This window comes from Kangiella marina, assembly GCF_039541235.1.
GTDB lineage: Bacteria > Pseudomonadota > Gammaproteobacteria > Enterobacterales > Kangiellaceae > Kangiella > Kangiella marina.
On the sequence record NZ_BAABFV010000001.1, the window covers coordinates 461,227 to 518,897 of the forward strand.

The 57,671-nt window shown below is 44.4% G+C and carries 55 protein-coding genes and 1 riboswitch (2 of these 56 only partly in view); of the genes, 11 read left to right on the plus strand and 44 right to left on the minus strand.

The features are described 5' to 3' along the window. Positions 1-558, plus strand: the 3' portion of a protein-coding gene (locus ABD943_RS01995; RefSeq protein WP_345291522.1) for a TIGR01777 family oxidoreductase. The gene continues 339 nt to the left of window position 1, outside the view; 558 of the gene's 897 nt are visible here — the last part of the coding sequence; its start codon lies off the left edge, out of view; it ends in the stop codon at positions 556-558. Between the two features lie 145 nt (positions 559-703). On the opposite strand, the gene ABD943_RS02000 is transcribed toward ABD943_RS01995, so the two are convergent. From ABD943_RS02000 to leuC, 23 genes are all read right to left on the minus strand, one after another. Further along, entirely contained in the window at positions 704-2,263 is a 1,560-nt protein-coding gene (locus ABD943_RS02000) for an amidohydrolase family protein (protein WP_345291523.1), read from the minus strand. Positions 2,264-2,478: 215 nt separating this feature from the next. After that, positions 2,479-3,279, minus strand: a complete 801-nt coding sequence (locus ABD943_RS02005) for an SAM-dependent methyltransferase (protein ID WP_345291524.1) — start codon at positions 3,277-3,279, stop codon at positions 2,479-2,481. A 12-nt stretch (positions 3,280-3,291) separates the two neighbouring features. Further along, the gene (locus ABD943_RS02010) at positions 3,292-5,010 is read right to left on the minus strand and encodes a tetratricopeptide repeat-containing diguanylate cyclase (RefSeq protein ID WP_345291525.1); all 1,719 of its coding nucleotides are present in this window, start codon (positions 5,008-5,010) and stop codon (positions 3,292-3,294) included. A 7-nt stretch (positions 5,011-5,017) separates the two neighbouring features. Continuing rightward, a complete protein-coding gene (locus ABD943_RS02015) occupies positions 5,018-5,233 on the minus strand; it encodes a hypothetical protein (protein ID WP_345291526.1) in 216 nt (71 codons plus the stop codon). A gap of 162 nt (positions 5,234-5,395) precedes the next feature. Then, complete coding sequence (locus ABD943_RS02020) at positions 5,396-5,935, minus strand: hypothetical protein (RefSeq protein WP_345291527.1); 540 nt, start codon at positions 5,933-5,935, stop codon at positions 5,396-5,398. A 246-nt stretch (positions 5,936-6,181) separates the two neighbouring features. Beyond that, the gene (locus ABD943_RS02025) at positions 6,182-8,950 is read right to left on the minus strand and encodes an Ig-like domain-containing protein (protein WP_345291528.1); all 2,769 of its coding nucleotides are present in this window, start codon (positions 8,948-8,950) and stop codon (positions 6,182-6,184) included. 173 nt (positions 8,951-9,123) lie between these two features. Continuing rightward, positions 9,124-10,023: a 5'-nucleotidase gene (locus tag ABD943_RS02030; protein WP_345291529.1), complete on the minus strand. Its 900-nt coding sequence runs from the start codon at positions 10,021-10,023 to the stop codon at positions 9,124-9,126. Positions 10,024-10,037: 14 nt separating this feature from the next. Continuing rightward, entirely contained in the window at positions 10,038-10,763 is a 726-nt protein-coding gene (locus ABD943_RS02035) for an MlaA family lipoprotein (protein ID WP_345291530.1), read from the minus strand. Between the two features lie 92 nt (positions 10,764-10,855). Continuing rightward, positions 10,856-11,644, minus strand: coding sequence for an HvfC family RiPP maturation protein (locus tag ABD943_RS02040; RefSeq protein WP_345291531.1), 789 nt, complete (start codon positions 11,642-11,644; stop codon positions 10,856-10,858). An 11-nt stretch (positions 11,645-11,655) separates the two neighbouring features. Continuing rightward, on the minus strand, positions 11,656-12,501 hold the full coding sequence (locus tag ABD943_RS02045) for an HvfB family MNIO-type RiPP peptide maturase (RefSeq protein ID WP_345291532.1): 846 nt from the start codon (positions 12,499-12,501) through the stop codon (positions 11,656-11,658). A gap of 81 nt (positions 12,502-12,582) precedes the next feature. Beyond that, positions 12,583-12,963: an HvfA family oxazolone/thioamide-modified RiPP metallophore gene (locus tag ABD943_RS02050; RefSeq protein ID WP_345291533.1), complete on the minus strand. Its 381-nt coding sequence runs from the start codon at positions 12,961-12,963 to the stop codon at positions 12,583-12,585. Between the two features lie 145 nt (positions 12,964-13,108). Continuing rightward, positions 13,109-14,134 carry a tetratricopeptide repeat protein gene (locus tag ABD943_RS02055; protein WP_345291534.1) on the minus strand — a complete coding sequence of 342 codons (1,026 nt, stop codon included), beginning with the start codon at positions 14,132-14,134 and terminating at the stop codon, positions 13,109-13,111. Beyond that, a complete protein-coding gene (locus ABD943_RS02060; protein ID WP_345291535.1) occupies positions 14,135-14,554 on the minus strand; it encodes a cytochrome c-type biogenesis protein in 420 nt (139 codons plus the stop codon). It abuts the gene before it with no gap. Positions 14,555-14,563: 9 nt separating this feature from the next. Next, complete coding sequence (locus tag ABD943_RS02065; RefSeq protein WP_345291536.1) at positions 14,564-15,148, minus strand: DsbE family thiol:disulfide interchange protein; 585 nt, start codon at positions 15,146-15,148, stop codon at positions 14,564-14,566. Next, positions 15,141-17,132: a heme lyase CcmF/NrfE family subunit gene (locus ABD943_RS02070; protein WP_345291537.1), complete on the minus strand. Its 1,992-nt coding sequence runs from the start codon at positions 17,130-17,132 to the stop codon at positions 15,141-15,143. The genes ABD943_RS02065 and ABD943_RS02070 overlap by 8 nt, the downstream gene beginning before the upstream one ends. Before the next feature lie 9 nt (positions 17,133-17,141). Next, complete coding sequence (gene ccmE, locus ABD943_RS02075; RefSeq protein ID WP_345291538.1) at positions 17,142-17,597, minus strand: cytochrome c maturation protein CcmE; 456 nt, start codon at positions 17,595-17,597, stop codon at positions 17,142-17,144. Between the two features lie 42 nt (positions 17,598-17,639). After that, positions 17,640-17,849: a heme exporter protein CcmD gene (ccmD, locus tag ABD943_RS02080; protein ID WP_345291539.1), complete on the minus strand. Its 210-nt coding sequence runs from the start codon at positions 17,847-17,849 to the stop codon at positions 17,640-17,642. Continuing rightward, positions 17,846-18,604, minus strand: coding sequence for a heme ABC transporter permease CcmC (gene ccmC, locus ABD943_RS02085; protein WP_345291540.1), 759 nt, complete (start codon positions 18,602-18,604; stop codon positions 17,846-17,848). The genes ccmD and ccmC overlap by 4 nt, the downstream gene beginning before the upstream one ends. 6 nt (positions 18,605-18,610) lie before the next feature. After that, positions 18,611-19,282 carry a heme exporter protein CcmB gene (ccmB, locus tag ABD943_RS02090; RefSeq protein WP_345291541.1) on the minus strand — a complete coding sequence of 224 codons (672 nt, stop codon included), beginning with the start codon at positions 19,280-19,282 and terminating at the stop codon, positions 18,611-18,613. Beyond that, on the minus strand, positions 19,279-19,941 hold the full coding sequence (gene ccmA, locus ABD943_RS02095) for a heme ABC exporter ATP-binding protein CcmA (protein WP_345291542.1): 663 nt from the start codon (positions 19,939-19,941) through the stop codon (positions 19,279-19,281). The genes ccmB and ccmA overlap by 4 nt, the downstream gene beginning before the upstream one ends. A gap of 95 nt (positions 19,942-20,036) precedes the next feature. Next, on the minus strand, positions 20,037-21,113 hold the full coding sequence (gene leuB, locus ABD943_RS02100; RefSeq protein WP_345291543.1) for a 3-isopropylmalate dehydrogenase: 1,077 nt from the start codon (positions 21,111-21,113) through the stop codon (positions 20,037-20,039). A gap of 276 nt (positions 21,114-21,389) precedes the next feature. Beyond that, positions 21,390-22,031 carry a 3-isopropylmalate dehydratase small subunit gene (gene leuD, locus ABD943_RS02105; RefSeq protein WP_345291544.1) on the minus strand — a complete coding sequence of 214 codons (642 nt, stop codon included), beginning with the start codon at positions 22,029-22,031 and terminating at the stop codon, positions 21,390-21,392. Continuing rightward, positions 22,031-23,488 carry a 3-isopropylmalate dehydratase large subunit gene (leuC, locus tag ABD943_RS02110; RefSeq protein ID WP_345291545.1) on the minus strand — a complete coding sequence of 486 codons (1,458 nt, stop codon included), beginning with the start codon at positions 23,486-23,488 and terminating at the stop codon, positions 22,031-22,033. Before leuC ends, leuD begins: the two co-directional genes overlap by 1 nt. A 155-nt stretch (positions 23,489-23,643) precedes the next feature. On the opposite strand from leuC, the gene ABD943_RS02115 reads away from it, so the two are divergent. Then, on the plus strand, positions 23,644-24,507 hold the full coding sequence (locus ABD943_RS02115) for a LysR family transcriptional regulator (protein ID WP_345291546.1): 864 nt from the start codon (positions 23,644-23,646) through the stop codon (positions 24,505-24,507). A 40-nt stretch (positions 24,508-24,547) separates the two neighbouring features. Beyond that, positions 24,548-25,069 (plus strand): SRPBCC domain-containing protein, encoded by a 522-nt coding sequence (locus tag ABD943_RS02120; RefSeq protein ID WP_345291547.1) that lies wholly within the window; start codon positions 24,548-24,550, stop codon positions 25,067-25,069. A gap of 59 nt (positions 25,070-25,128) precedes the next feature. On the opposite strand, the gene ABD943_RS02125 is transcribed toward ABD943_RS02120, so the two are convergent. Then, positions 25,129-25,335, minus strand: coding sequence for a DUF3185 family protein (locus ABD943_RS02125; protein WP_345291548.1), 207 nt, complete (start codon positions 25,333-25,335; stop codon positions 25,129-25,131). A gap of 48 nt (positions 25,336-25,383) precedes the next feature. Then, positions 25,384-26,622: a membrane dipeptidase gene (locus ABD943_RS02130; RefSeq protein WP_425559450.1), complete on the minus strand. Its 1,239-nt coding sequence runs from the start codon at positions 26,620-26,622 to the stop codon at positions 25,384-25,386. Between the two features lie 87 nt (positions 26,623-26,709). On the opposite strand from ABD943_RS02130, the gene ABD943_RS02135 reads away from it, so the two are divergent. Together ABD943_RS02135 and ABD943_RS02140 are read left to right on the plus strand one after the other, a co-directional pair. Then, positions 26,710-26,934 (plus strand): DUF3820 family protein, encoded by a 225-nt coding sequence (locus tag ABD943_RS02135; RefSeq protein ID WP_345291549.1) that lies wholly within the window; start codon positions 26,710-26,712, stop codon positions 26,932-26,934. Positions 26,935-27,006: 72 nt separating this feature from the next. Further along, positions 27,007-28,338, plus strand: a complete 1,332-nt coding sequence (locus tag ABD943_RS02140) for a DEAD/DEAH box helicase (RefSeq protein ID WP_345291550.1) — start codon at positions 27,007-27,009, stop codon at positions 28,336-28,338. Between the two features lie 515 nt (positions 28,339-28,853). On the opposite strand, the gene ABD943_RS02145 is transcribed toward ABD943_RS02140, so the two are convergent. Together ABD943_RS02145 and ABD943_RS02150 are read right to left on the minus strand one after the other, a co-directional pair. Next, positions 28,854-29,090 (minus strand): hypothetical protein, encoded by a 237-nt coding sequence (locus ABD943_RS02145; protein WP_345291551.1) that lies wholly within the window; start codon positions 29,088-29,090, stop codon positions 28,854-28,856. A gap of 3 nt (positions 29,091-29,093) precedes the next feature. After that, positions 29,094-30,170, minus strand: coding sequence for a 4-phosphoerythronate dehydrogenase (locus ABD943_RS02150; RefSeq protein WP_345291552.1), 1,077 nt, complete (start codon positions 30,168-30,170; stop codon positions 29,094-29,096). 86 nt (positions 30,171-30,256) lie between these two features. Here ABD943_RS02150 and folE point away from each other — a divergent pair, with 86 nt between their 5' ends. Together folE and mnmC2 are read left to right on the plus strand one after the other, a co-directional pair. After that, positions 30,257-30,811: a GTP cyclohydrolase I FolE gene (gene folE, locus ABD943_RS02155; RefSeq protein WP_345291553.1), complete on the plus strand. Its 555-nt coding sequence runs from the start codon at positions 30,257-30,259 to the stop codon at positions 30,809-30,811. A gap of 9 nt (positions 30,812-30,820) precedes the next feature. Beyond that, complete coding sequence (gene mnmC2, locus ABD943_RS02160) at positions 30,821-32,725, plus strand: tRNA (5-methylaminomethyl-2-thiouridine)(34)-methyltransferase MnmC2 (RefSeq protein ID WP_345291554.1); 1,905 nt, start codon at positions 30,821-30,823, stop codon at positions 32,723-32,725. On the opposite strand, the gene ABD943_RS02165 is transcribed toward mnmC2, so the two are convergent. The 9 genes from ABD943_RS02165 to ABD943_RS02205 all read right to left on the minus strand — a co-directional run bounded on the left by ABD943_RS02165 (position 32,722) and on the right by ABD943_RS02205 (position 41,492). Beyond that, positions 32,722-33,447 (minus strand): ABC transporter permease, encoded by a 726-nt coding sequence (locus ABD943_RS02165; protein WP_345291555.1) that lies wholly within the window; start codon positions 33,445-33,447, stop codon positions 32,722-32,724. The two genes, mnmC2 and ABD943_RS02165, sit on opposite strands and share 4 nt — an antisense overlap. 2 nt (positions 33,448-33,449) lie before the next feature. Continuing rightward, on the minus strand, positions 33,450-35,384 hold the full coding sequence (locus ABD943_RS02170; protein WP_345291556.1) for a monovalent cation:proton antiporter-2 (CPA2) family protein: 1,935 nt from the start codon (positions 35,382-35,384) through the stop codon (positions 33,450-33,452). Further along, complete coding sequence (locus ABD943_RS02175; RefSeq protein WP_345291557.1) at positions 35,385-35,957, minus strand: NAD(P)H-dependent oxidoreductase; 573 nt, start codon at positions 35,955-35,957, stop codon at positions 35,385-35,387. 553 nt (positions 35,958-36,510) lie between these two features. After that, positions 36,511-37,650: an ATP-NAD kinase family protein gene (locus tag ABD943_RS02180; protein WP_345291558.1), complete on the minus strand. Its 1,140-nt coding sequence runs from the start codon at positions 37,648-37,650 to the stop codon at positions 36,511-36,513. Next, positions 37,638-38,222 carry an elongation factor P hydroxylase gene (locus tag ABD943_RS02185; RefSeq protein ID WP_345291559.1) on the minus strand — a complete coding sequence of 195 codons (585 nt, stop codon included), beginning with the start codon at positions 38,220-38,222 and terminating at the stop codon, positions 37,638-37,640. The genes ABD943_RS02180 and ABD943_RS02185 overlap by 13 nt, the downstream gene beginning before the upstream one ends. Before the next feature lie 3 nt (positions 38,223-38,225). After that, on the minus strand, positions 38,226-39,140 hold the full coding sequence (gene prmB / locus ABD943_RS02190) for a 50S ribosomal protein L3 N(5)-glutamine methyltransferase (RefSeq protein WP_345291560.1): 915 nt from the start codon (positions 39,138-39,140) through the stop codon (positions 38,226-38,228). Further along, complete coding sequence (locus tag ABD943_RS02195; protein ID WP_345291561.1) at positions 39,137-39,934, minus strand: lysophospholipid acyltransferase family protein; 798 nt, start codon at positions 39,932-39,934, stop codon at positions 39,137-39,139. The genes prmB and ABD943_RS02195 overlap by 4 nt, the downstream gene beginning before the upstream one ends. A 68-nt stretch (positions 39,935-40,002) precedes the next feature. Then, positions 40,003-40,479 carry a SixA phosphatase family protein gene (locus ABD943_RS02200; RefSeq protein WP_345292671.1) on the minus strand — a complete coding sequence of 159 codons (477 nt, stop codon included), beginning with the start codon at positions 40,477-40,479 and terminating at the stop codon, positions 40,003-40,005. Beyond that, on the minus strand, positions 40,479-41,492 hold the full coding sequence (locus ABD943_RS02205; RefSeq protein WP_345292672.1) for an adenosine kinase: 1,014 nt from the start codon (positions 41,490-41,492) through the stop codon (positions 40,479-40,481). Before ABD943_RS02205 ends, ABD943_RS02200 begins: the two co-directional genes overlap by 1 nt. A gap of 83 nt (positions 41,493-41,575) precedes the next feature. Here ABD943_RS02205 and ABD943_RS02210 point away from each other — a divergent pair, with 83 nt between their 5' ends. Beyond that, on the plus strand, positions 41,576-42,427 hold the full coding sequence (locus ABD943_RS02210) for a 6-pyruvoyl trahydropterin synthase family protein (protein ID WP_345291562.1): 852 nt from the start codon (positions 41,576-41,578) through the stop codon (positions 42,425-42,427). 5 nt (positions 42,428-42,432) lie between these two features. Here the strand turns inward: ABD943_RS02210 and ABD943_RS02215 are convergent, their stop codons facing one another. From ABD943_RS02215 to ABD943_RS02225, 3 genes are read right to left on the minus strand one after another with little or no spacing between them, the layout of a single operon-like run. Continuing rightward, a complete protein-coding gene (locus tag ABD943_RS02215) occupies positions 42,433-45,897 on the minus strand; it encodes an AsmA family protein (RefSeq protein WP_345291563.1) in 3,465 nt (1,154 codons plus the stop codon). Between the two features lie 10 nt (positions 45,898-45,907). Beyond that, entirely contained in the window at positions 45,908-46,726 is an 819-nt protein-coding gene (gene xthA, locus ABD943_RS02220; protein WP_345291564.1) for an exodeoxyribonuclease III, read from the minus strand. A gap of 4 nt (positions 46,727-46,730) precedes the next feature. Continuing rightward, complete coding sequence (locus tag ABD943_RS02225) at positions 46,731-48,566, minus strand: M61 family metallopeptidase (RefSeq protein ID WP_345291565.1); 1,836 nt, start codon at positions 48,564-48,566, stop codon at positions 46,731-46,733. A 99-nt stretch (positions 48,567-48,665) separates the two neighbouring features. Here ABD943_RS02225 and ABD943_RS02230 point away from each other — a divergent pair, with 99 nt between their 5' ends. Then, entirely contained in the window at positions 48,666-49,082 is a 417-nt protein-coding gene (locus tag ABD943_RS02230; RefSeq protein ID WP_345291566.1) for a hypothetical protein, read from the plus strand. A gap of 31 nt (positions 49,083-49,113) precedes the next feature. Here ABD943_RS02230 and ABD943_RS02235 read toward each other — a convergent pair whose 3' ends face one another. The 3 genes from ABD943_RS02235 to ABD943_RS02245 are packed head-to-tail and all read right to left on the minus strand — an operon-like array spanning position 49,114 to position 52,269. Beyond that, positions 49,114-49,653, minus strand: a complete 540-nt coding sequence (locus ABD943_RS02235; protein ID WP_345291567.1) for a DUF6580 family putative transport protein — start codon at positions 49,651-49,653, stop codon at positions 49,114-49,116. A 44-nt stretch (positions 49,654-49,697) separates the two neighbouring features. Beyond that, entirely contained in the window at positions 49,698-50,273 is a 576-nt protein-coding gene (locus ABD943_RS02240) for a cob(I)yrinic acid a,c-diamide adenosyltransferase (RefSeq protein ID WP_345291568.1), read from the minus strand. A 19-nt stretch (positions 50,274-50,292) separates the two neighbouring features. Beyond that, positions 50,293-52,269: a TonB-dependent receptor gene (locus ABD943_RS02245; RefSeq protein ID WP_345291569.1), complete on the minus strand. Its 1,977-nt coding sequence runs from the start codon at positions 52,267-52,269 to the stop codon at positions 50,293-50,295. Positions 52,270-52,339: 70 nt separating this feature from the next. Continuing rightward, positions 52,340-52,539, minus strand: a riboswitch (cobalamin riboswitch). Between the two features lie 206 nt (positions 52,540-52,745). Between ABD943_RS02245 and metH the strand changes: the two genes are divergently transcribed. Next, positions 52,746-56,441, plus strand: coding sequence for a methionine synthase (metH, locus tag ABD943_RS02250; RefSeq protein WP_345291570.1), 3,696 nt, complete (start codon positions 52,746-52,748; stop codon positions 56,439-56,441). 56 nt (positions 56,442-56,497) lie between these two features. After that, the gene (locus ABD943_RS02255; RefSeq protein ID WP_345291571.1) at positions 56,498-56,788 is read left to right on the plus strand and encodes a hypothetical protein; all 291 of its coding nucleotides are present in this window, start codon (positions 56,498-56,500) and stop codon (positions 56,786-56,788) included. Between the two features lie 27 nt (positions 56,789-56,815). Here ABD943_RS02255 and ABD943_RS02260 read toward each other — a convergent pair whose 3' ends face one another. Beyond that, complete coding sequence (locus tag ABD943_RS02260) at positions 56,816-57,028, minus strand: hypothetical protein (protein ID WP_345291572.1); 213 nt, start codon at positions 57,026-57,028, stop codon at positions 56,816-56,818. A gap of 119 nt (positions 57,029-57,147) precedes the next feature. Next, positions 57,148-57,671: the final stretch of a S8 family serine peptidase gene (locus ABD943_RS02265; protein WP_345291573.1), read on the minus strand. 2,947 nt of this gene lie beyond the right edge of the window; 524 of the gene's 3,471 nt are visible here — the last part of the coding sequence; the start codon falls outside the window, past its right edge; the stop codon is at positions 57,148-57,150.

The window sequence follows — 57,671 nt, forward strand, 5'->3', positions numbered from 1 at the left end:
ATCGGTTATTACGGTGCAAGAGGCAATGAGGAGCTTGATGAAGAGTCAACCTCAGGAAGTGCGTCAGAGTTTCAGGTGCGGTTATGTTCGCGGTGGGAAGATGCCGCTTATAAAGCCGAGTCGCTCGGCGTTCGTGTCTGCTGCATTCGAACCGGAGTGGTGTTAGGTGATGAAGGTGCATTGCAGCAAATGGTAACCCCGTTTAAATTTGGAGTCGGTGGTAAACTCGGTAGCGGGAACCAGTATTTTTCATGGATTCATATACACGATCATATCAGAGCTATCATGCACCTTATTGATAACGAAGAACTCAAAGGGACTTTCAATCTTACAGCGCCGAATCCAGTAACTAACGAGCGCCTAACCAATGCTCTAGGCTCTGTATTACACCGCCCCACTTTTGCCACCATGCCAGCATTTGCGTTGAAGATTATTGTTGGCGAAATGGCGACAATGCTGCTCACTGGACAGCGCGTTTTCCCCAAAAAACTGGTCAAAAGCAGCTTCACCTTTGAGTACTCGACTATTGATGAAGCCTTGGGCGATTTATTGAATTAGACTTAAGTCAAAAAGGAAGGCCGGCTGGGCCTCCCTCTCGTGTCATCCTGAATTTCATTCAAAGCCTTCTCGCCACAAGATGCTCATCCTTATTAAGATTCTAATTTTCATCAGAATGACCAAAGCATGACTAAGCTTCGCCGGTTTACTTCGAGTGCTTAGCTTGCTCAACCAGTTGCTTAACGTCTTCTCGAAGCTGTTTGGCGTCAAAAATAATACCGTCTTTGATGGTGTACTTTACGCCTCCAACATACTCCGCCTTGTTATCAAGCCCTAGTCGGTAATGCCCTGTGCCGTACAACACTTTAAAGTTTGCAATAGGGTTCTCTTCTATGATGACTAAGTCAGCTAACTTACCGGCTTGAATCGTACCAATCTTATCGTCCATGCCGAGTGCCTCGGCACCGTTAATCGTAGCAGACTGAATAACTTCGAGTGGGTGGAAGCCTGCTTCTTGTAACAACTCTAATTCACGAATAAATCCAAAGCCGAAGATTTTATAAATATACCCCGTATCCGATCCCGTGGTCACTCGGCCACCATGGTTTTTAAAATCATTGAGGAAGCTCATCCAGATTCGATAATTGTTTTTCCAATCAATTTCGTTCTGAGTTGTCCAGTCGAAAAAATAAGAACCGTGTGACTCGCGATTAGGTTCGAAGAACTGCTTGAGCTTAGGGTGAGTAAACTCTTTGTGCCATGGTGCGTTTCGAGCACGCATCACATCACGGCTAGCTTCATAAATGGTCAACGTAGGGTTTAGCGTAAAGTCTAACTCAATCAGCTCATCGCGAACCGCGTTCCACCTGTCAGAGCCTTTCTTAGCAGCCTGTTGCCATAAGCGACCAGCTTCCGTAAAGCGGTGTGACTCGTTGTTGTAGTTATATTCTAGTGGATAATCTTGAATCACTTGATCTTCAAATAAAGCCTCTGGCAAGCCATACCAATGCTCCATAGATGTCAGTCCTAGACGAGCAGAGTCTAAAGCATTAGTACCGACAACATTCAACTGCGCATGATGCATCATGGTGCCTAAGCCTTGCTTATTGGCTTCATCCAGCGCCGCCTCCATCATCGGACGTGGCAAACCAAAGAACTTAATGCCTTTTGCACCTTTATCAGCCACATGGCGCACCCAGCGTCGAGTGTCCTTCGCCGTAGTAATTTCCTTATCCCAATCCATATTGAAGCCAACATAAGGCACGATCCGTGGCGCGGTAATTGTGTTATCTTGACTTAACTCTTGATGCTTTAAGGTCCAGTCCAATCCGTTGAAGCTTCCCGGCTCACGGACTGTAGTAATGCCATGCCCTAGCCATAATTTGAACGGATACTCAGCAGGTAAGCCATCGACACTACCGGCAATATGGCCATGCATATCGACAAACCCTGGCAAGACATAATGCCCCGAAATATCCACGACCTTATCGCCCGCTCCAGCTTTAGGACGTTTTGATTCATCAATAGCAACCCCGGGCGCTCCAACCGAGCGTACTGAAACAATTGTATTGTCTTCAATAATAATATCGACAGGACCAAACGGCGGTGCCCCCTTACCATCAATCACAATCCCACCACGCAAAATCAAACGCTCAAACGGCCCCTGGCCCTCAGCTCGCTCTGGTGCATCTAAGGTTCGCGCTTTTGCAAAGCTGCTGCCTACAAGCAGACATAAGACTAGTGCTGACTTCAAAAAAAGTTTCATAATCGTTTGATATTCCCCAGTTTAAGTGCCAACAAGCTTAAAACAATTAAGGGAACAAAACAAATAAGGGATGGCTGTATTGATGAGGCGTCATAGCCAATGACACCTACTGAATACGTTGAGTTTTTCCTGAAGTTCTCAATACATAAAGCGCTTTCTATTGATGGCTTTTTTAAGGAGAGATTGGTGTGACTTTTAACTGAATTTAGCGCTATTTAACCGAAGTCGCTGATATCCAACCCGAACTCATCTAAAGCGCCTTTATCCAGCTTCAACCCTGTTAAAGGAGGAATGACTAAGGTTGAAATCGTCGATATGTCTATCTGAGGCAACTCTTTAAGCATGAACGTATCTATTCGTGGCTTCTGCACCGGTATAAAAGGAGCTTCATACAGGATCATTTCATGCTGAAGTGGGTACCATTTATTCAAAATACGCACTGTCGCCTTCAAATTCTCTTGCGTTGTTTTAAGTGTTTTTAGCGTATGCTCACCGGCTAGACCAATTTGCCATAAAATGGTGTAGGCTGATGTATTTAGCGGTACTCCGCTAAATAAAAACTGAGTCGCTTCATAAGCTTGGCAACCGGTAGTACCGGGGTCGATACCCAGATCGGCATAAAGACACGCATCCGCGGAAACCCCCGGAAGCATCTGAGCTGGATACCCCTCCGTTTTCAAGCGCTCGATAGCAAAATGTCCGACACAGGCAAAAATACCTGGATGACCATACAGCGCCAGTACGACTTTATTTCCCTCTCGCACCGACTGGCAAACGACCTCGGTCATGTCTTGGTACGTTTGACGACGAGACTTACCTTCAGCGTACAAATACTGGAGGCTTTTATAGGATGGATTTATCGACTTTACCCAGTCTTCTGAAAGCTTATCTGGCAAAATGCCAAAAACACGTTCAGCCTGCTCAAGATAGTTTTTAGATAGGGTTGTAATTTGCCCGGCAAGAGTAATACCAGTGCCAATGCATGTTAAAGAACCATTGGCTTTTTTAATATTCATAGTTATAACAGCTTAATATACTTGGACTTGGTTTCGACCGTTTCTCTTGGCTTGATACATAGCATTATCAGCCTCAATAATCAGCTCTTCTAAAGACTCACCGTTACTCTTTTCCGCAACGCCGAAACTTGCAGTAATGCGGAAGTCACTGGGTAGTTTCGCATGCTCTATTTCTTTAAAGGCTTTAGCACAACGTTCAATAAACTTTATAGCATCTTCGCTCATACACTGAGGCAGGATAACAATAAACTCTTCGCCGCCTAGCCTACCAAATACATCAACCGGGCGTATTCTTTCCTTCACACAATCGCTCACTTGTTTTAATACCCAGTCACCCATTGCATGGCCAAACCGATCATTAACAGTTTTGAAGTAATCCAAATCAAAAATAATGACGCAATAACGGCTATCGTTGATTAGGCTATTATGATGAACATCATTAGCCAGTTTTAATGCAGACCTGCGGTTTAAGGTGTTTGTCAAAGCATCGACTTGAGAAAGCCTTTGGTAACGTTCTTTTTGTTTTTTTACTCGCCACAACCATAAACTAATCCCTGTTAACACGGTTAGCACTATCACTAGAAGCAATTGAAAGTTTCTTTTCGACTGAACTTCGACTTGACTGGTCAGTGCTAACAACTTATTTTTTTGATCTAAAATTTTGATTTGTGCGTCTTGATCCAAGTGTGCATATTTAACTTTTTGAAAAGCTAAGTTTTTATCCGCCTGCTCTTTCAGCATCTTATCTTGGATAATGGCAAGCTCTAATAAAGCCTTATAAGCCTCACTATAGTTATTATTTTTTTCATAGTACTTCGCCATTAATTCTGTCGCATCCTTTCGGCTCACACCAGACTCTTGCACTTCAGTTTTATGTAGAACTTCGTCAATATACACCTTAGCCTTTTGAAACTCGCCAGTCTCAATATAGACACGAGCTAAGCCAAGCTTGATCTTCAAAATATCAGGCTGGTAACCATTGTCAGCAGATATTTTTAGCGCTGCTCTATAAGCTAACTCAGACTTTTCTAGCTGGCCATGATTAAAGTAATTTTGCGCTAAATTTTTATATAAATTGGCATCGACAACCAAGATATTAAGGCCTTTACAATACTCAATGCTTTCTTTAAGCCGCTCGTCATGATTTATGCTCCTATCTTGCCTTAAATAGATATTAGCTACTAATGCTTTCACATAGCACTGATTTTCATTATTATTCATCGCCACGGCAATATCACTTGCTTTAAGGACGTACTCTAGAGCTGCGTCGTAATCACCTAACTCTACAAAAATATTAGCTGCGGCATAGTATGAAGTGAACTGCAAGGACCGGTCTTGAATTTTAGGCGTTACAGACAAACCTTCAAACAGGTAATTAAAAGCCTTTTGATATTCATTCAGGCTCATATAGATTTGAGACAGTAACGAATAAGCAGCTAGCCTTGAGTCCTCAGACACCCCAGGCAGTTGTAACAATAACCTTAAGGGGCTTTGTGCTTTTTGACTCTCTGATTTCAGTATATAGAAATACGATTCTTGAACGTAAAACCGGGCTTTTTGTTCATCAGTCTCAAAATCTCCCCACCGACTTTTTAAGTCCTGAATCAGCCGAAACGCTTGCCCAGAGTCGCTAGTATTGCTCTGCTTTAATTGCTGCAAGTCTTGCTCTATATCTGCTTTGGCTGTATCAAATATAAAAAGCAGAGCTAGTACTAAAATAAATCTTTTCACTGGAAGGTTACAGGTTATGCTCTTTTACATTATGAACAACAACAGCGTACTCTCCTCCACCTGTCAACTCTTTTACTTTGTCCATATCAGCATGTTGAACTGCATTAATTTCGTCATCATTTAAACCAGCAGCTTCCATCGTCGCAACAGGCTCAGCTTTATACGCTTCCATTAACTTAGCATTAGTGCCAAGCTCGGTTAAAAACTTATTTAACGTTGACATTTTATTCCCTACGGTAGTTGTTTATTATTTCTGCAACCATAAATAGTACAGATTTCAACGCATTATGCTACTTTTTTTTGCTACATGATAGATGTCCAGTGATTTTGATACCTCGAAAAGCTCAGCATCAAGACCTGTTAAATTGTACTCTGACCCTATTTGTTATTCTTTAAATTGGAAGCCAGCTTTCCCTCGGAGTTCGTAATCAAAGAACTCTATCTTATTTTGACCACTATCATAATGTCCAATGCCTAGTCTAATAATACCGTTTTTTTTGGAGTAATAAATAGTATTTATATTGTCTAAGACTAGACGGTTTATATCAGAATTAACCTCAAGTAAGACTACGAATATTTTATCTTCATTACTTTCTAATACATGATCTACCACATAATTTATACCGTTAAATGTCCAAGTTTTCGGAAGCTTTGAAGACTTAGGAATTGCAAAGTTGAAAATGGGACTTTCTATACAGTTAACTTCATTGCTTGAACAATCTTTAAGAAAATATCCTGAACTTCCTATTCCTGCATGATTATCTACAACATCTAAAACGAAGGCTGGTTTATATTTATTAACATAAACATAAACTTTATTGTTTGAATGCGTTGTCATACAACCAGCTAGTGAAATTAAAAATACATATAACGGTAAAAAATTTACTTTCATTAATATTCTCCTGGGAACATCCTTTTGAGCCATTCATCAACATTCTTTTCATTATTGGGATGGTCTTTCCAAGCCCCATTAGCTTTTATCATGTTTTTATTCAGGATACCATGACCCAACTCATGTCCGACCACCCCTTAGCAGAATGATCCCCTAGCTTCAAATTAATAAAACAATAATTAGGGTCAGAGTATCATTAATTAGTGCAATTACCCGCCGTATTCTTTAGAGCTAAAAAAGCCGCAATAAATGCGGCTTTTTATTTGGTGATTTAATGCTCTACTTGAGCCTTAATCTAGTCACTAATATTGCAAAAAGTAAAGATAGTAGCCACCAGTCATTTGAACCGCCACCGGATGACGGGGCATTAACAGTAATACGGACACTTGCTGTAGCAGAAGCTCCGTAAGGGTCAGTCACCGTATACTGGAAGCTATCACTGCCCGAAAAGCCCGCATTTGGTGTATAAGTAAAGCTGGTTCCTGAAACAGTTAAGCTACCACTTGACGGGTTTGAGTTTTCTATAGTTAACTCATCGCCATCTGAGTCTGTGGTGCTAAAAGTACCTGAAACTGCTGTATCTACGCTAGTGCTTATTGTCACCAAATTAGCAACCGGTGCATTATTGATTACTGCTATCGTGACTGTAGCCGTTGACTCTGCACCACTAGCATCCATCGCAGTGTATTCAAAAGTATCCTCTCCACTAAACCCTTCGTTTGGCGTATAAACAAAGCTACTGCCTGAAACAGTTAAGCTACCATTTTCTGGGTTAGTATGGTTATAGGTTAACTCATCGCCATCTGGATCCGACGCTTCAAAGTCACCTGACACTTCTGTTTCTGTTCCTGTTGATAAGTTTACAGGGTTAGCAACTGGAGCATCATTCACAACATTAACCGTTAATGTTACTGTCGCTTCAGCTTTGCCTCCGTGCACATCCTTTGCTGAGAAAGTAAACGAATCTTGTCCATTGAAATTCAAAGCGGGTTCATAAGTAAACAGGCCGTTAGCTGAAATAGTCACTGTACCGTTGGAAGGCTCAGTCACAATACCAAATGTAATGTCGTCACCCTCAGGATCGGTAGCACTTACAGACTCATCAATAGATGTGTCTTCATCAAGAGTAAAGTCAGCGCTGGCTGCTGTAGGAGATAAGTTAAACTGATAAGCTCTAAGCTCGTTCTCGAACTGGACAGCGCCAACGATATCTGAGCCGTCAAATGCTAAACTTGATAATTCAGGTACTGCTTCTAGCTGACTAATGATAGAAATATTAGCAGAGTCAGAAATATCTACGGCTAACAAGCCATTTGTTGAGCTTAATAGAATCGTATCTGAGTCGATTTCAGTAGCCGCTGTCACAAGACCAAAACCTGAAAGCTGGCCAATATGATTAGCCGCTGTGAGGTCAGAGATGTCGATTAAGAATACGCCGAAGTCACTTGCAGAAATCGCAACGTCCCCTGTAACGAATAATTTTGCTGAGGTTACCTCAGACATCGTCGGAACAGATACAACCGAAGGATTAGCAGTATCAGAAAAATCAACAGCCAACAACTCTGCGTTGACACTTGAAGCTAGTACATAGTCACCATAAGGAGTGATTTCTTTGATGTAGTGCTTAGCTCCTGAGCTTGCGGGCGGCAATGTGATTGACGATACTAACGATGGTACATTAGTACTTACATCGTATACTACGATAGTGCCATCACTGGCCCCGACATACAGAGTATTGTCACGTTCTTTAAGGTAAGTGATAAACCCATCTGCGCTAGGCGTTTTACTATCAAGGAACGAACTAGGATCTAAGGTCGAAAAATCATAGGTATCTAGATTTTTTTCAACACCCAACCAGCCGATATTATTTTTGATCTCAGCTGCCTGAGTATTAACCCCAGCAACCAAAGGGATGCGGCTTTTTGGTATAAATGAGTATTCAGCATCTATATCGATGATGTGGAACAGTCCAGTTTCATCAGAAACCAACACTCTTCCATCACTCATATCTAAATCCTCAGGAATCATCGATTGACCGTAGCTACCCAACGGATCCATATAAGGTACGGCCTCTGATGAAATATCTAAAGTTCTTAGTCCATCAACTCCATAAGCAACATACAGAGCATCTGCACTGTTTGTGAAGCCATATATTTCGTGAGTACCAGCTCTAATATCATCTTGGAAGGTAGGAGAGTTTGGAGTGCTTATATCGAACTGAAAAATCCAACCATTAAATTTACCAGCAAATAATTTATCTCCAATAACATGAAGAGACTTTAGAACTTCAATATCTTCAAAGGAGGACCCCGTATTGACAGTGCTTACGAATGACGGATTATTTACATCGGAAATATCATAGACACGCAAACCACCTGCAGCTCCAATATATAAAGTATCACCCACTATTGATGCGTCATAGTAAAGGGTACCTTCCGCCTCTGCTAAAGTGAGCTCTGTAATAAGGTTCTCGTCAGTAAGGTCAAAGGCTCTCACTTTCTTAAAACGACTGACCGTATAGAGGTAATTACCATCTATTTTTGCTTCAGAGACATTTCCTAATGAACCAAATGTTTGTGTATTGATATTTTGTAGGTTAGTCAGATCTGATGCATTAAAAACAGCTATATCACTATTGCCACCGATCATGTACATGCGGTTACCTACTAACTTAACGCTGTTTACTGCATAACCTGAAGAGTCAAATGTCCCGATCAATGTCGGAGCAGAGCTATCTGAGACATCAAAGAAATGAACCTCAAATGCACAGCGGACAACCAGAGTATTTCCATCGATATCTAAATCTGTTGAACCACAACCAACAGCCAGTTCATCGATTAAAACTACATTCGAGCTATCAGTGACATCTAATATTATTAGATCTTCATTACTATCAACAGCATATGCGGTATTGTTATGGTATGCCACGTCATAGAATGGCCCCATTCCGTAGGATGACTCTAAATCAACCAAAGTGCCATCAAGAGCACGACTGTCTGTGGAAATAAAGGATAAAGCGCAAGCAAGTGTCGCAAGTATTTTTTTCATGGATTGTTTTCCTTTTTTTATATATCAAGCCCATTTTTTTCCAAACAGGCGGTAGAACTTTACTGTTTGCGAAAAAAAAACACAAGTAATTCTCAAAAAAATAGAGTTTATAGTAGGTGTTAATGCAAATTTGACTTAAGTGGATGCAGGCTTAGATAGAAACAGGTTTTAGCTCAGGAGTTAATCACGCCATTGGGGACGTGGCCGCTTGGGACATGGCCTTTAGCACGGTCTATATGCCCTTCTTGATCATCAAAGAAGACGTCAGCACCAAAAGCTTTGAGGAATTTAGTTTTGTCCATACCACCGAGGAACAGGGCTTCGTCAATACGGATATCCCAGTAGCGTAAAGTCCGTATAACGCGCTCATGCGCTGGTGCTGAGCGTGCAGTGACGAGTGCGGTACGGATCGGACAATTATCTTGGGTGTATTCTTTTTGCAGTTTATGAAGCGCGGAAAGGAAGTTTTTGAAAGGACCGCCTTCCAAGGGCTTTTGTGCTGACTGTTTTTCAGAGCGAGTAAACTCTTCTAGACCATCTTGTTGGAAGATCTGCTCTGCTTCGTCAGAGAATAAAACGGCGTCGCCGTCAAAGGCGAACTTTATAATGTCGCTTTCGTTGTTGGACTGTGTCGGAGATACAATGGTTGCAGCGGCAATACCGGCATTAATTGCTTGCAGTACATCTTTCGGGTTAGTCGATAAAAATAGGTGTGCACCAAAGGCTTCGGCGTAAAGGTACGGGCTATTGCCAGAAGTAAAAGCAGCCCGTGTGATTTTTAATTGATGATTCTCAATAGAGTTAAAGACACGAAGTCCTGTATCAGCGCTATTTCGGGATAATAAAATCACCTCTACTTTTGGCGTGTCTTTTTTTGTTTCATTCAAAGAAAGGAGTTTTTTTACTAGGCCGAAAGCAGCGCCAGGCTTAAGCAGTTCATCCTCATGCTCAATCTGATACTGCGCATAACTATTTACGCCACTTTCCATGTAGATGCGGTGACTTTCTGCCAGATCGAACAAGGCAGTCGATGAAATAGCGATGACTAAGGTATCGTTAAACTCTATCGGCATAATGATTTATATTTTTACCACTCTTCGCACTCTTCCTCAAACTCACATTCATCTTCAATTGGCGGACGCCCATCATGAATCAAAAACTCACGACGCTGCAAGTAAGCATCGCGTACCATGAGATACTCGTCCAAAGCACCTTCAAGTTGTTCCTCTAGCGGCAGTAGTTCGGCTCGAGTATTGATCAACCATAAGGAGCGAAGTGCCCACTCAGTTTGTGAGTCATTAAGCTCATCATAAGGGCTATAAAATGCAAAGGTGTCAATGGCAAAGCCAGAACCATCTCTGACTGTCGAAGGCCCAATAAATGGCAACATGATAAACGGTCCAGACTCAAAGCCCCACACTGCGAGTGTCTGTCCAAAGTCTTCTTCTTCTCTTTCTAGCCCCATCTCTGTAGCAGGATCGAGTAAACCAGCAATACCAATGGTGCTATTGATTAAAAAGCGCCCCGTGTCTTTACCGGCTTTGAGAAACTTACCTTGCAAAATATCATTCAGAATCGTGGTGATTTCACCTAGGTTGCTAAAAAAGTTAGAGACACCTTTTTCAACAGGATCTGGGGTAATGTATTGATAACCTTCAGCAACAGGTTTAAGTAATGCTTTGTCGATGGAGCGGTTAAAATCCCAAACAGCCCTGTTTCGTTCTTCATAAGGATCTTTTGGATTATCGCCAGTCGTAGCGCAAGCTGTCAGCAAAATAGCGGACAAAAATATTAGGATGGGGTTACTTCTCATTCCTTAATAACCTTAATATTCTCAGTATGCGCTAATCATAAAGCACATCACTTCATATGACTAGTCTTAAGCGGTCTCTACGCGCGGTTTTATTAGGCGGTTCCTAGGAGAATGTCACGCTCTAGCAAACTGGTTAAAATTTGCTGGCCACCATTCAGTAGCTGTTCAGGCTGAGGGAAATTGGTTTCCTCAATCAGTTGCTCTAAGGCCTGTTTGCCCGTGATCTGCCGACCTTCATGCAAGTGTTCAATAAAAATATCCAGCAAGCGATAAGTCATTGAATTTCCTTCCATAAAGTCAACTTCATGCTTACGGTTTCGGCTAATCAATAGAAATGTTGGTGTTTCTGGAGGGGTATCTGGCAGATAACTGGGGCCAATTCTGTGCACCGGATATTCATACACTAAGCTATGAGCTAAAGGAGACACCACAACCGGCTCGCTAACGAGGTCGCCATTGCGCTCGTGGGGAATTTGCAGGATGTTTTCTTTGGCTGAAACAGTCGCAACCTCCATCCATTCCCAGTGTGCCAGTTCAAGCATAAATGGAAAATCATCACCTTCGGGCTTTCTGTGCTCTGAAAGATAATTAAAAAACTCTTTTGAAATTTCAATGAAGTAAGGTGACTCAGCTCTATAGTTCGTAAAAAAATCGCGAACCATGCGATGCCACTTATCATCGGCGGTTATTGACCGCAACACAGGAAAACTGTTCTTACAGAAGCTTTCGATATTATTGTAGAACAGATCTTGATAGACCTTCATGCGCCGAGCTTCTATCCCTTCTGGTGCTTTCGCCTCAGCGGGATTTCGCAGGTTCTTTGAGAATTCATATTGGATTTGCTGGAATCTATTGTGAGAGTTAGGTTTTGGATCAGTCATAGGCCTAACTGCTATGCAATAGCTGGTTGGCTATCTTGTTTATCACTATATTGTTCCTGCAACTCTTTAATTTTATCCACTTCAGCAAGCAACTGCGGCATTGCTGGTATGTTAAAGTCACGCTCTAATAGCGTTGGAAACACACCAAAATGTTGGTACGCGGTTTCCAGTAATGACCACACATCTGCTTTGACGTCGGCACCGTGCGTATCGACTTTTAGATCATCAGCCTCATCGTAATGCCCTGCTATGTGCGAGTAGGCAACACGATCTTTGGGTAAGGCTAATAAAAATTCTTTAGGGTCATAGTCATGATTAATGCTGTTAACGTATATATTGTTAATGTCCAATAAAATATCGCAATCAGCTTCTTCGACTACCGATTTGAAAAACTCGAGTTCAGACATTTCCTGTCCTGGCGCAGCATAATAAGACACATTTTCCATTGCTAAACGCTGTCCAATAATATCCTGAACCTGTTTGATACGATCAGCCACGTAATGAACCGCATCTTCGGTAAACGGGATGGGCATAAGGTCATACATGTGACCATCATCACTACAGTAACTTAAGTGTTCGCTGTAACAGCGAATATTGTACTTCTTAATAAACTCAGCCACTTCTTTAACAAACGCGGTATCTAAAGGGCTTGGACTACCAATTGAGAGTGATAAACCATGAATGACAAACGGAAAGCGCTCTGCATATTGCGCAAAGATTTGTTCCAAATGTCCTCCGAAGGGTAGCCAGTTTTCTGGAGCGACTTCCATGAAATCAACGTTAGAAGCGTCCAAAGCCTCAAATTCACGCATGAAATCACGTCTTAAACCGAGTCCGGCACCTGTTACTGGATACAAAATATCACCTTAGAAGAGTTGGGAGTTGAAAGGAAGGGTGGCGGAGAACCACCACCCCATGTTGAAGAATGGCTTAAAGAATTAAGCTACGCCGCATTTACCTTCGCCGCACTTACCTTCTTTCTCGGCTTTATCTTCGCCGCACTTGCCTTCGCCGCATTTACCTTCTTTCTCGGCTTTGCCTTCACCACATTTACCTTCGCCGCACTTGCCTTCTTTCTCGGCTTTATCTTCACCGCACTTGCCTTCGCCGCATTTACCTTCTTTCTCGGCTTTATCTTCACCACACTTGCCTTCGCCGCATTTACCTTCACCTGCGTCGAATTTAGCAAGATCATAGCCAGCTTGAAGGTCGTTTAATGCGAAAGGATTGTCGCTTGCAGCGGCAGTACCCATGGCAGCAGAAGCTGCGATTGATGCACCAACGATCATGGCTAGTTTTTTCTTGTCTTTGTTTAACATAGAACTTACTCCTAGGTTGCTTACTTTAGTTAAGTTATTCAGAAACTTAGACTTACCATATCTGAATTTGTTACAGATTTTTCTTATTTCATCTAAATTTCGCTTTTTTTGGGACAAATGTCACGCAAAAAATAACTTAATACTACTATTCCACGGTTTGTGTGATTTCTACGTGAACAGTTTCACTAGGTGTTAATATTTTTTTCAAACTGGTACGACCAAAGCGATCGCCCGGCTCCGGCTGTGCTAATCCGCTTTGAGACAAACGAACCTCAATATAGGTGTTTTCGGCAGTCCATAAACTGGTTCCCGGAAGCATAACGTTCGCAGGTGTCAGCTTTTGAGGCTGATGAAGTTGAGCGACATCCACTGATTTAACGGCGATAGGAGGCCCGCCCTCTTCCTGACGAACCAACACGAAAGCTTTTTTGTAACGAGTCAGTAATAATGAATCAACATTATCAACAACTACAGAAATATGATTAAGCTCTGCCAGTTTTAGTTGGCGCTTGGCTTGATCAATTTGCCCGCTAATAATTTGATACGACTCGCTGCCTGGTTCTCGGTACTGCAATAATTCCTGCCAATAATCAATCGCGGCTTGGTATTCTTGCTGCTTAAAATGATTAATCCCCTGCATCAACAGTGCGCCTTCGTGCTTTGGCTCTTCCATGAGAACAAGATTGATGTGCCGCTCTGCATTTTCAAACGCCTCTGCGCTACCTTGCTCCATAAAGTTACGAGCAAACTCAATACGAGTCTCAGCGCCTGGTTTAGCCGCTACCGCTCGATTAAAGGCTTGTTCGGCACGACCCACTTCGCCAAAGCGGAGGAAAATATTGCCTAATTCACGCCACTTTTCAAAGTTATGGGGATCACTTTCGGTACGTAGCCTAAGTTCGCTCAATAACTCCTGTACCGTAATTTCTTTTTGATCCGCTTTGCTAGCCAGTTCTTTCAAACTCAAACCATCGAGGCGCTGATGCAGCTCGGCAGTGTCTTTTAAGCTTTGATGCGCACCTTGGAAATAGTAAAGCGTCAAACTGCTTATTGTGGCTATCAATAGAACTGAGATATAAGTAAAAATACGACCTTTACCGGTAAAAACTTGCCCAAATAACCAGGCAGCCCAAACCAAAACCATTAACAGTAATGCTAACCAAACTAACATTTAAGACTCACCCTCTGAAGCAGACTGCTCAGGCTTCACTTTGCGGCGGCCAACTTTTGATAGCACTGCAATTAAGATAATAAGAAAAACCAAGATTGGAGCAAACCACAAAAAGTAGTTCGAAGGTTTTACGGGTGGATCATAAAGCACAAAATCACCGTAACGCTCCTGCATGTAAGCCAAAATATCGCGCTTAGACTCACCAGCACTCACCTGTTGGTAGACGATATACCGTAAGTCCTCAGACAAACCAGCATTAGACTCAGCAATAGTCTGGTTTTGACATTTCGGGCAGCGAAGTTCATTGATGATTTCTGTGTAAAGCTGCTCTTGTTGCTCGGTTTTAAACTCGTAAGTTTCAATCACAGCAAACGCTTGTAAACTCGCCAGGGCGATACATAGGGTTATGAATGTTTTCATCTGACCTTCCTAATTCTTTGTGACGTCTGTTGAGTTTTGGCTAACCTTCATCGGTGGTTGCCCTGTGATATGCTCTATGACTGGAGAGATCTTCGTCTCCCAAACGCGATCATCGATGACGCCGACATACCGGAAACGAACCATTCCGTTTTCGTCTACGACAAATGTCTCTGGAGCACCGTAAACACCTAAATCAATGCCGAACTGTCCGCTTTGATCAGCAATAATCATAGAATAAGGGTTTCCTTTGTCCTGAATAAACTTAAGGCCATCAATCGTTTTGTCTTTATAATTGACGCCAACGATGGGAACCTCGTACTGCCTTGAAAACTTCATGAGATATGGGTGTTCAATGTGGCAAGGACCACACCAGGAGCCCCAGACGTTCAGCAGAAACAACTCTTTGGGTAGAGACTCTGAGGTATAAACCAGTTCTGGGTTTTCCAGTGACGGAAGTTGGAATACCGGAACGGGCTTATCAATCAAATTTGAATTGAGTTTCTTCGGATCTTTATCCAAAGCAAACCAAAAGAACACCACTAGAATCACAAAGGTGATGATAGGAGCGACTGATAATACAAGTTTCTTATTCATTTTCAGACTCTTGAGAATTGTTTTGCGCTTGCTTTTTCAAACGCTTTTTCTGACGCTTCTTTTGGCGATAACGTTTATCCGAAATTGCCAACAGGCCTCCAAGCGCCATAAAAATCGAGCCCAACCAAATCCAGCGGACAAAAGGTTTGTAATAAACGCTGATAGCCCAAGCGCCATCATCCAGCGGCTCGCCCATCACAACATACAAATCTCTGAACAGTCCTGCATCAATATCAGCTTCAGTCATGACCATTTTAGAAGCGTTATACTTACGTTTTTCTGGACGCAAATCCGTAATTAAATCGCCGTCGGAATAGATACGAAAGCTACCCGCTGAGGATATGTAGTTTGGTCCAGCGCTATTTTTAAAGTCATAAAACTCTACATCAAGCTCTTCCACCGCGACCGTTTCGCCCAATCGAATCTTGATATTTTCTTCAATACTAAAGTATGACGTCAGAACAACCCCTAGCACTGTAACTGCAACGCCTAAATGCGCCACTAACATGCCCCAATAACTACGACTAATTTTTTTCAGCCCTGCAGTAAAGGTTTCGCTTTTAGCGGTTTGCGCCAAAATATACTTCGCACAACCTGCAATCACCCAAAGTCCTAAAGTTGTTCCGACAATCGCCATGGGTTCTAAATCGCCCATGACAATAACAATCGCTAAGCCCACAAAAATACTGCTTATCGCCCACAGCCAATACTTGGTTAACAGCGGCTTAATCGACTCTTGCTTCCAATTGATCTGCTGTCCAATCGGCATCAGTATCAATATTGGAATCATAAAAATTGAGAACATCAAATTAAAGTATGGAGGACCTACTGATGATTTGTCACCGGTAAATGCTTCTTGAATCAGCGGGTGTAATGTCCCCAACAAGACCATAAAGGTAATCACCGCTAACAACGCATTATTAAATAACAAAGCCGTTTCCCTAGAGAACAGCCCGAAGTTGGCTTTAGAGCGGATTTTACTCGATTGAAGCGCGTAAATGAGTAACGAAGCACCAACCACTATCCCTAAGAACACAAGAATAAAGCGCCCTCTTACCGGATCATTGGCAAAAGAGTGCACAGAAGTTAATACGCCTGAGCGCACTAAGAAAGTTCCAAGCAGGCTGAGCGAGAAGGTAAGAATCGCCAGCAAGACAGTCCATGACTTAAACACACCACGCTTTTCGGTAGCTGCTAATGAGTGAATCAAAGCGGTACCCGCGAGCCATGGCATAAAGGACGCATTTTCTACTGGGTCCCAGAACCACCAGCCGCCCCAGCCCAACTCGTAATAGGCCCACCAGCTACCGAGAGCGATGCCCAGCGACATAAAGATCCACGCCACGGTTGTCCAAGGGCGACTCCAGCGTGCCCAATGATGATCCAAGTCCCCTTGTAGCAAGCCAGCGATGGCAAAAGCAAAGACCACCGAAAAGCCGACATAGCCCATGTAGAGCATCGGCGGATGTACAATCAGCCCAAAATCTTGTAACAACGGATTTAAATCAGCGCCATCAATGGGGATAAAAGGCAGTGCCCGCTCAAAAGGGTTCGAGGTAAACAAGGTAAAGGCAATAAAGCCAATAGCAATGAAGCCCATAACACCCAAAACACGAGTCACTAAAGGCTTTGGTAATGATTGACTGAAAATCGCTACCGCCGCCATCCAGCCAGTTAAAATCAATACCCACAGCAGCAACGAACCTTCGTGCGCGCCCCACACGGCTGAGATACGGTAATAAATCGGTAGCTGAGTATTGGAATGGTTTGCAACGTAAGCGACGGAGAAATCATTGTTGATAAACGATAGCGTCAAGCAAATAAAGCTGGCTAAGATAAGCACAAAAATGCTTAACGAAGCGCGCTTAGAAAAGCGCATCAAGCCTTCATGTTGCTTGCGCGCCCCTACGAAGGATAAAACACCTAAAAAGATGGCGTTAACAAACGCCATAATTAATAAAAAGTTACCGAGTTCAGGAATCAAGAGTGCTACCTAATATTCAGTGGATTTTGACTTACCGGGATGGCCGTACTTTTCCAAAGACTGTTCAATCTCTGGGGGCATGTACTTTTCATCATGTTTGGCTAATACTTTAGTCGCTTTAAAATGTGTCTTGCTGACTAGCTTACCTTCAGCGATCACGCCCTGTCCTTCTTTAAACAAGTCAGGAAGAATTCCTTCAAAGCTGATGACTAATGAACTTTTATTATCCGTCACAGTAAACTCAACCTCTAAACCATCTTCTGCGCGCTTCACAGAGTTGTAAGCCACTAAGCCACCGACACGGATAGTTTTATCCAATGGCGCTTTACCTTGGCTGACTTCCGTTGGCGGGTAAAAGTGATTAATGTTTGAGCTTAGGGCATACAAAATCAGACCTACTGCGCCTGACAGTAATAATAAGCCACCAATAATAGCGATGAGTTTATTGCGACGATGTGCTTTCATGAAACCTACAACTTACTTCTGTAATAAATACTGAAAACTGGATTAGTCAGCTTGTGACACTTTCAGCTTTCGTGCTTTTTGCTTCTGCGACTCAGGCGCAGAGGCCTCTGCTTGAACTTGCCTTTTAAGCGACTTTAGCATCATGCGAAAGCCGATAAACAAGCCCAACAATACAACCAAGCTCATCAAATAGCTCGACCAAACGTAAGCGCCATGCTTACCCATAAAAATAAATTCGTGCCAACTGCTCATGACTTAACCTCACTACCGCTAGCCCACTCCTTGACCCAGCGTGATTTTTGATTGCGCAGAATAATTTCAGCTCGCAAGCGCATAATAACCAATGCCGCAAAGAGCAAATAAATCGCCCCCAGCATCAAGAACAATGGCGTTTGGAACGCAGGGTTAAGCGCACCTTTCTCCGTAATCGAGTAACCTTGATGCAGCGTATTCCACCATTTCACCGAAAAATAAATAATCGGAATATTGATGACACCAACAATCGCCAAAATCGCACTGGCTTTATCCGCCTTAGAACGGTCAGAAAAGGATGCGTGCAGAGCGATATAGCCCAAATAAAGGAACAACAGCAGTAATTCAGACGTCATACGCGCGTCCCACTCCCACCAAGTGCCCCATGTCGGCTTACCCCAAACGGAGCCGGTAAATAAAGCCAAGAAGGTCATGGCGGCGCCTACTGGCGCAATCGAACGAGTCACGGCAAACGCCATCTTCATTTTCCAAACCAGTCCGACAGTCGCCGCAATCGCCATCGCGATATAGCCAATCATGGATAAAGCCGCAGCTGGCACATGCACATACATAATGCGAACGGTATGGCCCTGACCTTGGCGTACCTCGATCGGCGAAGCCCACAGTGAGTAATACAAGCCGATGGCCAGCAAGATCAAAGTAGACGCCCATATCCATGGAAGCCACTGACCTGTTTTTTGGAATAAATATTTTGGAGAACTTAGCTGGTGAAACCAGCGCCAAGCGTTTGCCATTAAATTTTAACCTACTGAAATTTTAAGTGCGCGGCCCGATGCGAAAGGCGCAAATACAACTGCTATTAACAAAAAAGCGCCCAAGATGGCGAGTTCGCCATTATAACGCATATTTTCCAAGGATGCTGTAACTGTCGAGGCCCCAAAAATCAAAATCGGCACATACAAAGGAATGATTAAAATTGACACCAACAGACCGTTACGGCTCGCCGCCAAGGTTAAGCTCATCCCGACCGCACCCAGCAGACACAAGCTTGGCGTGCCTAGGACCAAACTCAGCATTAAGACCCAGGTATGCGTCGAGTGCTCAACACCGTGGTTGATCTGCATCAATACACCAAGAAGCGGCGACAGAACCACCAACGGCAATCCCGTCAGTAGCCAGTGCGCTAATATTTTGCTGATAGCCACCGATGTCGGCGAACTCATGAGTAGCAATTGCTCTAACGAGCCGTCTTGATAATCGCTACGATAAAACTGCTCCAGCGATAGCAGCATTGATAACAACGCCGCTACCCAAATAACGCCTGGCGCAAGCTTCTGTAGCACCGCAGCCTCAGGGCTCACGGCGAAAGGAAATAAGCTCACCACAATCATGAAAAACAGTAACGGAATCGCTAAACCCATCCAGTTTCGGCGCGCGACTTTAAGTTCACGTTGTAATAGGGTCAGAATCATTCGTGTTCTACCCCAACTTTTTGATCGACGGGTAACTCGTCGATGTGATGATGTGACGTAAAGAGCACTACACCACCAGTATTTTTAAACTCTAGGGTTTTAGCCGCCAACCAGCCACGTGTTTTGTGATCTAAATTGACGAAAGGCTCGTCGAGAATCCAAATTTTCGCTGGCTCTAGCATTAAACGCGCCAGCGCAACTTTGTGTTGCTGTCCCGCTGATAACTCCGCAAACATGCGATTTTCAAGACCACCGATACCTAACTCCAATAGCACATCAGAAATCTGTTTAGCGAGATCTTGCTTCGAGATAGCCCCTTTTAAGCGCAAATTAGCGTAAAAGCTTAAATTTTCAGCAATGGTTAGCTCGTTTTTCATCGACAAGCTGTGTGCTAAGAAAATCAGGTCTTGGAAATAATCAGAATCAGGATGGTTTACTGGCTTTTGGCTCCAATAGACTGTGCCATGATCAGGCTGTAACAAACCCGCCAAGCACCGCATCAGGCTGGTTTTGCCCGCGCCATTTTCGCCATAAAGATAAGTAATTGTTGATGGCGCTAGATGCAAGTCAGCATCTTCTAGAAGAATCTGCTCAGATCGAGAAACCGTTAGCTCATGGGCATAAAGTCCATCGAATTGTATGTCTTGAGATTGAGACATTTGAGCTAAGGCTTGGCATAAGTTGCTTTGCCCTGAATTATAGAGGAGTTAGCCCCTTATGCCAATGATTTTACGTAGATTTACCTAAGCTGAGCTTATGCTAATTCTTTTAAGACAGCGTCGCCCATCTCAGTGGTCGAAACCAAGGTATCGCCTTCCGTATGAATATCGCCCGTGCGGTAGCCTTGATCCAATACCTTAGAAACGGCTTGATCAATTTTGTCTGCCAAGGCGCCTTCGCCAAAGCTGTGGCGTAGTAACATAGAAACCGAGAGAATCGTCGCCAATGGATTGGCTTTGTTTTGACCCGCAATATCAGGCGCTGAACCGTGAATCGGCTCGTACATGCCTTTACCGTTCGCATCTAGGCTTGCAGACGGCAACATACCGATTGAGCCCGTTAGCATCGCCGCACAATCCGACAGAATATCGCCGAACATATTGCCCGTTACCATAACGTCGAACTGCTTAGGCGCACGCACTAGCTGCATCGCAGCGTTATCAACATACATATGTGTCAGCTCAACTTTTGGGTATTCTTTGCCCACACGCTCCATCACTTCACGCCACAGTTCTGTCGCTTCAAGTACATTCGCCTTGTCCACTGAACAAACACGCTTATCACGCAACATCGCCGCCTTGAAAGCCACGTGAGCAATGCGCTCAACTTCGCTCTCAGAGTAAACGTACGTATTAAAGCCTTGGCGCTCACCATTCTCCAGCGTACGAATTCCACGCGGTTGACCAAAGTAAATACCACCCGTTAACTCACGAACGATTAACACGTCCAAATCTGCCACTAGCTCAGGTTTCAAGCTTGAAGCATCAGCAAGTTGCTTATACAAAATCGCCGGACGCAAGTTACCAAACAACTCCAGCTCAGAACGTAATTTCAACAACGCCTTTTCCGGACGCACCGAAATATCGTACTGCTCCCACTTAGGGCCGCCCACAGCGCCCAACAAAATAGCGTCAGCCTCTTTCGCTTGAGTTAGTACTTCGTCTGTCAATGGCGTTTCGTGCGCATCATACGAAGAACCACCTACCAACGCAGACTCATAAGTCACGTCCAAACCATGATTTTCAATCAACGCATCCAACACACGCGTCGCTTGCCCTACAATCTCAGGGCCAATACCGTCACCCGGTAGTACCAATACTTTTTTAGTCATATTAAATCCTAATAAATTGTTCTGTTTCAAATCCTGTAGCACAGGGTTTCAAGAAACTATTCTCCCCGTAATATTGAGCTAAAAGACTCGCAAGTCATAGCAATTCAAAACAGGACGTTTTGAATAGTGACATACGGGCCATGGATGGAACGTATGTCACGGTGCGTTAAGTGACTTGAGAGTCTTTTTGGGAGTCATTCTTTGAATGACCTCAATATTGGGGTGGCCTTCTTTTGGTTCCTTTTCTTGGCCACGCAAGAAAAGGAACAAATACCATTAACTATTAAATAACCAAGGCGCACGCTTAGCGCGCTCCTTCTCATACGCCGTTATGGCATCTTCTTGCTGCAACGTAATACCAATATCGTCCAAGCCATTGTACAAGCTGTGTTTACGATCTGATTCGACATCAAAACTAATCACATCACCGCTTGGCATGGTAATCGTTTGCTTATCAAGGTCGATATCAAGCTTAAAACCTTCGTTAGCTTCGGTTTGCTCAAACAAGGTATCCATGGTTGCGTGATCAAGTACGATCGGCAAGATACCGTTCTTAAAGCAGTTATTGAAGAAAATATCGGCATAACTCGGTGCGATGACCGCTTTGATGCCATAGTCTTCTAGCGCCCATGGAGCGTGCTCACGACTTGAACCACAGCCGAAGTTTTCGCGTGCTAACAAGATCGAAGCCCCTTGATAGCGCTCTTTATTCATCACGAAGTCAGGGTTTAGTGGACGCTTTGAATTGTCCATACCCGGCTCACCGTGATCTAAATATCGCCACTCATCAAATAAGTTCGGGCCGAAGCCGGTTCGCTTAATCGACTTCAAAAATTGCTTAGGAATAATCGCATCCGTATCAACGTTTGAACGATCTAAAGGCACGACTAAACCTGTATGTTGCGTAAAGGCTTCCATTAGTGCACCTCCGATGCTTTTGCTAATTCTGTATCGAGTTCCAATTCACGCACGTCAACAAAGTGACCATGAACTGCTGCTGCCGCTGCCATTGCTGGGCTGACGAGGTGAGTACGTCCGCCTTGGCCTTGACGACCTTCAAAGTTACGGTTTGAGGTCGATGCGCAGTGCTCGCCTGATTCTAAACGGTCAGCGTTCATCGCAAGACACATCGAACAACCCGGCTCACGCCACTCGAAACCCGCTTCAGTGAAAATGGTGTGCAAACCTTCAGCTTCTGCTTGCTCTTTAACTAAGCCAGAACCTGGTACCACCATCGCCTGTTTAATGCTTGGTGAGACCTTACGACCTTTTGCTACCGCAGCCGCTTCACGCAAATCTTCGATTCGTGCGTTAGTACAAGAACCAATAAAGACTTTATCCAGCGGAATCGACGTAATTGGCGTGTCCGCTTTTAAATCCATGTACTGAAGTGCGCGCTCAATACCCTCTTTTTTTACAGGGTTTGATTCTTTTTCAGGGTTTGGGATATTGCCATTCACAGGCTTCACCATTTCTGGTGAAGTACCCCAAGTCACTTGAGGAATAATATCTTCGGCTTTCAATTCAACCACACGGTCAAACTCAGCGTCAGCATCACTGTGCAAGTCTTTCCATGCTTCTACCGCCATGTCCCACTGCTCGCCTTTTGGCGCAAAAGGACGTCCTTTTACATACTCAATCGTCTTTTCATCCACAGCGACCAAGCCAACGCGTGCGCCCGCTTCGATTGCCATGTTACAAATCGTCATGCGACCTTCCATCGATAAGCTTTCGATCGCCGAGCCAGCAAATTCGATCGCATGGCCATTACCGCCAGCCGTTCCGATTTCACCGATAACGGCGAGAACCACGTCTTTCGCAGTCACGCCTGTTCCCAGCTCGCCATCGACACGAACCAGCATGTTCTTCATCTTCTTCTGACGTAAACACTGAGTCGCTAAAACATGCTCTACTTCTGAGGTGCCCACACCAAACGCCATTGCGCCAAAAGCACCGTGCGTGGCTGTGTGTGAATCACCACAGACCATGGTTAAACCTGGAAGCGTGTAACCCTGCTCGGGGCCAACAATATGCACAATACCTTGACGGATATCGTCCATCTTAAATTCTGTCACGCCGTAACTGTCACAGTTATCGTCCAACGTCTGAACCTGAATACGCGACACAGGATCTTCAATGCCATTCGTACGGTCGGTTGTCGGTACGTTATGATCCGGCGTCGCTAAGTTTGACTCTAGACGGCGCGGTTTACGACCAGCAATGCGCAGACCTTCAAATGCTTGCGGTGACGTTACTTCATGTAATAATTGACGATCGATATAGATCAAGGCTGATCCATCATCGTTTTCTGCGACAAGATGGTCTTCCCAAAGCTTGTCGTACAATGTTTTGCCAGATTGGGTTTTTCCAGTCATTAACTGTGCCTCATTTGGTCTCTTCACATAATTAAAATAGCTACAAATTCGTAGCAAACTGGAACAAGTGTAGACCTTCTTGTAGAATAACTCCAATTCATTATTTTTATAAAACCCATAACCATAAGGAATAGCTCACTGCCATTGGTTACAGTATGGATATCGATCTTCTTAAAACCTTCTTGACGGTTGCTCGTCTGAAGTCCTTTACCTTGGCGGCTAAAGAGCTGCAACTGACACAACCTGCGTTAAGTAAGCGCGTCAAACGCCTCGAGAATATGGTTGATAACCAGCTATTCGATCGCGTGGGTAATCACGTTGTGGTCACAGAAGCAGGCCAACTTTTACAGCAGCAGGCTCCACAAATTATTAGTGACATAGAAGATACTGTGCAGCACATTCGTGATTTGAGCGGTAAAGTCAGTGGTGAATTGCATATCGGTACCAGTCACTATATTGGTTTGCATCTACTCCCAAACTACCTTGAACAATATGTTGATACTTTTCAGCAAGTCGACGTCAATATTGAGTTTATTGACTCTGAGCTGGCCTACGAGCGTGTACTCAGTGGCGACCTAGAAATGGCCCTACTGACCTTCCCACAGCAAAAAGACCCAAGGCTGGCGCACGAACTTATATGGAGAGAGCAGTTAGCGATAGTGTGTCACCAAGATTATGACTTGGCTCAACAACACGATCCCCTGAAACATCTTCAAGACTACCCCTGTATTTTGCCTCCGGCCCACACTTTTCCGCGAGAGCTGTTCGAAGTACAGTTAGAAAACGCAGGCGTGACGCTCGGTAAAGTTAAAACAGCCAACTATTTAGAAGTGATAGCCAAACTGGTTGCCTGTAAAATGGGCTGGACATTATTACCAACCCGTTTACTCAGTCCTCCCCTGAAAAGCCTATCCTCAAAACAACTTTTATCAGCACGCGATATGGGGATCATCTACCGCACCAACAAAACCCTTTCCAATGCATCCCAAGAGCTGGTTAAATTATTAAAAGCGGTATAATCCAAAACAGAATTGAGACAAAAAGTTACTAGGAGACCCCATGAAAATAATACTCATGCTTATGAGCAGCGCAATGATATTGCTAACCTCGCTATCAGCCGACGCCATTGTCAGCGCACAAAGTAAACAGCATTTTATGGTCAAGATTGAAACCACTATCAAAGCCCCGGCTGAGGAGGTTTATCAGCAATTTATAAATATCGGTGATTGGTGGGAATCGAGTCATACCTGGTTTGGCGATGCCTCTAAAATGTATATAGAACCTAAAGCCAACGGCTGCTTTTGTGAAGTGAACGGCGAACAAGAGGCGCTGCATATGACAGTTAGCATGATCATGCCGAATAAAAACGTGCAAATGGTCGGTGGCTTAGGACCTCTTCAGAGCATGGCCGTCTATGGTCACATGTCGTGGAGCTTTAAAGAACCAACAAAAGGCCTGACAACATTAACCATGACCTATTTAGTCAAAGGCTTTGTGGGCGAAGAGTCTGAAATGATGGCCAAAGCCGTGGATGGTGTGCTGGCGATACAAATAAACAACTTAAAGTCGACATTTAAGTAGCCCCAATAGCAGAAACAAAAAAGCCCGCTCAAGGCGGGCTTTCATGATGCTTCACAAGACTACTTCTTACCAACAATTAATTGAAGTAAGCCGATAAGACCAAGGGCACCACCACCAATCATTAGCCAAGTGGCTTTATCAGAGAAAGAACCTGTGAACGCTTCACGGACTTCTTCGCCAACTGATTGAGTCATGTTGTACCCCCAGAAAAATAAGGCTACACCTACCACCAATAATACAACTCCAATCATTTTCTTATTCATCATTTTTCCTCTTTGTTGTTTCGCTTAGTAAATCCTAAAGCTTCAAGATTATTACTTTTCAGCGCGTCGCTCAACCTCTGACCACACACGCATCAAGTTTCCTGATAGCATTTTTTCTATGTCTTGCTCAGTATATCCGCGCTCAAGCAAACCTTTGATTAGGTTTGGATAAGTAGAAACATCTTTCAGTCCCGTTGGTAAGCTATCCCCAACGCCATCATAATCAGAGCCAAGCCCAACATAATCGACGCCCACTAAATCCACCACATGATCTATGTGATCGAGCACATCTTCACGATCAGCAAATTTAAAAGGTGTTCTTTGGCGGTAACTTTTCTTGAAGCTTTCGATAGCAGCTACGTCAGCTTCAGGATCTAAGTTATTCGATTCAATGTAATTCTTAATCGCCGCTTTGAACGCATTATTGTTTTCTATCGAGTCTTGCGCAATAAAGGTCGAGCCAAAATTGATGAAAATCACACCACCCTTCTCAGCCATTTCCTCGATCATGTCATCATCCATATTACGCTCAAAACCTGGTGTAAAGTCTCGCGCTGATGAGTGACTTGCGATTACAGGAGCATTAGACACTTCCATCACGTCATAAAACGCATCGTCTGAAAGGTGTGAAACGTCGACCATAATGCCGAGACGGTTCATTTCACGAACGACGTCTTTACCAAACTCACTCAAGCCTTCATTCGGGCGCGCTTCATCGTACGACGAATCGGACAAATGGTTACTGCGTGAGTGCGCTAAGGTGATGTAACGAATGCCTCGGTCGTAGAAGTACTGAACATTTTCAAGCTTACCTTCAATGGGCGAACCGTTCTCCATACCCATTGGCAGAGATATTAGACCATTTTTAAAGTTCTCACGAACCTCCGCTGGGCTTGTAGCCAATGCGAACTTATCAGGATTCGCTGCAACGATTGACTCAACATTATCAATCAGCTCGTTCGCCAACGCATAACTCTTGCCCTCTTCTTCAAACTCAAGGTCCGCAGGAATATAGATCGACATGAAAGGCGCATCGAGTCCGCCAGAAACCGCGCGCGGATAATCAAAATCTCCAGCCTCAGTTGCTTCGCTGATATCCTCGTTAGAGTCGTGTAAACGATGAGGAACATCAATGTGTAAGTCGGCAATAATGTACTTTTTACTTAGTGCTTCTGCCTCAGCCGTGTAGTCTGGCTCCGGTTCATCCTCTCCCATGAACGGCACGCTGCTGCAAGCCGTTAAGCCTAGCAATGCCGAAGTCATCAAAGATGCAAGTATTGTCTTTTTCATGATACAAGCCTTTTCAGTTATAATTGGAATACATAGCATAATAAAGATATCAACAGCAAATGCAAAGCAGACTAGGCCTTAAATAGCATGAACCAAGAACTCCTTCTCGAATCCATCAACCAAACCATGCCCTTTGGCAAGTATAAAGGCCGTAAACTTCTTGAGTTACCTGAACCCTACCTCGTCTGGTTCCATAAGAACGGCTACCCAGAAGGCAAACTCGGACAACAGCTCGCGCTGATGTATGAAGTGAAACTTAACGGGCTTGAAGGAATGCTACGACCACTGATGAATAAAAGTCGTAAACAGTAACAGTGCTTTAGAGATAGTGATAGAATTGAGCCAACTTCAAAAGTCACCTGACGCAGAGAACACAGTAGCCGCATGAGCATTTTTCAAGAACTCAATCCAAAGTTAGTTAAAGCCTTAGATAAACTTAGCATCACTAAGCCTACCGATATTCAGCAGGAATCGATTCCAGTGGTGCTTGATGGTTTGGATTTAATGGCTAGCGCTGAAACCGGTTCTGGCAAAACAGCGGCCTTCATACTGCCTATCTTAGAGCAGCTTCTCGCTAAGAAAGCACCGAATACTGGCACTCGAGTCTTAATTTTAGCGCCAACGCGTGAACTGGCGCGTCAAATCCATAAACAAACGATGGATTTAGCAAAATTTACGGGCATACAGGCAGGATTAATCACCGGTGGCGAAGAATTTAAAGTACAACGCGCGGCAATGCGTAAAAACCCAGAAATCATTATCGGTACGCCAGGGCGTATTCTCGATCACAGCCAGCAAGGGGCAACTGACTTTGCTGACTTAGAGTTTTTGGTGCTGGACGAAGCGGACAAAATGTTGGATATGGGTTTTAGCGACGATGTGATTGCTATTGCGAATTTCTGCTCTGAAGGTCGTCAGAGCCTTCTATTTTCAGCTACCCTTCAAGGCTCTGGCATACGCCATATCACCAAAACATTGCTCAAAAATCCAGAGACCATCACGCTCAACACTTACGAAGATGCGCAAGCCAATATTCATCAGTCAATCATCACTGCTGATAATTTAGAACACAAAGAAAAGCTCACGGGGCAGTTACTACAAAATGAAAAGTACCGTAAGGCGGTCGTGTTCTGTAATACCAAAACTCAGGTTGAACGTCTCAGCGGACTCCTTCGTTATCACAAGCTTCGAGTCGGTCATATTCACGGCGATATCAAGCAAGATACTCGTAACCACATCATGGTGCAATTTCGCGACGGCAAATTCGATGTACTGATAGCCTCTGATGTTGCCGCACGTGGCTTGGATGTCAAAGACGTTGATTTAGTCCTGAACTTCGACATGGCACAAAATCTTGAAGATTACATTCACCGAATCGGACGCACAGGACGTGCCGGCGCAGATGGTGCCGCCATATCCTTGATAACCCATAAAGATTGGAACCTGATGGTTACCATTCAAACCAAACTCGGCGCACGATTCGACGTCAAAACCGTCAAAAACCTCGTCGCCAAATACCAAGGCCCACAGAAACTCAAAAAGAGCGGCAAAGCCGCCGGCACTAAAAAGCGTAAGCCCGCCGGCAAAAAAAGCATGACCGCCCGCGACAAAAAACGCCTCGCTAAAAAGCAAGACAAGAAGCAAGACAAAAAATCATCAAATGTTGGTACAAAGCCAAAGAAAAAATTTGGTGGTATCAAAAAGTCTGATGATTAAAGTGATGGGTTACAGCTGCGCTTAACCCATCCTATATCCTGTTTGTGGGTTTTATTACGACACTTTTCTTGCATGCCCAAGAAAAGTGTCCAAAAGAAAGGCACCCGTAAATAGAGGTCATAAATGACTCCCTTCAAAAGCTAAACTCATTTACGCACCATAAAATACAGCCCTTCCATGGGCTGAATTTTATTATTTGAATCATCCACGATTCAAATTGCTATTCGCTATAGCTTTCTCAGCTCTATTTAAAGGGAAATACCCGAGGCTAGCCTCACTGTCTACCGAAACAGCACCCCATAAAAGTTAGCTGATTGAGACATTATTACAGAGCAAATTGGACAGGAGAGTCCAATTTAGTCAAAACGAAACAGGGAGGTTTCGTTTGGCGGCTCGTCAGTAATAATGTTGAGAGAGGGAAGTTCGAAGAACCTAACTTTTGGGGTGAGCTTCTCTTTGGATACTTTCTCTTGCTCATTCAAGAGAAAGTATCTCGCCGAGTGGCGAAACCACAGTTAACTCTGATACAAATCATACAACACCATAAAAAATCCCCCTATCATACTCACCAGCCCAGCAACTACGATGAAAATAGAAACCAAACCCAATATGGTTTGAAGTGCACCAGCAGCAATGAACGAGGCGAGAAACATCATTGGCAAGCCAATAAAGGCGGCTAGTATAAAACTCAGAATGACGATTTTCCAGCCACGCTGAATTTTTGATTTTAGGATAAAGTTTAAGGGTTTCATAAGTTATAGGGTATCAAGAAATTCCAGTCGTTGCGGGTAGGTTTTTCTGAGGTGGTCAAACTTATTACGTATGTCCGTTTTTACCTGACGCATCCGTTTGTCGTCAGCTTGAATATCATAATAAGGCTTGAGGCTTTGATACAAGCCGCTCAGTAAACCGCTCCAGTGCCACTTCGGTGCCTGTGGTAGCAGAGTGTTTAAGGGTATCGTATTTTCAAGCCCTAGCCACTGATTAACAGCCTGATACAGTTGGTAAGTACCACGAATTTTGCCTTCCTGTGAATAGCCTGCAATGTGAGGTGTCGCAATCAAGGTCTTTGCCATAAGTTCGACATTAACTTCTGGCTCTCCTTCCCAAACATCTAAAATATAATCAATGTTTTTTCCTGCCTGCTTAACACGATAGGCCGCTTTATTATCGAGAACAGCCCCTCGGGCACTGTTGATCAACAGGCTATTGTTTGGCATTGACTCTAAAAACTCCTCATCCACTAAGTGATAAGTCGCGTACTGACCCGAACGGGTGAAGGGCACATGACATGTCACCACATCACATTGCTGGATTCGATCTAGACTGACAAAATGACGGGCATCGCCGGAGTCCTCAAGCGGTGGATCGTTGACCAAGCAGCGAATCCCTAGGCGCTCTAACACTTTGATCACTCGGCTACCAACATTACCTGCGCCAATAATACCAACAGTAACCTCACTGAGGTCACGATCACGCAGCTCTGCCCAATAAGCAATACTGGTCAAAACATACTCAGCGACACCCTGCGCATTGCAACCCGGGGCGCTACTAAACTTAATGTCATTGGCGGCGAGGTATTTTGTATCGACGTGGTCAGTACCAATAGTGGCACTGCCGACAAACTTAACCGACGTTTCTTCAAGGAGCTGCCGATTAACAGAAGTGATAGAGCGCACCAGTAAAATATCAGCGTCAGCGAGGTCTTTACGGGAAATATGCCTTCCCGCTAATCGTTTGATTTGGTTATTATTTCTTCCTTGCTCGGAGCCAAGTGTCGAGAATAGCTCCTCGACTAATGGCATATTTTCGTCAGCAACGATATTCCACATCGGCATTACATAATCGTGATATTTATTTGGGTATTGTAACGATATCCATTAGAATTACGACTGAAATTGAAATTGGAAATGGCAAGATGTCCGACAAATTAGCAAATTTATACAAAGATGTATTAGTAGAGCTTGGTGAAGATGTTTCACGCAATGGTATTCTCGATACACCAACTCGCGCCGCAAAAGCCATGCAATTTTTGACTCAAGGCTATGAGCAAGATTTAAATACCGTGGTTAATGGCGCAATTTTTGATTCTGACAATGACTCAATGGTGATCGTAAAAGACATCGAACTTTACTCTATGTGCGAACATCACATGTTGCCATTTATCGGTAAAGCGCACGTCGGTTATTTACCGACGGGTAAAGTGATCGGCTTGTCTAAAATTGCTCGAATTGTTGACATGTTTGCGCGTCGTCTACAGATTCAGGAAAACCTAACAAAGCAGATCGCGGAAGCGATTCAGGACGTCACTGGCGCTGCGGGTGTTGGTGTGATTATCGAAGCGAAGCATATGTGCATGATGATGCGCGGTGTAGAGAAACAAAACTCGGTCATGACCAGCTCTACTATGCTCGGTCAGTTCCGCTCCTCTCAAAATACTCGTAACGAGTTTTTGACCTTAATCGAAAAGTAATACCACTCAATGCATAATGCTTTTCTGGGCGTAAAACCCGCTGTTATCGAATGGCGTCACTACGGCTCAGAAAAGCATCAATGGATACCCGCAAGCGACCATCAGCTTCAGTCAAGCAGTCAAGTTGCGCCCTACTCTCCAGCGTTTGATGACATTTACTACAATCCTCAAGACGGCATTGCTGAAAGCACCCATGTTTTCCTAGAAGGCAATGATTTAGCGAAACGTTTTACAGAGCACCACCAAGCCTCATCCACAGCGCCGTTTAAAATATTCGAGACCGGTTTTGGCACAGGTTTAAACTTTCTCTTAACGGCTAAGTTATGGCAGCAATCCTCTAACTCAAACTCCCACAGTAAGCTTCACTATTGGTCGGTCGAACAGTTTCCAATAAGTCCCGAAGACTTACGTCGAGTCTACCAAATTCTGGGCATCGAATCTGAGCACACGGAGCAACTATTAGAGCACTACCCTGATGCATTACCCGGGGTTCATGAAATCACTATCGCCGAGAACATTACTCTGCACCTCCTGTTCTACCCTATTGAAAAAGCGTTAAAAGAAGTTGCTTTGCCAGAAGGTTATGCTTTCGATGCTTGGTACTTAGACGGCTTTGCACCGAGCAAAAACCCTGACATGTGGGCTAAAAGCTTGTTGCACTTTATGGTGCTTCATAGCGCAAGAGGCACCAGCCTCTCAACTTTTACGGTAGCTGCCGCCTTACGTAAGCCGCTACCTCATTATGGGTTCGAGATTGAAAAACGGCCAGGCTTTGGACGCAAGCGTGACATGCTAACGGCTCGGTTCACCGAAAAAACACTGTCGACACCGAGGCCAACCCTCGCCACAAACTACATAACCCCGAGACCTCAAGCGCAAAAAGTTGCCATTGTTGGGGCTGGGCTTGCAGGCTGCGCTCTGGCACATGTCTTGCACCAAGAAGGTATTGAGGCACACCTGTATGACGCCAACGGTGTTTGCAGTGGTGCGTCAAATATGCCGTCTCTGGTGGGCATGCCGGTGATGTCGATTGATCACAATGCATACAGCCAATTAACCTTTGAAGGTTATCGTCATCTCCATCGTTACCTAACCCAAAACCCTGAACTCGCTCAAAGTCATTTTGCACATCAGCTCAGTAACGCCAAATACTCACAATTCCATCTTGAGCAATATCAAAACATCTATGGGCAACAATGCTGGCATCACGATAAGGCGTGGTTTCAATTTCAAACCATCGAGCTTTCAGCGGAAAATAGCCAAACTCAGAATCTAAAAGCTCTAAAAATCCCAGCATTTCAAGTTAATGGAAAAGCATTTTGTCAGCACTTGATTAGCCACTTACCAAGCGAGCAACTGCACCTAAAGACTTCCATCCGCAACGCCGAACAACTTGAAGCGTTTAATCACATCGTGATCGCTAGTGGCTACCAGAGTCCTCACTTTCACTGGAGTAAAAGCCTGCCTCAAATAGCGCCCATGCGCGGCCAGTTGACCACATTGAAAGCCCACATTAACCACCAAACACCGATTAATTATGATGGTCATATTGCTCACTGTCATAATCAACTCGTGATCGGCGCGACTTTTGATAACAGTGCCGATGACTCGGTTCAGAGGGATAGCTCACTGCTGAATATCGAGCAAGTGAACCAGCGATTTGGATTGAATTTTAACGAAAAGGATATTATTGGCGAGCACCCCGGAGTCCGTGCGACGAGTTATGATCGCTTTCCGTTTTGTGGTTACTTTGATCACAACCAAGAGCAAACGCTATGGCTTAATTATGGCTTTGGCGCCAGAGGTCTATGCTACTCAATGCTGTGTGCTGAGGTCATCACAAACGCTATCCTTGGAAAGCCATCGCCGCTTCCTAAGACCATCTTAAGTCGCTTATCGCCGTTAAGAGTTTAGTGATTAGCACTTGGATCGGATGGCAACGCTTTCTGATAACGCCCCATCAAGTACCAGGCTGTCGAAAAGGCCGATGAACACAGTATCGCCACCATGATGACGATTTGGTAACGAACAGCAACTAATGGACTCACGCCTGATAAAATCTGACCTGTCATCATCCCCGGCAAAGCAACCAAACCTACCGCCAACAAACCATTAACCTGGGGGATCATCGCTGTGAAAAATGCTTTATTGCGCGCGCTATCGACTTCGCTGCCAGCACTAACTTCAGTATCAAAGCGCTCACCCGATAAACTTAAACTGTTCATGGTATTCGCCAGCAACATCCCAGCCAAAGGAATGACAAACCGCGGTTGATACCAAGGGGTTAAATCAAGCACAACCACAATAATCAGCGCCAGAATCGAACCACACCCTATCAAGAGTGCTAACGATAGTTGCCCAATATGGTTTAGGCTTTTGTCCTCCAAAGGTCGCATAGCAATCCAACCGGCTGCCAGCAGCATTATTGTGACCACTAACAGTCCTAACCAACTTGAGGTTTTTTGAAACAAATAGACCAGCACAAAACCAATCGCTATCAGCTGACCAATCATACGCAGGGTGGCGATAATTAATTCTTTACTGTTCGCTTTCCAGCGGTAGAAAATCACAGCTACCAGCAGTACAGGCAAACAACTCATGACTAGATCGAAGTAACCAATATCAGGCAATTTCAAGACTAAGACTTCTCTTCTGGTTGTTCTTTCGCTTCACTGCCTGACTGTCGGCCTTTAGCGTTATCATCCAACTCTGAGGCATCACTTTCTTCTTCTTCCAGTGATACCGGCGTATTCCACGCTCTTCGCATAGCATTCGAGTCTTTTTGATCAGCCTTTAGAACCGCCTCAAGCATTTCCGCTCGCTCAGCTGCCTTGATGACGTATTGTTTGTCGCCCCAAAGCTCCGCCAACTCTTCTAGGTGCTGTGAATCATAGTGGTAAAAAGCGGTGGCGGTTCGATGCGCTTGATATTTGCGGTAACCCAACCCCATCAGCGCCTCACGACCTAAAATCACCGCGGACCCCAAAGTTTCACGCATCACAAAGTCAGCCCCAGCTTTAGTTTGTTCATACGCTTCCCGTCGTCCTTTGGCACGCGAATAGATTTTAAGATGCGGGAAGTGCTTATGGCACAAGTCGATCACTTTCAAAGTCTTTTCTTGGTTGCCAACAGCGATTACCATCATTTTCGCATCGTCTGCGCCAGCGGCTCGAAGCACCTCTTCATTGGTGACATCACCATAATAGGCTTTAGTCCCAAACTTTTTGACCAAATCGATCTGCACCGCATCATATTCGAGCAAGGTGGTATCAAAGCCTTGTGAGCGCAAGATGCGCGAGACTATTTGTCCAAAACGGCCATAACCCGCCACGATCACTGGCGTCTCACCATCATCCACTTTGTCGAACTCGCGTCGCTCTTTACCAAACGATAACCGAGGGATAATTAGCTTCTCACATATAATCAGTAATACAGGTGTCAGCGCCATCGACAGTGCGACCACAACCGTCAATAAGGAAATAATATCGTTACTTAAGACACCATTTTGAGAGGCAAAGCTGAACAGAACAAAAGCAAACTCTCCGCCCTGAGCAAGGGCAAACGAAAATAGCATATTTTCAATCAGCGACATTTTGAACTGTTTCGCTAAGATCATTAGCACGATGATCTTTATAGCGATTAACGAGACTAGAAGTAGCAATATTAATCCTGGTGATTGCATTAAAAGCTCAAGGTTGATGCTCGCCCCAACCGTGATAAAAAACAATCCTAGCAATAAACTTTTAAAAGTAACCAGTCCCACTTCAAGCTCATGACGGTATTCACTCTCAGCCAAAACGACCCCAGCCAAGAAAGCACCTAACGCCGGTGATAGACCAACCTTTTGCATCGCCACGGTAATGCTAAGTACCAGCAATAAAGACGTCGCGATAAAAATTTCACGTAAACCGGTGCGTGCGATCCAGTTAAAAATTGGCCGAACTAAATAGCGTCCGATAAGGATAATGCCGCTAATAATGGCAAAGACCAGACCTGCTTGCTGCCAGGCCTCTAAATCAGTGTGTCCTACGGATTGTGACGTTTCTACCGGCAATGTAGCCAACAGAGGTAATAATGTCAGCATAGGAATGACGGCGATATCTTGGAATAGCAGAACCGAGAAAGCTGACTTACCTGCGTCTGTTCGAAGTAAGTCCTTCTCCGACAAGGTTTGCAATACAATAGCCGTCGACGATAGCGCTAAAATCATTCCAATCGCCAGAGCCATTTTCCAGTGCAAATCGAATGCTAGGGCTAGCAGGGTTAGTAAAACCATGGTGATCACGACCTGCAAACCACCGAGCCCTAAAATGGGCATGCGCATTTTCCACAATTTTTTCGGCTGAAGCTCTAATCCAATCAGGAAGAGCATCATGACCACACCAAACTCAGCAAAATGCATAATGTCAGTAACATCTTGGCCAACCAACCCTAAAGCAAATGGCCCAATAATAATTCCCGCAATGAGGTAACCAAGAACCGAACCTAATCCTAACTGTTTAGCGATAGGTACGCCGACAACAGCAGCCAACAAGAAAACCAGTGCTTGATACAGGAAACCTGCTTCTTCCATTTAGCTTGCCTCCTCTTCGCTCTGCTCTAAAAGCCCTAATGATGTAGCCAGCCCCTGAATATAATCTCGGTAACGCTCCGCTTCTTTTTCAATCCGGCTATGGCTTAGGGTTTCGGCTTCATACAATACAAACGGCTTAACAAACTCCATACCACAGAAATCCGCCGTTTGTTCAAAAGGTCTCAGTAGCTCGTCGGCAGAAAAATTATTAAAACCATGAGGCGTGTAGCTGTCTTCAGCGGCGCCTGCAGTGATGGCGCTTAACCAACGTCGACCGGCCAACTGATAACCCCCTTCACCGTAAGCAAAACCTTCGGCTAGGACCAGATCTTGCCATTCTTTGAGTAGTGACGGGCTGCTGTACCAATAAAAAGGATGTTGGAAGACAATCAACGCATGATCCAATAGCAGTTTCTGCTCACGTTGAATATCAATAAAGTAATCCGGGTATTCTTCGTAGAGGTCATTAACTTTGACGTATTTGAGATCTTTAACCGCCTCTAGCATGGCCTGATTGGCCCACGATTTCTCAAAAATGGGGTGAACTAAATTTAGCAAAACACGAGTGGTCATTGATTGTCAGCGCTTCCGTTATTGTGCTTATTTACAAACCGTGGTTTGTCCGATAACTACTACTGAGTCTACACAAATTTGCACTGAAAAAGAAATGAAGGCTCAATGAATCAGCAAGCCGCAACTAGGATGGTTATATCGCTTAGAAAAAAGATGTTTCACGCAAAATTTAGATAAAATAAAAGCGGCCTAAGCCGCTTTTAATATAGGATGAGTCCGTCCCACAGTTTTCTGGTATCCAACCTTGGATAATAATTCCTTTTATTTTGTCCTAAATTATTATTCCTTAACCTATCGTTAGATAGTCGATTTGTAGATAGTGTGTTCTCCCTGAACACGAGAGGTACTTTAGCAAATCATTCCAATAGAACAATCTACAAATCTAAGAAAAATGAAACCGCAGAAAAGCTGAAAAACCATCAAATCCTTATAATTCAATCAGTTACAAAAGATGCATTTAAAAAACCGCTTAAAGCTCCGATGCTTTTCAGACTATGCTCAATACTTTGTGCGAGATCTCGCACAAAGCCAAGTGACAAAAGCTTAAAAATTATTAACTTTCGATACCGACAGGGTACAAAATAAAGTCTTCATAGCCTGTGATCACTCTTATCACGCCTGACAATCGCTGATTCAACGCCTCATCGTCACTGTCAACAATCAAAGGTTTACCCTCCAGCTCTTTCAGCTTGGTCTTGGTGGCGATAACGTAAATATCCTCTTTATCGAGCTGTGACAAGACTTTAGCGCTTAACTGCTGATTACCTCGGCCAATAATATGACCTTGCCCACCGATCACCGTAATCACCAGCTTTACGTTCCCCGGATGCTCTGACAGTAGATTCAGTATACCGCTCTCGGTCATGTCGCTGGCAACCACCGCGCCATCATGCACACAGTCAATCCCTAACAACGTATTCTCAAGCGACATTGTCTCCATCAAGAAAGCACAGGTGGAGCCTGAGCCAACAAGGTAGTAATCGTCATCATCCATGTTATCAATAATAAACTCTGCGATGTCTTGTAACACCAGCTCTTCAAGCTCTCGGCCGCCGGACTTGGTCGCCTGAACGTAGCGATGCTCGGCTGGAACCTGCATCTCACCATACTGTTTAGCGCGAACAACACCCTTTCGAAACGCCTCCTCGTCAATATCCATGACCGAGGTTTCAAGTAAGCTGACCAACTCCTTGTTGATCATTTTTTCAATGACCAAGCCAGCGGCATGGGGCGTCACCGCATAAACACCAGAGTGTATTTTTACGCCTGCAGGAATTCCAAGTACGGGTACCGCACTATCTATGGCTTCATAAATGTTTCGGGCCGTACCATCGCCACCAGCAAACAGTAACACATCGATAGGTCGAGAAGCGGAGGCATCACCGACCATGCTTCGAGCTGCGGCGATAGTGTCTTCGAAAGTTGATGGTTCTTGGCTTTGGTGCACCACTTTAAACTGAAATCCCATCTCCTGTAAAAGCGCTTCCCCCATATCCCCAGAAGCAGTTAATACGGTCAACTGATCCTTATAAGGCTGTAACTTTTCTAAGGCAATTCTCGCTCGCTCGACGGCCTGAGGCTCAGCGCCACGGGCGAAGGCCTCAGTACGAATGGCTTCGCCGTCGCTGCCCTTGAGTCCGACTTTGCCACCAATTCCTGCAAACGGGTTGATAATAAAACCTAAAGTAAACATGACTCTCTTTTGGGTAAGTTAATGGGTTGTGAGGAACGATAAAGCTGACATAACAGTTGTATCATACGCGCAGCTCTTTGCGGAAATCCCACTGTAAAATAATGCTGAAGCTGCTGATGAACCTGCTCTCGAAAAACTTTCGCCTCTTTTACTGCAGAGTCTCCTGCATCTAAGTTATCAAGACTAACGCGAAAAGGGATACCAGCGGCTAAGCTAAAAGCCCACTCTAAGGCTTGAGGCTTAACCTCAACCTTAAAGAAAAGAGCCTGCAATTCGGCATTACGACCATCCGGTTCATACCAATAGCCATAGTCATCGCGATTGCGTCGCTCAACGCCTGCAATACACCAGTGCGCTACTTCGTGTAACGCACTAGAAAAGTAATCGTGAGTAGAGTAAATGGTCGCTACCGACTCCACAGATTTAGGAGCTTGGTAGAAGGGTTCGTTCGCGCCTGGCTTGAGGACAACCCGGTGATCTGAAAAGTGCCGGTTAAAAGCTTGTGCTAACTGCTGGACACAGCGCTCAGCAGCAACCTTATTGAATGATGGTGGATTAGGTTCAAACAGCATTACTCAACTAAAGTGTTCCAATAATTGCTTTTTGGTTAAAACAAAAACGCCATCCCCACCCTGCTCAAACTCAATCCAATGAAACTCAACTTCTGGGAAGGTTTCTTCAAGTGCAGGCCAGCTATTACCAACCTCGACGATAAGTACGCCTTGATCACTCAGGTAGTGGGCAGCATTTTCAAGGATTTGGCGAGTCAGATCGAGACCGTCAACGCCGGAGCCAAGACCGATCTCTGGCTCATGATGATACTCTTGTGGCATATCGGCGAGATCTTCAGCATCAACATAAGGCGGATTCGACACGATTAAGTCAAATACCTCACCTTCTAGTCCATCGAACAGATCCGATTGTACCGCTCGCGCCTTATGATACAGACCTAAACGTTCAATATTAATCTCCGCCACCGTTAGCGCATCTTCCGAAATATCGGACATCACCACTTCGGCATCATCAATAAAGGCTGCCGTAGCCAAACCAATACAACCACTGCCACAGCACAAGTCTAAGACTTTTGGATTATCCGCCTCTAACCATGGATAAAAGTCATTATGAATCAGTTCAGCAATAGGCGAACGAGGCACTAAAACTCGCTCATCCACGTAAAACTCTAAACCAGCGAAGTAAGCTTTATTGGTGATAAAGGCTAATGGCTTGCGTTGAGTAACACGCGTTTTAATGGCATGAGCAAGGTGTTTCTTTTCCTCAGAAAGCACAGTTGCCCCCAGCATGCTCTGGGGATAATCCACTGGCAAATCAAGCATTTGCAATACAATTGCAACCGCTTCATCCCAAGGGTTATCGGTGCCATGGCCAAAGTACAGGTCAGACTGATGAAACTGGGTCGCGGCAAAACGAACAAAGTCAGCAATAGTGTTGAGCTCTTGTTGAGCTTGTTGATAGATATCTTGATCACTCATGGTGCTACCTCATCCTGCTGTTGGCGTAACATGCTGTATAATGAATTATATACTACTTCCGTCAATTCATTGCGGTGGGCAACGTCATATTCGCGACAATCGATCGCTTTTCCAACTTTGACCGTGACTTTTTGATTCAATCGCATCTGTAACCACTTTTTATTTGGCAGGACTTTATAAATATCCTCAATCGCGACAGGAATAATCAAGGCATCGGTATCAATGGCTAAGCGAATGGCGCCTTTTTTAAGAGGAAATAACTCTCCGGTGCTGGATCGCGTTCCCTCTGGAAACATACAGATACGAATCCCACTCTCCATTTTTTCTTTGGCGATTTCGAGATCTTTAATCGCTTGTTGACGGTTTTGTCGATCGATAGAAAGGATTTCAGCCGTTTTCATGGCTCGAGATAGCAGTGGTATTTTGAACAGTTCCTTCTTAGAAATCATACGGATACTGCCTGGAAGAGCTGCAAAAATCAGTGGAATATCGTAAGCACTTGAGTGGTTCGCAACAATAATCACACGCCTTCCTGCTTGCGCCTCTGCTTCCAAATCACCCTCTAGCGTCCACCGTAATCGAACCGCATTAGTTAGACTGTTACCCCAGCGGTGAATTACATGATCGATCTTCGGTCGAACCGTCTTTTTTAATGACTCACTTCGATTAAACAAGGCCGTGACAAGAGTGAGCAGGCTGTACTTTCCTGTCGCTGCAATAGATACCAGAATGACCCACCAAGCTCTAAGTAGGCTAGCTTTTTTGACTTGTTGTTCGTTCAAAACCAATGTCACGCAAATGTCATAGAAACGCAATGCTAGCTATTTTTACGATGGACTTCCAGTTTATTCTGAGAATAAGCCTACTCTGGGCTAGAAAAGGCCAGTTTTCTTGCACTAGAAGCTGAGCCGTCGGTTGTTAGGCCTAAAGAGCCAATGGCCGCTGTTGGGAAGTATTGGGACTGCCCTGGTAGCCATCCACACCAAAGATGCGACACTAATGGCATATGACTAATTAATACCGTGGTGCCCTGTGTGGCTTCTTCGACGAAAGGAATCGTCATTGCGGGATCCGACTCGGAGGTCAACAATGACTCTGTCTGTCGAGTCCAGTCATAATCCACCAAGTCTTTAAACGTTTTCTCAAAAGTATCAGCCGTTTGCTGGGCTCGCAACGTCGGGCTGACCAACAAGGTTTCTAGCTGAACGTTCTGCTCCGCCAAGTGCTGTGCATACCAACGCACCATGTGCTGTACTTGCTGATGGCCATGCTCGGAAATTTGACGCTCCCCATTGATATAGGGAGCATCTCCGTGGCGCATAATCGCAATATGTCTCATCAACGGTTTGGAAACTCCTTGTTAAGATAAGATCTGAGTTCTTCAATCGCGGCTGGCTTGAGTCGTGGCCCAAACTGAGTGACAAGGTGTGCCGAAGCAAAACTCGCCAACTGCCCAGACTCTGCCCATGACAAGCCGTTTGTTAAACCGAATATAAAAGCACCTGCGAACATATCGCCAGCACCATTAGTATCAACCGCCTTGACCACATGGGGTTCTATCGTTGATACGTCTTGCCCATCAAAACTCAAAGCGCCTTTTTTACCCAGTGTAATAACAACCTGCTTCGATTGCTGTGACAATATGGTTAAGGCTTTTTCGACGCTATCGACGCCCGTAAACTCAAGAGCCTCATCATCGTTACAGAATAATAAATCAACACCACCATCGAGAATCTGCTCAATCTCAGGTTTAAAGAAACGAACCATGTTTGGATCAGACAGGGTTGTCGCAACTTTTACACCATTCTCACGAGCAAAGTCCCGCGCCTTTAGCGCTGCTTGATGTGCTTCTGGTGAACTTACCAAATAACCTTCAATGTACAGATACTGGCTGTCAGCAAGCGCCTCATAATTGATGTCTTGCTCTTTTAATTCACTGCTAATTCCGAGAAACGTATTCATGGTGCGATCAGCATCCGGTGTAATCATCACCAGACATTTACCAGTGGTACCGTGATTATCTTCTAGCTGACCCAGTGTATTAGTCACGCCCGCTTCATCCAAGTCATCAGAGTAGAACACGCCGGCTTCATCTTTAGCCACTTTGCAGGAATGGAAAGCCTTTCCGCCGAGCTGTGCCAGTGAAATAACACTGTTGGCTGCGGAGCCGCCTGAAGCACGCTGGTGAATATTACCCTGCAAGTGCCCCAATAAGTAGTCATGGCGCTCTTCATCAACCAAGGTCATGACACCCTTTTCAACGCCTAAACGCTCAAGTTCGGTTTCGTTCACCTCAATCTCAACATCAACCAGCGCATTGCCAAGCGCGTATAAATCATATTTTTTTGTCATCATCAAAATCTTCATTAGAGTTTGCACTGATTATGCTATAATTCACCTCAAGATTAAACGTTAACCACCCTTCGGTTTTGGCTATGCCTGCACTCTTTGTTGACCAACTCACTGTCATTGACTTTGCATTCTTTGATATTCATCGTGGAATTGTGGGCGAAAGCTGGATTGTTGACCTCGTTTTAGAAGGTGAGCTGGATGATCAAGGCATGGTCTTTGACTTCGGCGATGTTAAAAAGCGTATCAAACAAGCGATCGATGCTACGGTTGATCATAAGTTTGTTGTTCCGGCTAACAGCGAGCATGTTAAGGCCGAAACGAATGACCAAGGCTTACAATTAACGCTTTCTGATACTGCGGGACACCGCTACCATCATCAATCGCCAGAGCAGGCTGTGGTTCTTCTTGATGCTGAAGAGGTGTCGATGGATGCCGTTATTAAGGTATTGAATAAGGCCTGCCTTGAAGTGGTGCCAAGTAATGTCGCTAAAATCTACCTTACGCTCAGCACCGAAGCTATTGAGGGACATTACTATCACTACACACACGGCTTAAAGAAGCACCTTGGCGACTGTCAACGAATCGCCCATGGTCATCGCTCACAGATCCATATTTATGATAATGGTCAGCGAAGCGAAGAACTGGAGGCGATGTGGTGTGAAAAGTGGGAAGATATTTATATCGGTACGGAAGAAGACTTGGTAGCACCTGACAAAGAAAGCGCTGAGGATTATTACCGCTTCGCCTATACCAGCGAACAAGGTTATTTTTCTATAGAGCTGCCTAAAGCGCGCTGTCATATCATGAAGAATGACTCTACCGTTGAACTCATCGCGAATCATATCGTCAAGCAGCTCAAAGTTATTGAGCCACACGCCACGATACAGGTTAAAGCTTTTGAAGGGGTCAATAAAGGCGCTATCGCCAACGGTTAAGAAGCCTAGTTACTGTCAGCTTCCTCAGCCTCAGTAGTTTCCGCGCTTTCAGTGTCTTGCTCTTCCTCTGGAGCATTAGGATCAATCGTTCGCTGTTGCTCTTTGGGGATAATTTCCGCGCCATCTTCTGGATGCGGAACGACGCCTTCATAAACCGCAGAACATGCGCCACCAGTGATCAGCCCAACGCCTTGTTTGAACAACCCCACAACTGAGCCTGTGACCGCATCAAAAGCAGCGGTAAAGGTCTCAATTTCAGGTGAGATTAGACTTCCATTAAGCGTTTGCCCATACTCGCTACACCCTTTTTCGTTAATAATATCGAACTCAAAGTCTTTAAATTCCTGCTGCGCCAGATCTATTTGGCCATTAAAGGCAAAGCGATACTTTAAGGTTGCCGCCGCCACATCTTTGGTCGTAAGAACACCATTTTCAATATCCATATCAAGGTTAAAGTGAGTGATATGGGTATCGCCCTCATCAGCACCCAACTGACCTAACGTGTCCTGCAAACTCACGCCTTGTGAAGCCAATAACCCTAGAGGTCCTGCCAATAAAAAGCCGCCGAAGTCCAATAACCCAAAGCTTTGGCTATCTAGAAAACTGCGCAGCACTTTATTCACATTTAAGCGGTGTAGCGTTAGCGGTGTTTGATTGGTAATTAAGACTTTTCCTTGCAGGCTGTCTCTAATGACATCTGGCTGTAGTCCCAAAAACGCAATATCAATATCACCTTTAAGGTTACCTGACATCGAAACACCCTTCTCATCAGCAGGCACCACCAGCTTGTCTAACGATAAGTCATTAAAGTCTGAAATATAGGTGGACTGATAGGGTTGTTGGCTTAAATCAATAATCCATCTTGCACTTAACGGCGCTTCATTGACCATCATTCGTAAAGGCTGAACGGTCACTATTTGATTATCCTGTACAGCGGTAGCAGTAATATTATGGATGATATTCTGCTCTTGTTGAACCTGTTCGACTTTAAGCGCAATCAACGTAAACGCGTTTTCGAGTTGGGAGTGATACCACTGGTCAATCGTTTGATGGTTTTTCGCTAGCATTATCTCAGTCGCACCAAGATAGCCATTTTTCACAGAATAAGTTTGCGCGCTCTCACCCTCACCACGCGATAGCTCTGCATTAATACCTTGTAGCTTTAAATCGCCAATTTTAAAGGTTCTTAAGGCAAATTTATTCGCAGTCGGGGTTTCTGCCTCGCTCGGTGTATTGTTTGTCTCACCACCCTGATCGCTCAATAAAAACTTTAAATCTGCCGAATTGGTGCGGAAATAATCCAGCATCAGATCTTTATTGCGCAACGTGCCTCGTGTTTCGAATCCTCTAATACGGCCTTCGGGCAAAACTAACTCACCCACATTGATAGCCACTCGATTAGTTTCACTGCCTGAATAACTAACCGGATCACTAACCAGTTCACCCTCTCTGACCAGAGGAAAACTGCTTAAACTTAAATTCGCGCCAGACAATTGATATCGCAGATCCTGATTTTGATACTTAATGTTAAGTCGCTTCAAATCAATATTGTTCAGTTGAACATAGTCTAACGGCAAAGCCTCGTTTGATGGTGCTGATGGATTATTATCATCAGCCTCGGCATCAATAGACAAGTCTGAGCCAGCCAAAGTGAACTTATTAATGGTCAACTGGTTGTTTTGATAAACCGCATCCACTGACACTCCGGACAAACTACCCTGTGGCAACTCTAAAGAATCTGCGCTCAACGCTGACTCGGCCTGCTTCTGCCACGACTTTGGCTCAGCTACAACCCATGTTGCATCACTGTAAAGCGGTATATCTCTGCCAGTCAGTTTAAGGCCTTGGCCTGCATAGGTTTGCCCCGAAGACTCTAATGTAAACTGGGCCCCATCAAGGGTGAGTTGTCCTAAATGAATGGTATCAACAGGTAATGTGATTTCCGCATCAGACGATGAAGTGTCCGACTCTTTTTTAACTGCCACTAACTGATAATTAATATTAGGTTGTGAAATCTTGAGCTCTTCGACATTGACCTCAGAGTTTTTTAACGACACCGTCGAAGACATCTTACTGATAGTACCAAGCGAACCTTGATAGTTGGCGTCACTTAATACAACGCTAGCTTGCTGCTCACCCACATTGACCTTATCAAGCAAGAATACAGGCTTTTGATTCATGACGAGAGGCAGCTGTTTAAGCTCAAGATTAAGCTGTGACACCTCGTGCTTGTCGTCGCCATAAGCCAAAGAAATCTTACCTTGAGTAATCTCACCACCCACCAAGGTAACGGTTTTAAAAGGCAAAAGCAGCCCGCTCAAGTCTGCACTTGCTGACGAGTCGTTTTCAGCTTTTGGGGCAAGCTTAAGCACCGGCTGATTAAGACTAAAGCTGGGTATCAAAAAATCCCCCGCTTTTAAATTCCCTTTAAGGCTTAAACTTTCAAAATCAATAACATCAGACTTCATCGCTTCAGAGCTTAATTGAAACTGGCTATTCTGTGCTTCATAGAATGATGGCCAATCAAGCCAAAGTGCTTTTTTATCCTGCACTAATAACAACTCAGAAAACTCAGCTTCAATGGCTTTAACCGAAAACTCTTGCTGATCTTGTATCGCCAAGTCCGTTTTACCCAGATGAATTTTTTCAATCACAATATCATTGAACGGCAAGTCCAGTTCAGCAACCTCTACCGAAGGGATATTAGACGTGCTATTGCCCTGAGATTCGCCAGTTGCCGCAGCTGCTTTAGAGTGTTCCAGTAAATTAATATTAATCGATGACTGGCCTGAGTTGATTTCATCAATAATCAGACGTTGCTGTTCGATATGTGCATTTAAACTAAGATTATTTAAAGTAGTCTTTTCTGAACGAAGTGTTTTTAAATTCGCCTCTAGCGTCGTTTCGCTGGCTTTAACCAAGCGTTGTAAATCACCAAATAATAAAAAGCCATCTTCAGCCACAGGTAAGTTTCGGACTTTTACATCACCGCCTTCAGCAACTAATGAAACGTCCCCACGATACTCAAAGTTTAGGTTATGAATATCGATTGCAGCAACGTCTATAAAATCGAACGGTAGCGAAGTGTCTTCGGTATTTTCTTCGGACTGTTTGAAATTAAACTCGAAAGGATAACGAACTTTCGCATTGGTCAGTTTTAACAACTCAACCGTTAACTGACTTGACCAAAGATGACTGTAATCCAGCTCACCTTCTAAACTGTCAAACTGGATAAAAGGATCATCTTTAGGCCCGATAACACTAGAACTTATTTTTACGGTACCACTCAGTAGTGAAACATCAAGCTCACCAACTGTTGCTTCAACGCCGAGATGTTCAGACAGATAGTCTTCTAGGTATGACTCAGAATTGATGATATAGACGAAAACGGAAACTGCTAAAAACAACAGCATAAAGAGTCCCAATAAGACCCATAATATCCTTTTTAACCACTTCCAGCTTTTCGTCATAATGTTTATTCTATTGAGTTAAATCAAACTCCGTCCACACTGGCGCATGGTCCGATGGACGCTCCATACTGCGAATATCATAATCAATATCGGATGCCACAGCACGCTGATTAAGCCAGTCACAGGCAAAAACGGAGTCTATGCGTAATCCTCGTTTAGGGTCACGCTCGAAACCACGGCTACGATAATCAAACCAGCTGAATTTATCGTCTTTATCAGGGTTTATTGTGCGGTATGTATCATACAAGCCTGCACTTAACATGCGCTGAACCCACTCACGCTCTTCGGGTAAAAAGCTACATTTACCATCTCGCAGCCAACGCTTACGATTCGACTCACCAATACCTATATCAATATCCAGTTGTGAAATATTGATATCGCCTAAAACAATAGTTCGCACATTGTCGATATCGTGCCCTTCCAAGTACTCTTGCAAATCCTCATAAAACTTTTGTTTATAAGGAAACTTCGTTGGGTGCTCTCGGTTTTCCCCTTGCGGGAAATAACCGTTCAATACTTTGATCGTTTCATCACCATATTCAAAGGTGGTAATAATCATACGACGTTGTGCATCTTCTGGATCATTTGGAAAGCCCTTCTCAACCGCAAGTGGCTTCTTTTTACTGAAGGTTGCCACTCCATAATGCGCCTTTCCGCCGTGGATTTCTATGTGATAGCCCAAGTTTTCATACAGGTCAAAGGGAAACATATCATCATGAACTTTTGTCTCCTGAACACAAATAATGTCAGGATCATGCTTCTCCACCAAAGCTTCAATTTGATGGGCTCGAGTTCGAATACTATTAATATTAAATGTCACTATCTTCATGGTGTTATTGTCCAGAATCTTTTAAGTTTAACCAGTGCTCAAAATGGTCCTGATGTTGATCAAAGTCCTCAGCATAAGTGATATAAGCCGTATCACATTCGGCTTCCTCTAGCGTAACCTCAAAAGTCATCAGTTCATCGCGTCTAAAGCCAGTAATGCTGACTGTTTCGCCGACCGGGATTTGTTCAATCTGACGATCAAAGGTCGAGCTGTTGATGCGCAGGCCTTCTAAAGCGATTAAGTGATCATCGGCTGAAATCCCCGCCTTGCCCGCTGGTGAGTCGGCATAAACGCTTTTAACCATCACTCCCGTTGCTTTAGATTTGTGTTCCAAGCCAAGATCAGACAACTGCTTATTCGGTGGCAAGGTCGCTTTAAAGGAGCCACGGTCGTTTTTATCCACTCGTGGTAAATACTTTAACTCTACCCCAACAGCTTTTAGTAAGCTCGCTGTCGGCAATTCGTCGGTGGTATAAAGCGCAGCCTCAAAAAAGTCTTTAATAGCTTGATGCGATGTTTCAGGCGTTTCTTCTAAGACTAGGGTCTGAATCGTGTCGTTCTCCACCCCTTTATCGACTTTGCCATACTCATTCCACAAACGTCCCATAATGTCTTTTAAAGATTTCTTCCAATCAGTTTTCTGGCGAATCAAGAGATCTAAACACACTGAGATTTCCGCACCTTTAGTGTAATAACTCACGACCGCATTAGGAGCGTTTTCATCTTGCTTGTAAAACTTAGTCCAAGCATCAAAGCTCGAATCAGTAACGGTTTGAATCAAGCGGCCCTTAGAGCGTCTCACCGAAGTTAGCGTTTTTGCCAATCGCGTTAAGTACTCTTCTTTATCGATACAGGCAGTCTGCGCTAAAGCCAAGTTATCATAATACGAGGTAATCCCTTCAAAAGCCCACAACAACTCAGTGTAACTTTCGTTCTGTGTGTCGTACGGTAGAAACTCAGCTGGCTTAATGCGCTTGACATTCCAAGTGTGGAAATACTCATGAGAGCATAAATCAAGGAAGGTTTGATAAGTATCTTTGACCTTTCCAGGCTCGTCACTTTCTAAGGGTAAGTCCTCTCGGCTGCAATGGAGTGCCGTCGAATTGCGATGCTCAAGACCACCAAAACCACTGCCTAGGACATAAGTCATAAAGATGTAACGATCCATCGGGGCTGAACCGCCAAAGAAGTCGATATGGTGCTCACAGATTCTGGTCAAGTCATCAGCCAAACGCTTTTCATCAACCTGATGACGGCCAGTCAGCGCCATATAATGCGGCACACCACAGGCTTCAAAACTGATCAGACGGAAATCTGACATTTCCACAGGGCAGTCAATCAGCTCATCGTAATCGGCCGCTTGATAACGGCCAAACGCAAACTCACTGGTGCCTTCGATTGGCTTTAGTCCCGTCGCTAGACGCCAATGGACATAATCCTCACCGTCAGGTCGATTGATATCGACATGACAGGTTTCGTCTTCACGTCCAGAAACCGCAAGAAACACACAGGTTCCGTTAAAGAAACCGTGGGTTTGGTCGAGGTGTGCCCCGCGCACAGACAAGTCCCATGCGTAAACCTGATAGACCACGGTCACTGCGGAGGATGAAGGCGGTAGTTTCCAAGTCGATTTATCAACTCGACCTAGCTCTAGTCGCCCCTTTTTATTCTCGGCGCGTATCCATTGAATATGCTTCGAAAAGTCCCTGACCATGTAACTACCAGGAATCCAGTTAGGCATATAGAGTAGCTGCCCATCAGCATCGACTTTGTCTAAATGAAGCGTGACTTCAAAAAGGTGAGCTTCGGGATTTATAGGATGGATCTCATAATGAATCATAAACTAGACTTTTGCCCAATCACATTGTAGATTTCGTTGCATCAATTATAGAGGTTTAAATCCCGAATTACAGGGCTATCTGCAAAAGACTGTTAAGCTATGTCAAAAACTGAATTATCAACCTTACATTTGTCGACAATCAGCGATGAAGAGCGATTAAAAATCACACAAGGCATCGTCGATGACCTGATTCGAGCTCTCAACCTCGGTAACTACTCCTTGGTTTGGCGCTATTTTAGCGACGCTTTCACCGAGCAATTTGGGCAGGAACAATTCGCTAACCTGCATCAACAGTTAATTCAAAAGCACCAAAAGCTGACGGTCGTCGAGCCCATTAGCTCCAGTTTGGTGAATGCGGAGGATGTGAAGAGTCTAGAGGATGTGGGAAATGTAGAGAGTGATGTCCTGTCTGAAAAGTGGCGTTTATCAGATGCAGACGGTCATGAGCTATCGCTAACACTAACCTTCAAGCCCATCAAAGAGTTTTTAGTTATTGAAGCCTTCAGCATTGCCTAGCCTATATGAGCCAGATGGCTATGAACCGAGACTAACCACTGGCCTTGCGGCTTATTTCTAACGTATAGTGACCAAGAGACTTAGCGCAGTACCAATAACTGATAAATAACACACCGTTAAACAGTAAATCACCGAATAAAGTACGCTGGAAGAAAGGGATTGCCATGGTGTAGCAAGTCATAAGCCCCTGCCACGTCTTGGGATAATAGTCATTCATTGCCCAAACGCCAAAGTTGGTAATGACAAAGAACAGAATGGAGCCCGCGACTGACGCGCCAATCACTTTCAGAGGGCTGACAGAGTGTCGTAAAACAAACCCCATCGAAACGGCGAGCACAATAGCACCGTACACAAATAACATAGTGTTATGAAAACCAAGAACGAGATCCGCCAGAAACATCGACAGCAAAGGAATGACAACAGCCATCCACTTTTGATGAAAGTAAGTACCGGCGAAAAGTCCCATCGCCATAACCGGCGTGACGTTAAACGGATGTGGGAATAACCGGTAGCTGCCAATCACTAGAATGATGGCGATTAAGGTTAATGTTTTTACCTGTATTTTACTCATACCTTACTCTTTAATGATGCGTGCCCCACTTCGGGCGAAGCCTCTTAAACAGAAGACTTATGCCACTGGGGCTCAGTTTTCGAATCCAACCGTCCCGTTACCCTAGCAATGATAAAGAAAGCATCCGACAAGCGGTTCAAATAAATCAAAAGATCTGTTGATACAGTTTCTTGCTCCGAGAGTTTGATCACTTCCCGTTCCGCTCGACGAGCCACGCAGCGTGCAAAATGTGCATTCGCCGAAGCGACGTTTTGCCCGGGTATGACAAACTCCCTAAGTGGTGGCAAGCTGTCGTTAATGCTTTCAATAAAATGCTCAATATCGCTAATCGCAGAATCAGACATAAAGTGATTGCTTGGCGATGCTAACTCTCCACCAACATTAAACAATTCATTTTGCACCTGATGGCAACATGCGGCGATATCTTCATACTCATACAGTTTTTGCTCATCAATTAATTGATAAGCCGCTACAAACATTCCAATCGCTGCATTCAATTCATCAACAGCACCAATCGCGCAAATTCTTAGCGACGATTTAGACACTTCTTTACCATCAGCTAAACGCGTAGTACCACTATCACCAACCCCAGTTGTGATTTGCGTGAGACGATTTGCCATAATTTTTTCGAGCTCTTAATTAAAAACGATAACTCAGCTTAACATAACCGTAACGCCCATTCGCTGGATAGTAGCCGCCAAACTGTGCGTAATCGATATATTCTTTATCCAAAAGATTGTCGACGCGAATCCCCAGTGTGAGCTGCTCCCAACTCCAGTTTATTGCTGAATTTAACACCGTATGGCTAGCAATTTTGGGTTGGGTATTGCTGACATCACCTTCTTGATAACGATCGCTACGGTAGTTCACTTCTAAGTACCCATTAGAAATACTGTCGATTTGCCAGTCAATCCAAGCGTTAGCCGTATGCTCAGACACTCCAGGAATACTATTGCCCTGACTACTTGGCTCGCCGCGTTTAATCTCAGCGTCAACATAATGATAGTTCACACCCGAGTTGATATCGTCAGTAAGCTCCGCTTGGTAATCGACCATAAGCCCTATTCGCTCAGAGCGACCACCATTAACATTAGCCCCGGGAAAGAAAGCTGCTGGTGGTGGCGTTGCTGCAGGATCAAAGAAAATCTCGTCATCAAGTTCTAGTCGGTAGGCCGACAGTTTTAGAAAACCATACTTAAGGCCGCGCTCATAACCAAGCTCAAGGGAATGACCAGTTTGTGGTTCCAAGCCAATCACGCCATCTGCGGTGTATGACTGTTCATCAACCTTCGCAAAGCGGTAATTGTCACTGTAACGAACATAACCTCTGCTATCGCGATCGAACTGATGGCTAACCCCAATATCATAAGCCGTTGCCGAATTTTTAAGGCTAATCCCACCAGGATAGATCGTCAGATCAATTAGGTCGTCTTCTACGCGAGCATACCTTGCCGCGACTTCAATATCCGTACGTTTTGACAGTGGAATAAACAGCTGTGAGTACAAGCTTTTGACCTCTTGCTCATTACTACGGCCTAACAGCGAAAAAGCATATTCCGCATGATCATAATCGACTCCATTGGTCCAATCGATAGAACCTGAATCAGTCTGCCACTGTCCTTTTATACGAGGGTAAACACTCCACTGAGTCCGATCGGTGGTATTAACCGTCGTCGTTGGAAAGCCAACAAAACTATTGATACTGTCAATGTCAGAGTCTAAATAATTGACATCAATCGCATACTTCCAATTGTTATCGATGGTTTCTTGACCAAAAACACGCAACACATCTTGCTGAGTATTCACATAATCATTAGCGAACTCTGGGCGTGACTGAGTCGGTTCGCTTAAGTCCGGCTCTAGCAAAGCCCCGGGCGTATCCAAGTCTTCATGATTGGTATTAAACTCAAACAGCCAGTCTGACATTTCCGTTAAATAATGAAACTTTAACGCTAACTGCGATTGCTCACGCTCATTGTGATCACGGTAGTTATCCGTTTCTAAATAGTTCGCACTCAGCAAAAATGACCAATCCTGATTTAGCGCATGGTTAAGGTTCAAGTTAGCTTGAGCCGTGCCATAACTTCCACCAGTTAGGCTCGCATTAGACTCTTTGTTTTTGCCCGAGTGGGTGATGATATTGATCACGCCAGCAACCGCTTGGTCGCCATACAAAGTACTTGCCGCGCCTTGGATAATTTCGATGCGCTCAATATCCGACACTAATACAGACTCTAGGTCTGGCGCTGCGATATCCGTATAATTTAAGCGACGGCCATCGACTTGAATCAATACATTGTTACTCGCTTGCTCTGCTGAAATACCACGCATGCTGACGGTGGTTTTGCCGCTAACCGACGATATTTGAATTCCGGCTACACGCTTTAGTAGCTGTACAACCTGAGTGGCGTTGCTACGCTCAATGTCCTCTTTGGAAATGATCGTGATGTTAGTCGGCAGTCGAACGCTCTCTTCCTTAAAACGAGAAGCCGTAATAACCACCGTATTTTCATCATCGGTTACTTGTTCTTCTGCGTACGCAGTTGATGCGCCAAAACCAACGGATGCTGTTATTACTGCTGCCACCGAACGGGCAACTAATTGCTGATGTGTCATTGCTAGATCTCTTAATTCTAGCGGGCATTAAATAAATAAAGACTTCATATCGAGCAAGAGCCCACCGATCTGCTCAACGTCTAACAAGGCCGGTCTCCGGACTCAAAAGATCTAGCATAGGAAACATTCCATTATGCTAAGTCGCTCCGCCTTCCCAAGTGTGTACTCAGTGGCCATGGAGCAACGCTCTTTATTACCGTTGCGGGGGCAGTGCTGGATTTCCACCAGCTTCCCGATTAATCCCAAGGAACCTTATTAGTCAGTCGTTATATCGAAATATTCTCGTTTTGAAGAAACCTGAACCCACTGGTTTGATAAATAAGCACAAAACTGTTCACCCTTCCTCAACTCGGTGGTATTATAGCCACAAGCTATTTAGACGTCTATACTTCTTTTTAAAGATTTTACTTGAGACACTTTTCGATAGCAATCACATAAAACCATTAACTGAAAGACCTTTGCACTTGGCTTAAGCGATGACAAAAGTAGTAGAAAATCACCGTATTATCAAACAGTTACTTAAAGACAGAATCCTTGTGTTAGATGGCGCTATGGGTACTATGATCCAGCAGTACACTCTGGAAGAAGAGGATTATCGTAGTACACGCTTTGCTGATTGGCACTGTGATGTTAAAGGCAATAACGACCTGTTGAGCCTGTCTCAGCCACAAATCATTCGGGACATCCACGAAGAATACCTTAAAGCGGGCTCGGACATTATTGAGACCAATACCTTCAATGCAACTCGAATCGCCATGGCTGATTACGACATGGAGGACTTGTCAGCCGAAATTAATTACGAATCTGCTCGTTTAGCCAAAGAAATTGCTGAAGAGTACTCTACTCCCGAGAAACCTCGATTTGTTGCAGGCGTTCTTGGTCCAACCAACCGCACCTGTAGCATATCACCGGACGTTAACGATCCTGGCTTTCGAAACGTCAGCTTTGATCAATTAGCGGATGCTTATTACGAATCAACCGACGCCTTATACCGTGGTGGAGCTGACCTGCTCCTCATCGAAACGATTTTCGATACTTTGAATGCGAAAGCCGCTATTTATGGTGTTAAAAAATACTTTGATGATCATGATGTTGAATTACCAATCATGATCTCTGGGACTATAACTGACGCCTCAGGGCGAACGCTAACCGGACAAACTACAGAAGCTTTTTACAACTCAGTGCGTCACGCCAAGCCAATCTCCATAGGCTTGAACTGCGCACTAGGGCCAAAAGATCTACGTACTTATGTCACCGAGCTCAACCGTATTAGTGAATTTAATATCTCGGTTCACCCTAACGCAGGTTTACCTAACGAGTTTGGTGGGTACGACGAAACGCCACAAGATATGGCCAGAGAAATGATGCAGTGGGTCGATGATGGCATGATCAATATCATCGGCGGTTGCTGCGGAACCACGCCGGAACATATTGCGCATTTTGCAGAGTTGGTCAAAAGCAAAAAACCTCGCACACAAGCCAATCAAGACAGAAAATGTCGCCTGTCAGGATTAGAGCCATTACTGATTGATGAAGACAGTCTATTCATCAACGTCGGTGAACGTACTAACGTTACTGGCTCCAAACGTTTCCTGCGCTTAATTAAGGAAGACGAGTACGAAGCCGCGATCGAAGTCGCACTACAACAGGTAGAAAACGGCGCGCAGATCATTGATATCAACATGGACGAAGCCATGTTGGATTCTACCGCAGCGATGCAGCGATTTTTAAACCTGATTGCTTCCGAGCCTGATATCAGCCGTGTTCCTATTATGCTCGACTCATCCAAGTGGGAAGTCATTGAAGCTGGCCTAAAGTGTATTCAAGGCAAAGGAATCGTCAACTCTATCTCGCTCAAAGAAGGCGAAGAAATATTCTTAGAACAAGCCAAACTGGTACAGCGTTACGGCGCGGCAGTGATTGTCATGGCCTTTGATGAACAAGGACAAGCCGATACGTTTAAGCGCAAAACTGAAATTTGTGCGCGAGCTTACAAAATACTCACCGAACAAGTTGGTTTAGATCCTTGCGACATTATTTTTGATCCGAACATCTTCGCTATCGCCACAGGTATCGAAGAACATAATAACTATGCGGTGGACTTTATCGAAGCGACGGAATGGATCAAAAAGAATCTGCCCCACGCCATGATTTCAGGCGGTGTCTCCAATGTATCCTTCTCTTTCCGCGGTAATGATAAAGTTCGCGAAGCGATTCATGCGGTGTTTTTGTATCATGCGATTAACGTTGGCATGGATATGGGTATCGTTAACGCAGGTCAGCTTGAAGTGTATAGCGAAGTCCCTAAAAAGTTACGAGAAGCAGTAGAAGACGTTGTGCTCAATCAGACAGATAATGCAACCGATACCTTACTCGAACTGGCTGAGGAATATCGTCAAGATGGAGCCAAAGAGAAGAATAAGCAAGATCTGGAATGGCGAACCTGGGAAGTGAATAAGCGTCTTCAGCATTCATTAGTCAAAGGCATCACCGAGTTTATTGATGAAGATGTTGAGGAATCTCGCCAAGGGTTTGAGCGTCCGCTTCATGTTATCGAAGGGCCTTTAATGGACGGCATGAATGTGGTTGGGGACTTGTTTGGTTCAGGGCAGATGTTCCTGCCTCAAGTGGTCAAATCCGCTCGCGTCATGAAAAAAGCCGTGGCGTATCTCTTCCCTTTTATGGAAGAAGAAAAAAAGCGATTAAATCTTGCCGATAAACCTAAAGGAAAAATTCTCATGGCCACCGTCAAAGGTGACGTTCATGATATTGGTAAAAATATTGTCGGTGTTGTTTTGCAGTGCAATGGTTATGAAGTGATTGATTTAGGCGTCATGGTGCCGACGGATAAAATTCTTGAAACCGCCATTAACGAAAACTGCGACATCATTGGCTTATCTGGACTGATTACGCCATCGCTCGAGGAAATGGTTAACGTGGCAAAAGAAATGCAACGTCGCGGCATGGACTTGCCGCTTCTTATTGGTGGCGCCACCACCTCGAAAATACACACTGCCGTTAAAATCGAACCGCAATATGATCATGCAACCTTGTATGTCGCTGATGCATCACGCGTCGTTGGCGTTGCTAGTAAATTACTGGGCGAGCATAAAGATGCATTCGTGAAAGAAAACAAAGACGAGTACGACAAGCTTCGCATACAACGCGAACAGCGCATGAAAAAGAAAACCCTGACGTCATTGGAAAGTGCTAGAGAGTTTGCCTTAGATATCGACTGGAAAGCTGACGATATCGTTAAGCCATCATTTTTAGGCACAAAAGTGTTTGATGATTACCCGCTAGAAAACCTCTTAGAAAGAATCGACTGGACACCTTTTTTCCGCTCATGGCAGCTTGCAGGGAAGTTTCCTAAAATTCTAGATGACGAAGTGGTCGGTGAAACAGCGACCAAACTTTACCACGATGCGCGGGCCATGTTGAAAACCATTATTGAGGAAAAGTGGTTAACGGCTCGTGGCGTCATAGGTTTCTTCCCAGCGAACTCAACTGGTGACGATATTGATGTTTATGCTGATGATACGCGTCAAAACAAAACCTATACACTTCACCACCTGCGCCAACAGAAGCAGACACGCAAAGGCAAGTTTAACTTCTGTCTATCGGACTTTATCGCACCTAAAGATACCCAACTCAACGACTACATTGGCGGCTTCGCAGTTACCGCTGGTATTGGTATCGATGATCATATCGAACGCTTTGAAAAGAATCATGACGATTACAATTCAATACTTTTAAAATCTCTAGCGGATCGCTTAGCAGAAGCCTTCGCAGAAAAAATGCATGAATTAGTCCGAAAAGAATACTGGGGCTATGCTAAAGATGAGAAGTTGGGCAACGAGCAATTAATTTCAGAGGAATACCAAGGCATTCGCCCTGCCCCAGGCTATCCCGCATGCCCTGACCATACCGAAAAAGGAACCCTGTGGGAGATGCTAAAGCCCGATAAAACCATTGACTTAAATATCACCGAGCACTTCGCCATGTACCCTACTGCGGCAGTCTCAGGCTGGTACTTTGCGCACCCACAATCTAAATACTTCGGTACAGGTAAAATTGAAAAAGATCAGGTTGAGGATTATGCTAAACGAAAAGGTTGGTCACTAGAAAAAGCTGAGCGATGGCTGGCGCCCTCCCTCAATTACGATCCATAGTTATGATCCTTTACTGATCCTTGATCGATAAACGAATCAATTGACAGGAAGCTACGATGAGCACAAACACAAAAAGAGGTTTCTTTTGGTTAACGGCAATAGGCATGATACTAGCCATTCCTTTAATCGCCATGCAGTTTACTCAAGAAGTGAACTGGTCACTGAGTGACTTCCTCATCTTTGGTGGTTTACTCGCTTGCGTAGGACTCACCTATGAATTTATCATCCGGAAGTTCAGCCACTCGATTAAGCGCACTGTATTAACCCTCGCATTGATCGCAGCATTTGTACTGATTTGGGCTGAGCTGGCAGTTGGTATCTTTGGTACACCATTCGCTGGCTCATAACTCGATAACTGAACAGGTATTATCGAGTTACTTTCCGGAAATAGCGTACTCTATGATGCCTGTTGCAAAACAGGTAAACGACAGCGCTATAAAAACAACTGTATTAATTGCCTTTCCCGCTGTTTCGCTCACCGAGAAAAGACGTTGCGCAATTTGCTGTACTAAAAAGCTAATCATGATAATGGCGACGGTTATCAGACCAAGAAACCAAAAGTTTATATCACTACTAGAGCTATCCATGGGTATTCCCTGTGTAAAGTTTTTTTGCCATTAAAACACATCTTAAGTTTTTAGCAAAAAAAAGCCCCAAACCTTTTTCAAGGCTGGGGCCAAAAGTATAGAAGTAGGAAAGTTAGCTTCTATTTATCATTTCCCAGTGACTTACCTTTACCGCGTTTCTGCTCCTCCGTTGGCTCAATAGTAATTACCACTGAACATATAGTTGAACCTTGCTCACAAACTTGGTAAGTAAAACTCGTTGCATTAGAGTTAAAGCGGTCAGTGTAGGAGCCATTGTTACTTGCTTCTCTAACCTTTACCCCGTCACGATAAACATCCACTTTTGATGTTTTACCACCTGACCAAGTTAGATCTGCAGTGACTTTGCCATTGCGAGTTGTTGCACTTGCTGACAAGTTGATCGCGGCAGTCACCGATACTGACTTGTTCACGGAGTGTGTAGCGCCTTGATCATCAGTTACTGTTAAACTAACCGAATAAGTGCCTGGCGCAGCATAGCTATGAGCTGGGCTAGCTAAGCTTGAACTTATGCCGTCACCAAAATCCCAATTCCAAGTAACTACAGAACCATCTATATCTCCACTTGCGTCAGTAAACTGAACATTTAGGTGGTTTGCTACAAAGTTAAAGTCAGCCAAAGGTG

What these genes read in the sequence shown, in the direction of transcription:
- ABD943_RS02145 (WP_345291551.1), bottom strand. Translation starts at nt 29,090, where the DNA reads ATGAAACCCTTAAACTTTATCCTAAAATCAAAAATTCAGCGTGGCTGG.
- prmB (WP_345291560.1), bottom strand. Translation starts at nt 39,140, where the DNA reads ATGAGTGATCAAGATATCTATCAACAAGCTCAACAAGAGCTCAACACT.
- ABD943_RS02130 (WP_425559450.1), bottom strand. Translation starts at nt 26,622, where the DNA reads ATGAAAAAGACAATACTTGCATCTTTGATGACTTCGGCATTGCTAGGC.
- leuD (WP_345291544.1), bottom strand. Translation starts at nt 22,031, where the DNA reads ATGGAAGCCTTTACGCAACATACAGGTTTAGTCGTGCCTTTAGATCGT.
- ABD943_RS02240 (WP_345291568.1), bottom strand. Translation starts at nt 50,273, where the DNA reads ATGGCAAATCGTCTCACGCAAATCACAACTGGGGTTGGTGATAGTGGT.
- leuC (WP_345291545.1), bottom strand. Translation starts at nt 23,488, where the DNA reads ATGACTGGAAAAACCCAATCTGGCAAAACATTGTACGACAAGCTTTGG.
- xthA (WP_345291564.1), bottom strand. Translation starts at nt 46,726, where the DNA reads ATGAAGATAGTGACATTTAATATTAATAGTATTCGAACTCGAGCCCAT.
- ccmB (WP_345291541.1), bottom strand. Translation starts at nt 19,282, where the DNA reads ATGATTCTGACCCTATTACAACGTGAACTTAAAGTCGCGCGCCGAAAC.
- ABD943_RS02020 (WP_345291527.1), bottom strand. Translation starts at nt 5,935, where the DNA reads ATGGCTCAAAAGGATGTTCCCAGGAGAATATTAATGAAAGTAAATTTT.
- ABD943_RS02200 (WP_345292671.1), bottom strand. Translation starts at nt 40,479, where the DNA reads ATGAGACATATTGCGATTATGCGCCACGGAGATGCTCCCTATATCAAT.
- ABD943_RS02245 (WP_345291569.1), bottom strand. Translation starts at nt 52,269, where the DNA reads ATGACACATCAGCAATTAGTTGCCCGTTCGGTGGCAGCAGTAATAACA.
- ABD943_RS02235 (WP_345291567.1), bottom strand. Translation starts at nt 49,653, where the DNA reads ATGAGTAAAATACAGGTAAAAACATTAACCTTAATCGCCATCATTCTA.
- ABD943_RS02050 (WP_345291533.1), bottom strand. Translation starts at nt 12,963, where the DNA reads ATGTTAAACAAAGACAAGAAAAAACTAGCCATGATCGTTGGTGCATCA.
- ABD943_RS02065 (WP_345291536.1), bottom strand. Translation starts at nt 15,148, where the DNA reads ATGAATAAGAAACTTGTATTATCAGTCGCTCCTATCATCACCTTTGTG.
- ABD943_RS02015 (WP_345291526.1), bottom strand. Translation starts at nt 5,233, where the DNA reads ATGTCAACGTTAAATAAGTTTTTAACCGAGCTTGGCACTAATGCTAAG.
- ABD943_RS02180 (WP_345291558.1), bottom strand. Translation starts at nt 37,650, where the DNA reads ATGTTTACTTTAGGTTTTATTATCAACCCGTTTGCAGGAATTGGTGGC.
- ABD943_RS02055 (WP_345291534.1), bottom strand. Translation starts at nt 14,134, where the DNA reads ATGTTAGTTTGGTTAGCATTACTGTTAATGGTTTTGGTTTGGGCTGCC.
- ABD943_RS02205 (WP_345292672.1), bottom strand. Translation starts at nt 41,492, where the DNA reads ATGACAAAAAAATATGATTTATACGCGCTTGGCAATGCGCTGGTTGAT.
- ABD943_RS02125 (WP_345291548.1), bottom strand. Translation starts at nt 25,335, where the DNA reads ATGATGAATAAGAAAATGATTGGAGTTGTATTATTGGTGGTAGGTGTA.
- ABD943_RS02000 (WP_345291523.1), bottom strand. Translation starts at nt 2,263, where the DNA reads ATGAAACTTTTTTTGAAGTCAGCACTAGTCTTATGTCTGCTTGTAGGC.
- ABD943_RS02060 (WP_345291535.1), bottom strand. Translation starts at nt 14,554, where the DNA reads ATGAAAACATTCATAACCCTATGTATCGCCCTGGCGAGTTTACAAGCG.
- metH (WP_345291570.1), top strand. Translation starts at nt 52,746, where the DNA reads ATGACAAAAGTAGTAGAAAATCACCGTATTATCAAACAGTTACTTAAA.
- ABD943_RS02140 (WP_345291550.1), top strand. Translation starts at nt 27,007, where the DNA reads ATGAGCATTTTTCAAGAACTCAATCCAAAGTTAGTTAAAGCCTTAGAT.
- ABD943_RS02260 (WP_345291572.1), bottom strand. Translation starts at nt 57,028, where the DNA reads ATGGATAGCTCTAGTAGTGATATAAACTTTTGGTTTCTTGGTCTGATA.
- ccmD (WP_345291539.1), bottom strand. Translation starts at nt 17,849, where the DNA reads ATGAGCAGTTGGCACGAATTTATTTTTATGGGTAAGCATGGCGCTTAC.
- ABD943_RS02115 (WP_345291546.1), top strand. Translation starts at nt 23,644, where the DNA reads ATGGATATCGATCTTCTTAAAACCTTCTTGACGGTTGCTCGTCTGAAG.
- ABD943_RS02030 (WP_345291529.1), bottom strand. Translation starts at nt 10,023, where the DNA reads ATGCCGATAGAGTTTAACGATACCTTAGTCATCGCTATTTCATCGACT.
- ABD943_RS02230 (WP_345291566.1), top strand. Translation starts at nt 48,666, where the DNA reads ATGTCAAAAACTGAATTATCAACCTTACATTTGTCGACAATCAGCGAT.
- ABD943_RS02150 (WP_345291552.1), bottom strand. Translation starts at nt 30,170, where the DNA reads ATGTGGAATATCGTTGCTGACGAAAATATGCCATTAGTCGAGGAGCTA.
- ABD943_RS02135 (WP_345291549.1), top strand. Translation starts at nt 26,710, where the DNA reads ATGAACCAAGAACTCCTTCTCGAATCCATCAACCAAACCATGCCCTTT.
- ABD943_RS02025 (WP_345291528.1), bottom strand. Translation starts at nt 8,950, where the DNA reads ATGAAAAAAATACTTGCGACACTTGCTTGCGCTTTATCCTTTATTTCC.
- ABD943_RS02175 (WP_345291557.1), bottom strand. Translation starts at nt 35,957, where the DNA reads ATGACCACTCGTGTTTTGCTAAATTTAGTTCACCCCATTTTTGAGAAA.
- ABD943_RS02225 (WP_345291565.1), bottom strand. Translation starts at nt 48,566, where the DNA reads ATGATTCATTATGAGATCCATCCTATAAATCCCGAAGCTCACCTTTTT.
- ccmC (WP_345291540.1), bottom strand. Translation starts at nt 18,604, where the DNA reads ATGGCAAACGCTTGGCGCTGGTTTCACCAGCTAAGTTCTCCAAAATAT.
- ccmE (WP_345291538.1), bottom strand. Translation starts at nt 17,597, where the DNA reads ATGAAAGCACATCGTCGCAATAAACTCATCGCTATTATTGGTGGCTTA.
- ABD943_RS02040 (WP_345291531.1), bottom strand. Translation starts at nt 11,644, where the DNA reads ATGACTGATCCAAAACCTAACTCTCACAATAGATTCCAGCAAATCCAA.
- ABD943_RS02185 (WP_345291559.1), bottom strand. Translation starts at nt 38,222, where the DNA reads ATGCTGTTTGAACCTAATCCACCATCATTCAATAAGGTTGCTGCTGAG.
- ABD943_RS02210 (WP_345291562.1), top strand. Translation starts at nt 41,576, where the DNA reads ATGCCTGCACTCTTTGTTGACCAACTCACTGTCATTGACTTTGCATTC.
- ABD943_RS02215 (WP_345291563.1), bottom strand. Translation starts at nt 45,897, where the DNA reads ATGACGAAAAGCTGGAAGTGGTTAAAAAGGATATTATGGGTCTTATTG.
- ccmA (WP_345291542.1), bottom strand. Translation starts at nt 19,941, where the DNA reads ATGTCTCAATCTCAAGACATACAATTCGATGGACTTTATGCCCATGAG.
- ABD943_RS02120 (WP_345291547.1), top strand. Translation starts at nt 24,548, where the DNA reads ATGAAAATAATACTCATGCTTATGAGCAGCGCAATGATATTGCTAACC.
- leuB (WP_345291543.1), bottom strand. Translation starts at nt 21,113, where the DNA reads ATGACTAAAAAAGTATTGGTACTACCGGGTGACGGTATTGGCCCTGAG.
- ABD943_RS02035 (WP_345291530.1), bottom strand. Translation starts at nt 10,763, where the DNA reads ATGAGAAGTAACCCCATCCTAATATTTTTGTCCGCTATTTTGCTGACA.
- folE (WP_345291553.1), top strand. Translation starts at nt 30,257, where the DNA reads ATGTCCGACAAATTAGCAAATTTATACAAAGATGTATTAGTAGAGCTT.
- ABD943_RS02170 (WP_345291556.1), bottom strand. Translation starts at nt 35,384, where the DNA reads ATGGAAGAAGCAGGTTTCCTGTATCAAGCACTGGTTTTCTTGTTGGCT.
- ABD943_RS02255 (WP_345291571.1), top strand. Translation starts at nt 56,498, where the DNA reads ATGAGCACAAACACAAAAAGAGGTTTCTTTTGGTTAACGGCAATAGGC.
- ABD943_RS02005 (WP_345291524.1), bottom strand. Translation starts at nt 3,279, where the DNA reads ATGAATATTAAAAAAGCCAATGGTTCTTTAACATGCATTGGCACTGGT.
- mnmC2 (WP_345291554.1), top strand. Translation starts at nt 30,821, where the DNA reads ATGCATAATGCTTTTCTGGGCGTAAAACCCGCTGTTATCGAATGGCGT.